Source organism: Nonomuraea sp. N2-4H (assembly GCF_045291505.1).
Lineage (GTDB): Bacteria > Actinomycetota > Actinomycetes > Streptosporangiales > Streptosporangiaceae > Nonomuraea > Nonomuraea fastidiosa.
The window spans coordinates 4,203,801-4,260,779 of the sequence record NZ_CP147987.1 but is presented as its reverse complement, the minus strand read 5'-3'; the positions used below and the strand labels follow the sequence as shown (position 1 = coordinate 4,260,779).

Here is a 56,979-nt window from a genome sequence, read left to right as displayed (position 1 = left end):
GGCCGGGCCCGCCGCCGAGCAGGCGGCCAGGCTCGCCCTGCTGGCCGCCGTCGAGGACGCCGAGGCCGCGCGCGAGCGGCTGGTCGCTTTCTGGCGGCTGCAAATGGTCCTGCCGGTCTCCGACGAGCTGTTCCGCTCGTTCGCCGCCATGGCCGCCCCGCCGCCTCCGGCCGATCCGGCTCCTGCACAGGTCGTCGCGTACGCCGAACTCGTCGCCCTCGTCGGCGATCGCTCGCTGACGCGCGTCCTGCGCGCGAGGGCACGGGAGAACGCCCGCGCCATCACCGACGAGAACGAGCTGATGCACGGCGTCGCCGAGGCCGTCGCCCTGGCACAGCCGCTGGTCGTGGCGGGCGAGCCACCCGGGGCGGGGCCGGAGCTCGACCGGTTCGTGGCCGCCCACGCCGGTGTACGCCGCCGCGCCGACACCCCGGAGTTCCGGCGCGAACTGCTCGGCGTCCTCGCGGCCGACCACGACCCCCGCGTGCGCCGCTACTGGCGGCTGGTGGGCGAGGTCAGCGGCACCTCCGTGACGGTCGGCCACACGATCACCTGGCTCAGCGACGCGCTGGCGCACTCGCTCGCCGCGCCGGGCGCAGGACACGGGAAGGCCGCGCCTAAAGGCCGCGGCCGGTCCTGACGGCCCCGCTCTCAGGTGTCGCGGCACTCCTGGGGAGCGGGCCTGGTCTCGGGCGGTGCGGGCCGCAAGCGCGTCTCAGGCGTCCTGGCCGGTTTTGACGGCTGGGGCGGCCTTTTCGACGACCCTGCGGGGCGGGCTTGCGCGGCGGGCGGTGAGTACGAGGAGGGCGGCGAGCAGGAGCCAGCCGCACGTCATGGCGATCAGCCAAGGCCAGCCCGCGTGCCCGTACACGATGGCGCCCGCAGTGCCGCCCGCGCCGCTGCCCAGGTAGTAGCAGAGGGTGTAGATGCCGGCGGCGCGGCCACGGGCGCGCGGGGGAGCGTCGGCGGTGACCCAGGCGTTGGCGATGGCGTGCGCCGCGAAGAACCCGGCCGTCAGGACCGCGAAACCGGTGACGATGACGGCTAGTGAGGAGTGGGCGGTCAGCACCGAGCCCGCCGCCGTCACGCCCAGGGCGGCCACCAGCGCGGCCGTCCTGCCCAGGCGGGCCGTCAGCCGTCCGGCGGCGGCCGAGGACATCGTGCCCATCGCGTACGACAAGAACACCAGCGATGCGGCGGCCGGGCTGAGCGAGATGGGCGGCGCGGCCAGCCGGAACCCGGCCGCGTTGTAGACGGCCACGAACGCCCCCATGGCCAGCCCTCCGACCGCGACGGGCACCCCCAGCACCGCCCACGTGCGCCCCGCAGCCTCAGGCCCAGCCGCGGTTCCGGCTTCGGCCTCGGTGCCGGCCCTGGCTCTCGCCCCGTTCCCGGTCTTGGTCGTCTCGGTCGCGCTTCCATCGGGCAGGGTGGCGGCGGCGAACCCCGCGCAAATCAGAGCCACTGCTGCGACGGCGAACTGCGAACCCTGCCAGCCCAGCGGTCCGGCGGCGAAGCCCGCGCCCAGCCGTCCCAGCATGCCGCCCACGGAGTTGCCCGCGATCATCGCGCCGACCGCGCCCGCCAGCCGGCTCGTGCCGAGCTGGTCGGCCAGGTAGGCCGCCGCCACTCCGGCGAACCCGGCGATCGCCACCCCCTGCGCCGCCCGCAGCACCAGCAGCACAGGGAACGACGGCGCGAGCGGCAGCAGCAGCCCGAGCAGCGCCGGCACCAGCACCGCCCACAGGATGACCCGCCGCCGCCCCACGCGGCCTGCCAGCCAGGCCAGCGGCAGCACCGCGACGGCGAGCGACCCGGTGGCCACGCCGACCGCGAGGGACGCGCTGCCGGGATCCAGCCCGTACGCGGCCGCAAGCTGGGGCAGCACCGGTTGCGGCGAGTACAGCAGGGCGAAGGACGACAGGCCCGCCGCGGCGACGGCCGCGCTGACCCGCCGGGTGTCATCAGGGGAGGAACCACGCAAAACCGCCACGCTCAGCACGCTAGGTCGGCGGGAACAATACGTCCAATACGGAGATAGCTGATAATTCATGCTGTGACGTATGAATCCGACGACAGGTTGGCCGCCCGGCTCGCCCCGTCGCTCGCCCTGCTGGCCGCCGTCGGCGAGACCGGCCACGTGACCCGCGCCGCCGAGCTCCTCGGCATCCCCCAGCCCACCGCGAGCCGCCGCCTGGCCGTGCTCGGCGAACTGGTCGGCGCCCCGCTCACGCTCCCGTCGGGCCGTGGCATCCGCCTCACCCGGGCGGGGCGTACGCTGGCCGCCGCATCAAGCCGCGCCCTGACCGCCGTGACCGCCGCCGTCCGTGAGGTCCGCGAGGAAATCGACCCCGCCACCGGCCGTATCGTCCTCGGGTTCCTGCACCTGCTCGGCCGTACGCTGGTGCCCTCGCTCATCGGCGCGTTCCGCGAGCGCAACCCCGGCGTACGCTTCAGCCTGGCGCAGGGCTCGCGCCAGGACATGCTGCGGGCGCTCCGCGACGGCGAGATCGACCTGGTGTTCGTCGCCCCCATGCCGCTCGACGACCCCGACCTCGTCAGCCATCCGATCGCCGACCAGGAGCTGGTGCTGTCGGTGCCGCCCACGCACCGCCTGGCCGCCAGGAAGCGGGTGCGGGCGGCCGAGCTGGCGGGGGAGGAGCTGGTGACGCTCGAACCCGGATACGGGCTGCGGCAGATCACCGACGACCTGTGCGCCGCGGCCGGGTTCGAGCCGCGCATCGCGTTCGAGGGGCAGGAGTCGGAGACCGTACGCGGGCTGGTGGCCGCCGGGCTCGGCGTCGCCGTACTGCCGCACGCCGACCAGCCGCCCGCCGGGGGCGTCATCGAGATCCCCCTGTCGCCGCCGCTGTTCCGGACCATCGGCATGAGCTGGCGCGCCGGCGACGGCCTCACCCCGGCCGCCCGCGCCTTCCGCGACCACGCCCTGTCCGCCCTTCCGCTGCATACCCCTGGCTTCCGCCCGCCCAGGACGCCCACACCGGGTGCGGGTGAGTGAGTGCTGGGGGAGGCGGGGCCTGTGCGGCTGAGGACGGCCGGAGGCCGCGCGTGTGCGGGGCAGAGCTGCGGGAGACTGGGGCGCATGGGACAGCAGGACGGGGACGCGGGAGTGCCGGGGTCGCTGGCGCGGGTGCTCGCGGAGGTGCGGGACGAGCGAGTGGCGCAGGACGAGCGGTGGGGCATGCAGGTGCTGCCCGACGGGACCGGCGGTCATGGCACGGTGGCGGCGGCCGATGCGGCACGCGATGAGACGGAGACGGCGGCGCGGGCCGGCGGGCTGACGTGGCGGCACATCCTGGCCGAGGAGGTGATGGAGGCGTTCGCCGAGGAGGATCCGCAGCGGCTGCGCAGGGAGCTGATCCAGGTCGCGGCGGTCGCGGTGAAGTGGGTGCAGGCGCTCGACAGGCGGCCTGCGGGGGATCGGCCAGGCGCGCGTGACCGGACAGCCGTCAGGCGGCCTGAAGGCGATCAGCCGGGTCCGGGCGATCAGGAGGTGGAGCGGCTCCCCGGAGACGATCAGCCGGGTCCGCGCGACCAGACGGTGACGGCGAACGGCCGGGGCGGTGCCGCGTAGACCTCCTCGCTGAGCCGGGTCAGCGTGCCGCAGACGTCCAGATACCCGTGCAGCCGGTTCGCCTCCGGCCACGGATGCACCGCCACCAGCACCCCGTCCGGCGCGAGCAGCGCGCTGAGCTGCTCGGACGCGCGGCGCAGCCGTTCGTGGCGGCCCAGGTAGTACAGGGTCTCGGAGCAGAACACCAGGTCGTAGCGGGGCTCGGGGCGGTGGGTGAGGATGTCGGCCTGGATGAAGCGGACCCGCCCGCCCTCCGGCACGCGCGCCCGGGCGCGGGCCAGCGCCCGTTCGGAGACGTCCACCCCGGTGATCTCCGCGTCGGGGTACGCTGCGGCGAGCGTCCCGGTGAACACGCCCTCGGCGCAGCCCACCTCGATGATGCGCCGGTACGGCCTGGGCGGCAGGTGCGTGAGCGTCACCCGGTACTTCTGCTGCTCGTAGCCGTCGGTCGCCAGCCTCCACGGGTCGGGCGTCCGGTGCCGCCACTCGAAGTAGCCGCGCAGGACGAGGCCCTGTCCCTTGGGGGAGAGCAGGGACAGGGCGCGGAAGAACGTGCGGTGCAGGCGGTCAGGCAGACTCGGCATGCGGCCTCTCTCGGTCGGGACCTCCACGGCCGGTCGGTCCGGGACTTGAGGTGAAGTCGTCGCCGGATGGAGATTCCCGGGAACCGAGCGGGCAACGCCTGGTCAAAGCCACATGGGTCGCGATATTTCCGCAATCGCGGGCGTCTATGCCATGGTGTCGCGCAGCTCCCGCTTGAGCACCTTGCCGGAGGCGTTCTTCGGCAGCGCGTCCACGAACACCACCCGCTTGGGCGTCTTGAACGGCGCGAGCCGCCCCCGCAGGAACCCGATCAGCTCGCCGGCGGTCAGCTCAGAGCCCTGCCGCAGCACCACCGCGGCCGTCACCGCCTCGATCCACTTCTCGTCGGGCACCCCGAACACGGCCGCCTCGGCCACCGCCGGATGCTGGTAGATGGCCTCCTCGACCTCGCGGCTGGCGACGTTCTCGCCGCCCGTCTTGATCATGTCCTTCTTCCTGTCGACCACCGACAGGTAGCCGTCGGCGTCCATGACCCCGAGGTCGCCGCTGTGGAACCAGCCGCCGCGGAACGCCTCGGCGGTCTTGTCCGGGTCGTTCCAGTAGCCGAGCATGGCGTGCGGGCTGCGGTGCACGATCTCGCCCACCGTGCCGGGCGGCACCGGCCGGTCGGCGTCGTCGACGATCCTGGTCTCGACGTTCAGCGCCGGCCGCCCGGCCGAGCCGAGGCGGGTCAGCTGCTCCTCGGGGCGCAGGATGGTCGCCACCGGAGCCATCTCCGTCTGCCCGTAGAAGTTGAACAGCCGCACGTCCGGCAGCCGCGCGGCGATCTCCTTCAGCACCTCGACCGGCATGATCGAGGCGCCGTAGTAGCCCTTGCGCAGCGAGGACAGGTCGCGGCGGTCGAAGTCGGGGTGGCGCAGCAGCGAGATCCACACCGTGGGCGGGCAGAACAGCTTGGTCGCGCGCTCGCCCTCGATCGTGGCCAGGATGACCGCGGGGCTCGCGCCGGGCAGCACGATGTTGGTGGCGCCCAGGTAGATGCCGGGCGTCAGGAAGCAGTGGAGCTGCGCGCAGTGGTAGAGGGGCAGGGCGTGCACCTCGACGTCGTCGTGGCTCATCTCGCCGTCCACCATGCAGGTGACGTACTGGGAGATGAGGCTCCTGCTGGACAGCACGGCGCCCTTGGGGCGGGACTCGGTGCCGCTGGTGTACATGATCTGGATCGGGTCGTCGTCGGCGATCTCCACGGCGGGCTCGGAGTCGTCGTCGTGGGACGACCAGGCGCTGAACGGTTCCCACCCGTCCTGCTCGGCCCCGATGACCCCGCGTACGGTCACCCGCTCGTTCACGGCCTCCCGCGCGACCGGCAGCAGCGCCTCCTCGGCCAGGATCCCGGTCGCGCCGGAGTGTTCGAGGATGTACGCCACCTCCTCGGCCCCCAGCATGAAGTTGACCGGCACGGAGATCGCGCCCAGCCGCGCCAGGGCGAAGTAGGCGACGACGAAGGCGTGGTTGTTGTGGCTGAAGACGGCGAACCTGTCGCCCTTGCGCACCCCGCGCGCGGCCAGCGCGTTGGCCGTCCTGTTCACCATGAGGTCCAGGTCGGCGTAACTCTGGCGCAGATCGCCGAAGACGATCGCGGTCTTGGCGGGATGGCGGGCGGCCGAGCGCCGCAGGAGGTCACCGATGGTGTGCTGACGGGTCATATGGGGGCACCCTTCAGTCGCAGAGCGATGTTCGGGCGATCCTAACCCGTGAACAGCGCCGCGAGCCGCCGGTAGGAGTCGAGTCTCCGGTCCAGATCGTAGGTGTTCATGGTGATCAGCACCTCGTCCGCGCCGCTCGCCTGCACCAGTGAGCCCAGCGCGACCGCGACCTCACGCTCGGTGCCGTGGATCTGCCCCTTCAGCGACTGCTCCAGGTAGGAGCGCTCCCGCTCGGTCATCTCCATCGCGGCGATCTCCTCGGCCGGGATGAGCGGCGGGAACGAGCCGCTGGTGCGCGATCGCGCGGTCGCCCACGCCTCGGGGAGCTGCAGCAGCGCCGCCTCCTCCGTGGTCGCGCCGACCGCCACGTTCACCGCGATCATCACGTACGGCCGCGCCGCCCACGCCGACGGCCGGAACCCGGCACGGTAGCGGGCCACCGCGTCCAGCATCCGCGAGCCCGCCCCGATCACCATGGGCAGCCCGTGCGCGGCCGCGATCTCCGCGCCCGCCCCCATGGCCAGCACGAACACCTGCGGCCGCAGCCCCTCGGCGGGCAGCGCGTGCACGCCGGGATAGGCGGTCTGGCCGCCGGTGAAGAAGCCGAGCAGTTCGTCGAGCTGCTCGCCGAAGCGGTCGGCGTCGTCCTTGCCATGCCCGAGCGCCCTGCGGATGCCGCCGGTGAACCCCACGGAGCGCCCCAGCCCCATGTCCACCCGGCCGGGATACAGCGACTCCAGCACGCCGAACTGCTCGGCCACCACCAGCGGCCGGTGGTTGGGCAGCATCACGCCGCCGGTGCCCACCCGGATGCGGGAGGTCGCCGCGGCCACGGCCGCCGCCAGTACGGTCGGCGCCGAGCCCGCCACGCCGGGCACGCTGTGGTGCTCCGACACCCAGAACCGGTGATAGCCCAGGTCCTCGGCCTGCCGGGCGAAGCGCACGGTCTCGCGCAGCGCCTCGGCGGGCGTGGAGCCCCGGCGGACGAGCGAGCGGTCAAGGATCGAGTACAACGAGCCGGTCACGTCCCAGTGCAACGCCCCCGGCTCCCGGATCAATCCACCGGGTCGCCCGGGACGCCCTCGTAGTAGGCCAGCACCCGCTCGGCGAGCCCGGCGTCCAGGCGCAGCTTCGTGCCGTCCACCTCGCCGACCGGCATCACGCCCCACGAGTTGCACAGGAACACCAGGTCGAAGTCCGCCAGGTCGGGCACCCGCAGCGGGCGGCGCTCCTGCGGCACCTCCATCCGCTCAAGCAGCCGCATGGTGATGCCGTGCAGCTTCGGCGCGTCCGGCCAGATCAGCCTGCTGCTGGCGAAGCCGCCCAGGTTCGTGATCGCGCCCTCGCTGATCAGGCCGTCCTCGGTGGTCAGCAGCGCCTCGTCGAAGCCGGCACGGTTCACCGTACGCAGGATGTGCGGCTGCTGGAAGCCCGACGCCTGCTTGATGTGCGCCAGGTAGCGCTGGTAGACGACCGGGGTGACGCGCAGCGGGCCGGGCAGCGGCGGATGCGGCGGGGCCGTCGTGGCGATGACCCGCGGCCTGCCCGCCACCTCGACCTCGTGGACCCGTACGCTCGCGTCCTGCGCGTCGCCCAGCGCCGCCCGGATCGTGGCCAGCACCACCTCGCGGCCGGGACCGGCGCCGAACAGCTCCTTCCCGGCCTGCTCGAGACGGTCGAAGTGCAGCTCCAGGCCGCGCACCCGGCGGCCGGCGACCTGCATGGCGGTGAAGTGGCCGTAGCGGGCCTCCAGGCCGAGCAGCGCCTCGTCGCCGAGCGGCTCGCCCTCCATCGCGGCGCGCCGGACCATCGGCCGCCCCCTTTCCGTTTCGCGATCACCGTACGGTGCACCACCGTACGGCCTCACTTCCGGTAGAGCGCGACCGCCCATGCCACCGGCCGGTTGGTGGCGGCTCCCCACAGCCCCACCCGCACCTGGACCTTCACCTTCTGCCCCTTGCGCACGGTGAACGCGTCCGCGCCCAGCGAGCGCGCACCGCACCCGGTGAGGGAGGGCGACTCGACGCCGTCGATCCAGTACTTGAACCACAGCCGATCGCCCAGGTCGCCCGAGCAGTCCCGCTCGATGGTGTAGCGGCCGGGAGCGGTGACCGTGGTCTCGTAGGACCCGTCGCCCGGCCACGTGCCGGTGAACCCCTTGATCCGCTTCGCGCCGTCGAGGCGGTCGGGCAGCGTGACGGGGCGCGGCTTGACGGGGCGCTCCGGCGGCGTCCAGTCGTAGACCGCCACCTTCCAGCGGCCCCCGCGCGGCCGCTCGGGCGTGCACGGCCCGTGCTCCGTCCTGCGCACGCAGGCGGGACCGGTCGTGTCGAAGGTGACCGTCACCTCTCCGGCGCCCGCGGGCACCTCCAGGGGGCGCAGCTGCATGCCGGGGCCCGCGCAGGCGATTCCGGGCGACTCCACCGGCCGCCCGTTCACGAGCACCTCAGGGGCGATCGCGAACGGATCCCTGCCGCACATGACGGCCGCCTCCAAAGGACGCCCGGTGCTCGTGACCGTGATCGTCGTCTTCTCGCCCCGGGCGTCCACCATGGCCTCCTCCAGCCGCCGGTACGCCGTGCCGTCGGGCGAGACGTAGTACGCGGGCAGCTCAGCCCCGCCGTCGTCGACCCGCGGCACGGACGCCGCGTCCCGCCCGCCCGGCTGGAGCGCGCCCGTGACCGCCACCGAGGCGAGCACGGTCACCGCGGTCGCGGCCCCCGCCAACGTCACCGTGGCGACCGTGCGCCGCCGCCTGACCCGCCGCACCCGCTCGCGGACCTGCTCGGACCGGTACGGGTTCGCCGGCGCCGGACCCTCCGCCCGCTCGCGCAGGACGTCACGGAGATCCTCCACGCTCATCGGTATGACTCCTTCATGATCGACTCGTCCACGCGCAGCTTGGCCAGGGCCTTGGCGGTCTGGCTCTTGACCGTGCCCTCACCGCAGCCCAGCAGCCTGGCCACCTCGCTCACCGGCAGGTCCTCGTAGAAGCGCAGCACGATCACCGCGCGCTGCCTGGCGGGCAGGCGGCCCACCGCCCGCCACACCTCCTCGCGCCCTGAGTCGCCTCGATCCTCGACGGGCTGTTCGGGCAGGGCGTCGCTGGGCAGCTCCCTGCGCCAGCGCCGCCGCCACCAGGAGGTGTACGTGGTCACCAGCACCTTGCGCACGTACGCCTCGGGCTCATCGATGCCCGGCCAGGCGAACCACGCCTTGGCCAGCGACTCCTGCAGCAGGTCCTCGGCGACGCCCCAGTCCCGGGTCAGCAGGTACGCGGTACGTAACAGCCGATCCGTGCGCGATGCCACGAAATCATCGAATATCGCCCTGTCTGCCACCTTGATATGCCTTCCGCCGCCCTTGCCGGTCGCCGGTACAGACGCATCGTCCGCCGACCCGGGTTGCCCGGGAAACGCGGACGGCTCAGGTGAGTTCTGCGCGGGCCGCCCGGAGGCGTGGAGGGCTCACGTGGAGTCGGCGCGGCCTGAGGCGCGGACGGCTCAGGTGGATTCGGCGCGCAGCACGGTGTACGGGGCCAGCTCGCCGAGCCCGCGCACCGACAGCCGGTTCACCTCGCGCAGCCGGAACGCGCGATCGCCCTCCAGCTCCTCGGCGAGCTGCGGGTCGGCGAGGATGCTGCCGGGCAGCGCCAGCGCGGTCAGCCTGCTGGCGAGGTTGACGGTGGTGCCGAACACGTCGCCCATGCGCCAGATGACCGGCCCCGACGCCAGGCCCACCCGCAGCTCGGGCATGTCGCGGCCGCGCGCGTGCGTCTCCACCAGCTTCAGCGCGATCTCGGCCGCGACGTGCGCCTTCTCGGAGACGAACAGCACCGAGTCGCCCAGCGTCTTGACCACCCGGCCGCCGGTGGAGGTCACGATGTCGGCCGAGCGCCCCTCGAACCTGTCGATGAGTTTCGCCAGCTCGGCGGCGGTGATCTGCCGGCTCAGCCGGGTGAAGGCCACCAGGTCGGCGAAGCCGACCGACAGGCGTACGGCGCTCATGTCCTGCTCGGCGATGCGCCCCGCGGCGGCGGCGAGCTGGCGCTGCCAGGCGTAGACGAGCAGGCGCGCGAGGTCGGGCACCACCCGCTCGGCCCGCCGCCGCCACGCCCTGGGCCGCTCGGCCAGCGGCACGCCCGCCCGGTCCAGCGCCTCCGCGCCCAGCTCGGCCTGGGACTCGGCGAGCCGAGCCGTGGCCTGGCCGAGCGCGCGGGCCGTCAGCAGCACATGCTCCTCGTCGTAGACGCCGGAGGTGACCATGCCCAGCAGCGTCTTGAGCGCCTCGACGTCGGAATCGGTGAACTCGATCGCGTCGTCGGGCACGTTGGGGAACCCGAGGGCACGCCAAAAGCGCCGCGCGCGATAGACCGGCACGCCCGCCATCTCGGCGACCTGGTGACTGGTGTATCGGCGCGGCTCGCGCAGAAAAGCCTCAGTCAGCCGGTCCCGGTCCACGCGCGCCACCTGGGCAAGATAACACCCTTGTGGGCCAGATCACTCCAGGAGTGCTCGCAGGGCGCTTGTCTCGCTTTCCTTTACATAAGGTGCGTAGTAGTCGTACATCGCCCTGCGTGACAGGCGGGCCGCCAGCGGGCCGTCGCCCGCCCTGATGGCCTCGATGACCTCCTCATGGTGCTGGATGCTGCGCCGCATCAGCGCCTGCCGGTCGTCGGCGGCGTCGATGCGGGCGGAGATCTGCCGCAGCACGATCTGGCGTACCACGTCGGTGCAGATCTGAATGAGCTTGTTGCCGCTCGCGGCGACCACCGCGTCGTGGAAGGCCACATCGGCCCGGCCGAACGCCTCGGTGTCGGCCGCGCCCGGCTCCGTGCCCGCCGCCGCGCGCATCGCCTCCACCGCCTTGTTCATCTCGGCGAGCTGCTCCTCGGTGCGCAGCCGCGCCGCCAGCAGGATCGCCGCGGAGTCGAGCACCATCCTGAACTGCACCAGCTCGCCCAGCGACAGTTGCTCCACGCGGGCCAGCGTGGTCATCGACTTGTGCAGCGCGGCGGGTGAGAACGGCAGCACCTCCGCGCCATGGGGGTCGCCGGGCCGCGAACGCACCAGCCCGCGGGCCTGCAGCACGCGCAGCGCCTCGCGTACGGTGGAGCGGCCGACCGCGAGCTGCACCATCAGCTCGCGCTCGCTGGGCAGCCGCTCGCCCGGGGACAGGGCGCCGCTCTCGATCGCCTCTTCGATCTGCTCGACGACCCGCTCGTAGGCGCGCACCGCGCGTACGGGCTCAAAGCGCGGACCACCCAATGTAAGCCCCCTTGACCCGAGCCGTCTTGAACTGGCAATGTGCGTAGCCTACTGGTCAGACCAGTGCACTAGCCAGGAGGCTGTAAGACATGAGGCGAATCGGGATCTGGCTCGCCGCGGGCGGCCTCCTGCTGGCCACCGCCGCGTGTGGCGGAGGCGGTGGCGGTGGCGGCGGCGGTGACACAGGGGGCTCTGCGGCCCAGTCGCTGTCGGTCGGGTTCGTGGCCGAGCCGGCCAACCTCGACTTCACCTCCACCGAGGGCGCCGCCATCCCGCAGGCGCTGCTCGTCAACGTCTACGAGGGACTGGTCAAGCTCGACCAGGACGGCAAGATCGTGCCGCTGCTCGCCGAGAAGTGGGACGTCTCCGACGACCGCAAGACCTACACCTTCACCCTCCGCAAGGGCGTGAAGTTCTCCAGCGGCGCGCCGTTCACCGCCGACGACGTCGTCTTCTCGCTCGACCGCGTCAAGACCGACTGGAAACTCAAGATCAAGTCGCAGCTCGACGTGATCGACGACGTGGAGAAGAAGGACGACAGCACCGCCGTCGTCACGCTCAAGCGGCCGAGCAACGGCTTCCTCTACGCCATGGCCACCAGGCTCGGCGCGATGTTCAGCCGCACCGGCGTGGACGACCTGGCCAACAAGCCCGTCGGCACCGGCCCGTACGTGCTGGGCGCCTGGCGGCGCGGCGACTCCATCAGGCTCGACGCCAACCCCTCCTACTGGGGCACCAAGCCGGCCCTGTCGTCCATCACCTTGAAGTACTTCAAGGACGCCACGGCGATGAACAACGCGCTGCTGACCGGCGGCATCGACGTCATCTCCAGCGTGCAGGCGCCCGAGTCGCTGCAGCAGTTCGCCGACCCCAACCGGTTCGAGACCGTCGAGGGCACCACCAACGGCGAGGTCGTGCTGTCGATGAACAACGGCCGGCCGCCGTTCGACGACAAGAAGGTCAGGCAGGCCGTCCGGCACGCCATCGACCACAAGGCGCTGCTCGACACCGCCTGGGCCGGGCGCGGCCAGCTCATCGGCTCGATGGTGCCGCCCACCGACCCCTGGTACGAGGACCGCACCGGCGACTACCCGTACGACCCGGCCAAGGCCAAGCAGCTCCTGGGCGGCAAGACGTACAACGTCAAGATGCGCATCCCCAACCTGCCGTACGCGGTCAGCAGCGCGCAGGTCGTCAAGTCGCAGCTCGCCCAGGTCGGCATCAACGCCGAGATCGAGCCGCTGGAGTTCCCCGCGCGCTGGCTCGACCAGGTGTTCACCAAGGGCGACTACGACCTGTCGATCATCAATCACGTCGAACCCCGCGACATGGGCATATTTGCCGACAAGTCGTACTACTTCCGGTACGACAATCCGGAGTTCGGCAAGCTGCTCGCCTCCGCCGACGAGGGCACCGAGCAGCAGCAGATCGACGACCTCAAGAAGGCCGCCAAGCTGCTGTCCGACGACGCCGCCGCGGACTTCCTCTTCCTCTTCCCCAACCTGATCGTGGCGAAGAAGGGCGTCACCGGGCTGCCGAAGAACGCCATCTCCGAGTCCTTCGACTTCACCGCACTCTCCCGGCAACAGTGACGCTCTACCTGCTTAAACGCCTGGCGGTGCTCATCGCGAGCACCGCCGCGGCCGCCGTGGTGGTCTTCGCGTTCATGGCGCTGCTGCCCGGCGACCCCGCCGAGATCGCGCTCGGTGTCAACGCCACCCCCGAGGCGGTCGCCGAGCTGCGCCGCCAGTTCGGCACCGACCGGCCGCCGCTCACCCAGTTCCTCGACTGGGCGGGCGGCCTGCTCCAAGGGGACTTCGGCATCTCGTACGTGACCAGCTCGCCCATCGGCCCGCAGATCTCCGACCGGCTCGGCGTCACCGCCGTGCTCGTGCTCGGCGGCATGGTCGTGGCGCTGGTGCTGGCGGTGCCCGCCGGCACGTTCGCCGCCGTGCACCACCGCAACCCGCTCGGCGCCGCCATCAGCGCGTTCAGCCAGGTCGGCATCGCCGTCCCCGCGTTCCTCGCCGGCATCCTGCTGGTGTTCGTCTTCGCGGTGCAGGCGCAGGCGCTGCCGTCCGGCGGCTACGTGCCGATCTCGGAGAGCCCGGGAGAGTGGCTGCGGAGCCTGCTGCTGCCGTGGCTGTCGCTCGGCCTCGTCCAGGGTGCCGTGCTCACCCGGTACGTGCGCAGCGCCGTGCTCGACGTCATGCGCGAGGACTACCTGCGCACCGCCAGGGCCAAGGGCCGCGGCGCCACCGGAGCGCTGTGGCGGCACGGCCTGCGCAACGCCTCCATCCCCGTCGTCACCGTGCTCGGCCTGCAGCTCGCCACGCTGCTCATCGGCGCGGTCGTCGTCGAACGCGTCTTCGTCATCCCCGGGCTCGGCGACCTGCTGCTCAACGGGGTCGCCGGGCGCGACCTGCTGCTCGTCCAAGGCGTGGTGATGGTGCTGGTGGCCGCCGTCCTGCTGATCAACTTCGTGGTGGACGTCGCCTACCACCTGCTCGATCCGAGGCTGCGATGAGAGGCAGGCTGAACGCCGGGCTCCTGGTCGGCGGCACGCTCGTCGGGCTCGTCACGCTCGCCGCGCTCGTGTCGTTCTTCTGGACCCCGCACGACCCGACCCTCGTCGACGCCGCGCAGAAGCTGCGCGAGCCCGGCGGCGGCTACCTGCTGGGCGCCGACAAGTTCGGCCGCGACACCTTCAGCCAGCTCATGGTGGGCGCCCGCACCACCCTGTACGTCGGCATCGTCGCGGTCGGCATCGCCGCCGCGCTCGGCATCCCGCTCGGCATGATCGCCGGGATGACGCCCCGCGGCTGGCTGTCGGAGCTCATCATGCGGGTCAACGACCTCGTCTTCGCCTTCCCCGCGCTGCTGCTCGCCGTCATGCTGGGCGCCGTCTACGGCCCCGGCACGCTCACCGCGATGATCGCGATCGGCGTGGCCACGGTCCCGGCGTTCGCCCGGGTGGCCCGCGCCGCCACGCTCCAGGTCATGGTGACCGACTACGTGCTGGCCGCCAGGGCGGCGGGCCGCCGCAGGCCCGCCATCGCGCTGCGCCACGTGCTGCCCAACATCGGCTCCGTGCTCATCGTGCAGGCGTCGGTGTCGTTCGCCATCGCGATCCTCGCCGAGGCGGCGCTGTCGTTCCTCGGCTTCGGCACCCGGCCGCCCACCCCGTCGTGGGGGCGCATGCTGCAGGAGTCGCAGGAGCTGCTGTTCTCCACCCCGCGCCTGGCCCTGTGGCCCGGCCTCGCCATCGCACTCGCCGTGCTCGGCTTCAACCTGCTCGGCGACGGCCTGCGCGACTTCCTCGACCCCAAGCTCAGGAGGATCCGTGCTGAGCGTTGATGGGCTCACCGTCCGCGCCGGCGACGTCGAGCTCGTCCACGACGTGTCGTTCGGCATCGCGCCCGGCGAACGGGTCGGGCTGATCGGCGAGTCCGGGTCCGGCAAGTCGCTGACCGCGCTGTCGCTCATGGGCCTGCTGCCCGAGGGCGTCACCGCCTCGGGCAGGGCGAGGCTCGGCGAGCACGACCTGGTGGGCGTGCCCGAGAGCCGGCTGAAGCGGCTGCGCGGGCGCGAGCTGTCCATGGTCTTCCAGGAGCCCATGACCGCGCTCAACCCGCTCATGCGGATCGGCGCCCAGGTCGCCGAGGTCATGACGCTGCACGGCAGGCCGCGCGACGAGGCCCGCGCGCGGGCGGTCGAGCTGCTGGACAAGGTGCGCCTGCCCGAGCCCGCCCAGATCGCCCGCTCGTACCCGCACCAGCTCTCCGGCGGCCAGCGCCAGCGCGTCATGCTCGCCATCGCCCTGGCCAACGACCCCTCGCTGCTCATCTGCGACGAGCTCACCACGGCGCTCGACGTCACCGTGCAGAAGCAGATGCTGGAGCTGATCGCCGAGGTCGCGCCCGCCCTGCTGTTCATCACCCACGACCTCGCCGTCGTCGCCTCCGTCTGCGAGCGCGTCATCGTCATGTACGGCGGCCGCGTCGTCGAGTCGGGCCCGCTGCGCGAGGTCTTCGCCCGGCCCCGCCACCGCTACACGCAGGGCCTGCTGGCCGCCTCCAAGCTCACCCCGCGCGGCACCCGCCTGCCCACCATCGCGGGCAGCGTGCCGCCAGCCGGGCGCTTCCCCGCCGGCTGCGTGTTCAGAAACCGCTGCCCGCACGCCACCCCCCAGTGCGAGACGGCGCCGGACCTCACGGGCGACGGCCACGCGTACGCGTGCTGGCACCCCGCAGAAGAGCACGCGGACGACCCCGCGGCAGACCCCGCACAAGACCGCGCGGACCACTGACGGGAGAGCGACATGCCAGGCACCCCGCTGATCGAGGTCACCGGCCTCACCCGCGTCTACCGCCGCCCCCGCACCTCGCTGACCAGGCCCGGCGCGGAAGTGCGCGCGCTGCGCGACGTCTCCCTGACCGTGCACCGCGGCGAGCGCTTCGGCATCGTCGGCGAGTCCGGCTCCGGCAAGTCCACCCTGCTGCGCCTGCTGTGCGGCCTCGACCGGCCCACCTCGGGCAGCATCCGCTTCGACGGGCGGGAGATCACCGGCCTGCCCGAGCGCAGGCTGCGCTTCCTGCGCGAGAACCTCCAGATCGTCTTCCAGGACCCGCTCAGCTCGCTCGACCCGCGCATGCGCGTCCGCGACCTCATCGCCGAGCCGCTCGTCGCGCTCGGCCTGCCCGTGGACGACCGGGTCACCGAGCTGCTGGAGGCCGTCGGGCTGCCCGCCGACGCGGCCGAGCGCTACCCGCACCAGTTCTCCGGCGGGCAGCGCCAGCGCATCGCCATCGCCCGCGCGCTCGCGCCCAGGCCCGCGGTGCTGGTCGCCGACGAGCCGGTCAGCGCGCTGGACGTCTCCGTGCGCGGGCAGATACTCAACCTGCTCACCGACCTCGCCGACGAGCTGGGGCTCACGCTCGTGTTCGTCTCGCACGACCTGTCGGTGGTGCGGCACGTGTGCGAGACCGTGGCGGTCATGCGGCAGGGAGAGATCGTCGAGACCGGGCCCGTGGACGACGTCTGGGCCGCGCCCGCCCACCCGTACACGCGGGCGCTGCTGGAGGCCGTACCGACGCTGGAGGGATGGACATGATCGAGGTCGACGCCGACGGAGTGGTGGAGTTCACGCAGGCGCTGGTACGCATCCCCAGCACCAACGACCCGGCGAAGGGCCGCTCGGAGCAGCCCGCCGCCGACCTGGTCGCGGCCAAGATGCGCGAGTGGGGCTGGGACCCCGTCGTGTACGAGGCCGCGCCCGGCCGCCCCAACGTGGTCGCCGTGGTCGAGGGCGGCGGAGGGCCGGGCCCGACGCTGATGTTCGAGGGGCACACCGACGTCGTCACCGAAGGCGACCTGTCCTCCTGGACCGTCGACCCGTTCGGCGGCGAGATCCGCGACGGGAAGCTGTGGGGCAGGGGCAGCGCCGACATGAAGTCCGGCCTGGCCGCCACCCTCTACGCCACCCGCGCGCTGCAGCTCGCTGGACCGTTCCCCGGCCGGATCAAGGTGTGCGCCCTGGCCGACGAAGAGGGCCTGATGATCGGCGCGCACCACTTCGTCTCCGAGGGCCTGGCCGCCGACGTGGACGGCGCCATCGTCGCCGAGCCGGAGGCGGGCGAGATCTGCGCCGTCGCCAAGGGCGCGCTGCGGCTGCGCGTGGACCTCACCGGCAAGATGGCGCACGGCGCGATGCCGCAGCACGGCCGCAACCCCATCCAGGCCGCGGGGCCGCTGCTCGTCGAGCTGCGCGCGCTGCAGGACGAGCTGCAGGCCCGCCACCCCGCCCACGAGCACCTCGGCGAGGTGTACGTCACCCCGACCGTGCTTCAGGCGGGCTCGCAGGAGCAGGTCAACGTCATCCCCGCCGTCGCCTCGGTCTTCGTGGACGTGCGCACCATCCCCGGCGTCGAGCACAAGGACATCGCCGACCGGGTCGCCGCGCTGGCCGCCTATGACGGGATCACCGCCGAGGTGAGCGTGCTGGTGGACCGGCCGCCGGTGGACGTGCCCGTGACCGATCCCGTGGTCGCCGCGCTCGCCGCCGCCCACCGTACGGTGACCGGCGAGGAGCCCGTCTACGGCGGCGTGCCGGGCAGCACCGACGGCACCGTGCTGACCCACTGGGGCGGCATCCCGTCCGTCGTGTACGGCCCCGGCGGCAAGTGGATCGCCCACCAGGCCGACGAGTACGTCGAGATCGACGACATCGTGCGCTGCACCCGCGTCTTCGCCGAGGCCGCCAGGCGCTTCCTCACCGGGGACCACTGATGCGGCCGGGACCGGCCAACTGCCTGTCCGACGTGGCCGGGCTGAGCGTCGGACACCACCAGCGCACCGACGGCGGCCACCGCACCGGCACCACCGTCGTGCTCTGCTCGGGGGACGGGGCGGTGGCCGGGGTGGACGTGCGCGGTGCCGCGCCGGGCACCAGGGAGACCGAGCTGCTCGACCCGCGCAACCTGGTCGAGCGGGTGCACGCCGTGGTGCTGACCGGCGGCAGCGCGTACGGGCTCGCGGCCGCGTGCGGCGTGGTGGACCGGCTGGCCGACGCCGGCATCGGCTATCCGGTGGCGGGCGGCGTGGTGCCGATCGTGCCCGCCGCCGTCATCTTCGACCTCGGCCGCGGCGGCGACTTCCGCGCCACCCCCGATCCCTCCTTCGGCGCCGCCGCCTACGACGCGGCCCTGGCCGGGGGCGTCCCGGGCCAGGGCAGCGTGGGCGCGGGCACCGGGGCCGTGGCGGGCGGGCTGGCCGGCGGAGCCGGGACGGCGAGCGCCGTGCTCGACGACGGCACGACCGTGGCCGCGCTGAGCGTGGTCAACGCGGCGGGCTCCGTACTCGACCCTCTCGACGGCACGCTCGCGGGGGTCCGCTACGGCCTGCCCGGCGAGTTCGGCCACCTCCAGGTCCCCGACCCCGCCGAGGTGGCCGCCTGGGCGCCCGTGCGGGCGCCGTCGTTCAACACGACGATCGGCGTCGTCGCCACCGACCGCACGCTCACCAAGGCCCAGTGCGGCAAGCTGGCCGCGGTCGCCCACGACGGCCTGGCCAGGGCGATCAGGCCCGCCCACACCATGACCGACGGCGACACCGTCTTCGGCCTGGCCACCTGCGCGGCCCCCGCCCCCGACCACGACGCCTTCCAGGACATGCTCGCGGCGGCGGCCGACGCGTTCAGCCGCGCCGTCGCGCACGCCGTCCTGGCCGCCACCGGCCGCGACGGAGCGCCCGCGTACCTCGACGTGTTCCCGAGCGCCAGGAGGCCGTCGTGAGCGGTGCGCGCCCCCCGCTCGAAGCGTCTCCCAGCGGTGCGGCGCGTGCATCCGCGCTCGGCACGTTCCCGAGCGCCGCCGCGCGTGCGCCCGCGCCCGGCGCGCCCCTGAGCGCCCCCATGCGCTCGCGGGGCCGCCGTCCGAGTCTCAACGTTGTTCCAACCCTGAGGAGGCGGTCATGAAGCAGGAGTGGCCCGGCGGGCTGCCCATCGGCGGCGGCTGGGTGGAGACCGCGGACACCACCGGCGTCATCTTCCCCTACGACGGCTCCACGGTGGCGGCCGCGCCGCTCGGCACGCCCGAGCTGGCGGCGCGCGCCCTGAACGCCGCGCTGGACGTCGCCCCGGAGATGGCGGCGCTGCCCTCGCACGCCCGCCGCGCCGCGCTGACCGGCGCCCGCGACGCCCTGCGCGAGCGGCGCGATGACGTCGAGCGGCTGCTGGTGCTGGAGACCGGCAAGCCGCTGGTGGACTGCCGGGTGGAGGTGGACAGGACGCTCGTGACGCTGGAGACCGCCGCCGAGGAGGTCGCCCGGCTGCACGGCGAGACCGTGCCGCTCGACCTGCTGCCGTCCGGCGAGGGCCTGGTCGGGTTCTGGACGCGCCGCCCCATCGGCGTCGTCGTCGGCATCACCGGCTTCAACTATCCGCTGCTTCTTGCCGCCCACAAGATCGCCCCGGCGGTCGCGGCGGGCTGCCCCGTGATCGTCAAGCCGGCCCCGCCACCCCGCTCGCCACGCTCTGGCTGGTGCACCTGCTCAGGGAGGCGGGCCTGCCCCGGCCGGCGTGCAGCTCGTCACCGGCGACGTGGAGGTGGGCCGGCGGCTGGTGGAGGACCGGCGGATCGGCGCGGTCTCCTTCACCGGCTCGGCCGCCGCCGGCCACGCCATCGCCCGCTCGGCCGCCCCCACCAAGGTGCTGCTCGAACTCGGCTCGAACGCGGCGCTCGTCGTGGCCGCCGACGCCGACATCGAGGCCGCGGCCGACGCGGTCGTCAGAGGCGGCTACTACGCCTCCGGCCAGGCGTGCATCTCCGTGCAGCGGGTGCTGGTCGAGGAGAGCGTGGCGGAGCCGTTCACGGCGCTGCTCGCCGCGAAGGTCAAGGGCGTCACCGTCGGCGACCCGCGCCTGCCCGGGACCCGCGTCGCGCCGCTCATCGACCCCGCCGCCACCGACCGCGTCCTCGACTGGATCGCCGCCTCCGGGGCCGAGGTGGTCACCGGCGGGCACCGCGAGGGGCGGGCCATCGCGCCGACCGTGCTGTCCGGGGTGCCGGACGGCGCCGCCGCCTGGGAGGAGGAGATCTTCGGGCCCGTCGTGTGCGTGCGCCCCGTGCCCTCGCTGGACGCCGCGTTCGACGCCGTCAACGCCTCACGGTACGGCCTGCACGCCGCCGTCTTCACCCGCTCGCTGGCCACGGCGTTCGCCGCCATCGACCGCATCGAGGCCGGGGGAGTGGTGGTCAACGAGGTGCCGGGGTTCCGTGCGGACAACATGCCGTACGGGGGCGTCAAGGACTCCGGTGCGGGGCGCGAGGGGCCCAGGTTCGCCATCGAGGAGCTGACCGTCACCCGCATGGCCATCATCCGGCCGTAGCAGCGAGCACCCGGCCTCCCGCGCGGCCGACGGCGGGGAGGCCGGGGGAGCGGTCAGTTGGGCGGGTCGAAGCGGCCGTCCACGGCGGTCCAGCCGCCGTCCACGTACAGGACGGAGCCCGTCACGAAGCTGGCCGCGTCGCTCGCGAGGTACACCACCGCGCCCGCCATCTCCTCGGGCGCGGCCCACCGGCCGAGCGCGCTCTTGGCGGCGTAGGCGTCGTACCAGGCGGGGTTGTCCTTGATCTGCCGGGTCAGCGGGGTCTCCACGACGCCGGGCGCGATGGCGTTGACCCGCACGCCGCTCGGCCCGAACTCGGCCGCCGCCGTCCGCAGCAGCTGCACCAGGCCGGCCTTGGTCGCCGAGTAGACGCCCTGGCCCGGCTCGGTGACGGAGGCGCGGATGGAGGCGAAGCCGATGATCGATCCGCGTCCCCGCTCGACCATGCCGGCTCCGAAGGCGCGTACGACGTCGAAGGAGGCCCGCAGGTTGAGGTTCACCACGCGGTCGAACTCCTCGCCGGAGTAGTCGAGCAGCCGCTTGCGCACGTTCGTGGCCGCGGTGAACACCAGCACGTCCGCCGGCTCCTCGGCGGCGAGCGCCCGCACCGCATCGCCGTCGAGCACGTCGAGCAGCCGGGCGCTGCCGCCGCACCCTTCGGCGGTCTCGGTGGCGGTGGCGAGGTCGCGGTCGGCGCAGATCACGTGAGCGCCGTGGGCGGACAGCGCCAGCGCCGCCTCCCTGCCGATGCCGCTTCCGGCGCCGATCACCACGGCCCGCCGCCCGTCCAGGCGGAACAACGTGTCATATTTCATACGACGCACCTTAGCCGCATGCCGATGTGATCAAAGGGGCAGGTGAGGCGGGCGACGCTCGGCATCCGGTCGGCTCCCGCGACGGTTCAGCATCCGGTCAGCTCCCGCGACAGGGCGCGCAGCCGGGCCCGCGCCTCCGGATCGTACGCCTGCTCCAGCGCCCGAGCGGGCCGCAGCCCGTCGTAGAAGCGCCCGGACACCTCGTCCAGCTCCGGGTCCGTGACGAGCCGCGAGGTGGCCTCCACGCCCTCGCGCAGCTCGCTCAGCGGCGCCGCCGTCACCATCTTGGTCGGCATGTACGTCGCCGGGTGCAGCGCGTTGGCCGTCACCCCGGTGCCCGCCAGCTCCTCGGCCAGATCGACGGTGAACATGATCTGGGCCAGCTTGCTCTGCGTGTAGGCCCGGCCACCGCTGTAGCCCTTGAGCAGCATCACGTCGTCGAAGTCGATGGGCGACTGCCCGAGGCTGCTGACGTTGACGATCATCGCGGGCGCCGCCGCCTTCAGCACCGGCAGCAGCAGCCGGGTCAGCAGATATCCGGACAGGTAGTTGACCGCGAACCGCAGCTCGTGGCCGTCGGCGCTCTCCTGCCGCGCCGGGCCGCCGGGCACCGTGGCGCCGATGCCGGCGTTGTTGACCAGCGTGTCGAGCCCTCCGTGCGCGGCGGCGACCGCGGCGGCCAGCTCGCGTACCTCGGCGAGCGAGGCCAGGTCGGCGCGGTACCAGTGCAGCCGGGCTTCGGGCACGCGGGCGCGGATCTCCGCCATCGTGGCCCGCCCGCGCTCGTCGTCGCGGCCGTGCAGCAGGACGGTAGCGCCGCGCTCCGCCAGGTCGGCGGCCAGCGCGCGGCCGAGCCCGTCGGTCGCGCGCGTGACGAGGATCGTGCGCTGCTCCATGGGGCGCATGGCTGCCTCCTGATCGTCCGTGCGGTTCCGACGCTATCGCGCCGTGCCGCGTACGGACGCCGCGCCCTCAAGAGCGCCGTGCGACGCGCCCTCACCGGGCTCACGCGACGCGCCCCTACGGGCTCGTGTGGCTCTCCCCTCATCAAGGGCCCGCGCGACCTCGCCGTCAGAGGGCGGCGGGCCGCGCGACCTCCTTCAGACCTCCTCAGAAGCTCCTCAGAAGCTCCTCAGGAGCCTTCTGGCGGCCTCCTGGGCCCCCGGTCAGTCCTGCCTCTCGGCCGGGACGATGACGGCGTCGGGCCCGGGGAAGACGAACTGCTCGTGGCCGTCGGGGAAGCGCACGACGTAGGGCGGCGCGCCCTCCGGCCCCCGGACCTCGATGATCTCGCCCTCCCTGTCGCCCTGGCCGACGACATTGCCGTGGATGACCAGCTTGTCACCGGTCTTCGCATGCATGGCGGGCTCCTCTCAGCCGGACATTTCGTCAACGTTGAGGTGCGCTACTTCCACCTACTTCCACCTTGCAACATGCCGTCCGTCCCGCAAAGCGGCGGCCCGGTGACACGGACGTCAGGACCGTGTGACGAGAGCGTGCGTGAGCCGCAGCGGCGCGGGCGGCGGCAGCGGTGCGGCGTTCCCGGCGCGGAACGCCTGCAGCATGTACGCCACCAGCCGCCGCGACGCGACCGCCGCCGGCTCGCCCGCCATCGCGGCGACCCCGCAGTTGGCCTGCAGCAGTACGACCAGGTCGGCGATGGCGAAGTCGGCGCGCAGCCGCCCGGCGGCCTTGGCCCTGCGCACGACCTCGGCCAGGCCCTGCTCGGCCCGCCGCCGCATGCGCTCGAAGTCGATCGCCTCGGGGAAGGCCGTCATGAACGCGGCGGTGAACCCCTTGTCGGCCACCTGCATCGCGCACACCTTCTCCACCAGCGTCTGGAACGCGTGCCACGGGTCGGGGTCGGCCAGCGCCTCGTCCACCGCTCCCGCGCACTCGGCGACCTGGTCGGAGAACACCTCCGTCACCAGCGACTTGCGCGAGGGGAAGCGCCGGTAAAGCGTGGCGACGCCCACCCCGGCCCGCCGCGCGATGGCCGCCATCGGCACGTCGAGACCGCGCGTCGCGAACGCCTCCCTGGCCGCGTCGAGTATCCGATCCCGATTGTGCCGGGCGTCCGCCCGCAGCTCCCGGCGATCGGCGATGTGAGAGCGATGACCAGGCATGTTTCTCACATTAGCGTAAGTGGATGGTGTCATCCGTTTAGCTGTCAGAGACACCCGAAGCGAAAGGGAATGAGCACAGTGAACGAGATGCGCGCGGTCCTGTTCGACCGGTACGGCCCGCCCGACGTGCTGTACGTCGGCACGCTCCCGAAGCCGGTCCCCGGCCCCGGCGAGGTGCTGGTGCGCGTGCACGCGGGCAGCGTCAACGGCGGCGACCTGCACGGCAGGGCGGGCGAGGTGCGCCTGGTGACGGACGTGAAGCCGCGCGGCTGGCCGAAGCCGCTCGGGCTGGACTTCGCCGGCGAGGTCGCCGGGCTGGGTCCCGGTGTCACCGGCCCGAAGGAGGGCGACCGGGTGTGGGGCGTGCTCGGCAGGACGTTCGGCAGCCTCGCCGAGTACATCGTCGTGCGCCCCGGCGTCATCGCCCTGATGCCGTCCGGGCTGGATCATGTGCAGGCGGCGGCCCTGCCCGTGGGGGCGGTGGCGATCACCGCGCTGCGCGACAAGGCCCGGCTGCGCCCCGGCGAGCGGCTGCTCGTCCGCGGTGGCAGCGGCGGCGTCGGGCACCTCGCCGTACAGCTCGGCAGGGCGTACGGGGCACACGTCACCGCGCTCGCCGGGGCCCGCACGCTGGACTTCGTCCGCGACCTCGGCGCGCACGAGGCGTACGACTACGCGACCACGGACCCATCCGAGCTGGGCCGCTTCGACGTGATCCTCGACACCGTCGGCGCCGATCAGCCGGCCTACCACCGCCTGCTCGCGCCGGGCGGGCGCATGGTGGCGATCGCGTTCGACCTGCGCCGCCCCGTCTCCTCGCTGGCCTTCATCGCCGCGTCGGCCCGCCACGGACGCTCCCGCGTGCGCTTCTTCAGCGGGAAGCCCTCACACGGGCTGCTCACCGACCTGGCCCGCCACGTCGAGAAGGGCGAGCTGCGGCCGGCCGTGGACCGGGTGTTCCCGCTCGACGAGGCGGCCGCCGCGCACCGGGCGCTGGAGGCGGGCGGCGTACGCGGCAAGATCGTCATAAGAGTGGCCTGAACTCGCCCGTATCCCCTGACCTGCGGCGAAACCCGACAGCACGGAAAAATTGGAGTCCCATGTCCGGAGGAGTTTGACGCCCTGTGAGGATATGTGGTCATCTCGTGACCAATGTTTCTGAAGGGATGAACCGAGACTAGGTCGGGGAAACGCTCAATGCCGCACGCCCTCCTGCGCGTGCTCGTTTCGACGACGATCGCGGGCACGGCCCTGACGGCCGTGCCACCGGCGGCCCAGGCGGGAACCGTGCCGACGCCGGCCCAGGCCGGAACCGTGCCGACGCCGGCCCAGGCCGGACCGCAGACCCCGGCGCAGGTGCGGGCCAGGCCCACGGCGGTGCGCGCCACGCCCGTACCGGCCATGGAGGAGCCGCCTCCCGCCGTCGTCACCGTCGCGCGCCGGCCCTCGCTCGCCCTGCGGCCGGTCGGAGACCAGCGGGTGGGGCCGGGCGCGCCGGAGGTGACCACGCCCGCGGGCCCCGGCCTGGCCGGCCAGATCACTTCGGGCGCCGCCGCCGTGCAGGAGCAGCAGGGGTACGGCAGGGGAGTGCCCGACGCGGGGAACGTGCTGCCCGACACCTCGCGGGCCCGCCCGCTCGGGCTGGCCAAGGCGACCGAGCGGGCCGGCAAGGCGGTCGACGACCTCGGCAAGACGCTGGGCAAGGTCACCTCCAAGGTGCTGCCGAAGACCACCACGTCGCTGTCGGACTCGGCGGCCAAGACGGTCTCGGGGGTGACGTACCGGCTGTGCGTGGAGAGCGCCGACGTGCCGGTGTCCTGCTCGGCCCGCCGGCCCGTCGCCGTGCCGATGTACGCCGACGTCACCGGCGACGACAAGCCCGACCTGGTCGCCAACCTGGTGCCCGCCACCGAGCCGGGCAAGGGCGTGGCCGGCGTGACGTTCACCGTCAAGCGGCTGGGCAAGCGGAACCTCAAGGCGCAGGTCTGGGCCGAGTACGACGGCAAGGTCTCGGTCGGCTTCGACGGCCTGCGCCGCGGCTCCTCGCTGTCGGCCTCCGACAAGGGCACGTTCACCGTGGATCTGGCGGGCAAGCGGGTCAAGGCCGTCGTCCAGCGCAAGGAGCCCGGAGCGTCCGCCGCCCTGGTCGCCGGGCTGAAGGGCCGCAACTCCGTCAGCCTCCGCCAGACCCCGGCCACCTCGCAGCTGACCGTGAACGCCGCGCTCGGCGAGCCCTCGCTCGACGTCGCCGCCTCCGCTCCCGCCCGGCTGGAAGCGCTCGCCGTGACCGGCCGCCGCTTCACCCACGCCGTGCTCGACCGCATGGGCCCCCGCGCCCAGGTCCGCGTCTCCGGCGGCAAGATCACCTTCACCAGCCCCACCTCCGTGGGCCGGGCCGAGCTGGACGACCTCTCCTACCGCGACGGCCGCCTGTCGCGCGTCATCCGCGTCGACATGGACCGGGTGCCGCCCTCCTTCACCGCCCGCTACCGCTCGGCGAACAAGAAGCAGACGCTCTCGGCCGCCACCGCCAAGGGCGGCGCAGGCCGCTCCGACATCGTCTTCTACGACCGCGCCGCCGGGCAGACCGTGATCAAGGCGCGGCTCAGCGCCGTGCCCGCCCGGGTCAACGTGGTCAACGACATGGCCGCGCACCGCGTCACGCACAGCTCCAGCGCGCCCATCAAGGACTTCGCCGTGGTGCTGCAGCGCGGCGGCGGCGCGATCTCCACCCCGCGCGGCGACCACGTCACCATGATCAAGGACGGCGCCGCGATCGGGGTGTCCGGCAGGCTGTCGGGGCTGCGCGGCTTCGACGTCACCTACGGGGCCACGCCGCACGCCCACCTCGACGCCGCGGCGGGCGGCGGGGCGTTCCTGGGCGCGGCGAGCATCGACCGCACCCATCTCGCCCGCCTGGAGCTGTCCAACACGCCCGCCACCGTGGACGTCACCCTCGACCCCGCCGCGCGCAAGGCCGTCTACCGGCAGGCGGCGTGATCGGCACGATGCGGGCCGCGTACGCGAACGTCAAGTCCGGCCCCACCGTGGACGGCACCGTGCTCGGCGTACGCGACAACGTGGAGGCGTCATGGGCGCTCGGCGAACGCTCCACGGTCAAGGTCGAGTCGTCGGGCAAGGTGCGGTCGGTGCGGATTTATGCCAATAAAGCGCACGTGACGACGCCGTCCGGCGAGGACGTCCGCGCCGTCGTCGAAGGCGTGCGCAAGCGCGCGGAACTCGTCGCCGACACCAAGGCCCAGACCCTCACCTGGGACTCCGACGGACCGGTGTCGAAGGTGACCGCGCTGGCCAGGGTGAAGCTGGGCGACCGGTACGCCAGGGCCGCGGCCCAGGTCACCGGCGTGCCCGCCAAGTTCGACGCCTCGTGGGCGGCCGGGTCGTACCGCTTCCGCGGGCTGTCCGGCCCGGTAGGGTCGGCGGAGCTCGCCTTCACCAACCACGACCGCGCCACCTCGCCCGCGGGCCCGCACCTCGCCGCGCACTACGACCGGGCCAGCGGCGACCTCGACGCCAGCGTACGGGTCGAGAAGCTGAAGCAGGTCGAGCTCACCCCGTCCCCGCAGGGTCTCACCGCCGGCCTGGACGCCGCAGGACGCCGCATCACCGTGGACGCCGACATCCGGCAGGGCGACGACCGCTTCGGCCTCGCCGGCACCGTCGGTCCCGTGCCCGGCCGCTTCTCGGTCGCCTCCGAGGGAGGCAAGCTCACCTACACCGGCTCCCCGCTCGATGTGCAGGCCCGCGCCTGGCTCGGCAAGGCCGCCGCGCTCAGCCGCATGCGCGCCGCGCCCGCCGTGTCCGGCGGCGTGTCGCTGGTGGACGGCGCCTGCACGCCCGGACGCCCGGGCTGCGCGCAGGGGGCCTTCTGCGTGGCCCAGCGCGGCTGCTTCGGCCTGCAGGGCTACCTCGACGTCAGCGGCCTGCCCGAGCAGGTGACGGTGGACCTCGGCGGCAAGACGTTCGCCTTCTCCGGCTTCCGTCCCAAGAACCGCTCCCTCGACGTCTACCTCGCCAGCAGCGTGCTGTCGCCGGTGCCCGTCAAGGCCAGGGCCAAGCTGGCCGGGCTGCCCGAGAAGATCACCGGCATGTCGCTCGGGCCGATCTCGGTGTCGCAGGGCAACGCGGTGCAGGCCGCGTACAAGATCGAGCCCGCCGCCACGCTCGGCGCGCTGTCGGTGCGGGCCGAGGCCGCAGGGCTGCGCGGCCGGCTCGCCATCGACCCGGTGCCCGCCTCCATGGCCTTCCAGGGCACGTACGGGGCCAAGACCCGCATCAGGGTCACCAACTCCGCGCCCGTCAAGCACCTCAGCGCCAAGGTCACGCTGCCCGGCAAGGGCACCGGCGAGCTGCGCTTCTCCGACGTGCCCGCGGTCTTCGGCGTGGACGCCGACGCCTCGGCGGCCGGGCTGAGCGTGCCCGCCGTCACGTACAAGGCGGTCGGGGGCGTCAACACGCTCGACGGGCGGCTCAGCGTCGAGGGCGGCCTGGTGGACCCGTCGGGGCGGCTCGGCGACGTCGCGTTCTCCGTGCGCGACCTGGCCGCCGACACGACCATCAGGCTCAACCCCGACCAGTCACTCGACCTGGTCTCCAAGCCGGTGCCCACAGGACGCATCACCGTACGCGGCGGGCTGCGCATCGACGGCATGCCCGCGCAGAAACTCGCCGTGGACAAGGAGGTCCCCCACACCGGCGGCTTCCTCACCTATCACGTCGGCGGCAGGTTCGGGCTGCGCAAGAGCTCGGTCGAGCAGGTCACGTTCACCATCTCCCGCATGTCGTGGCTGCGGCTGCGGCCCGGCAAGATCCCGTTCGGGCTCAAGGCGCCCGCCGCGATCGGGTACGTCGCACCCGGCTTCGAAGGGTCGTACGGCACCGTCAAGATCGCCGCCAAGGGCGTGGACCTGCGGCCGGACGTCAAGCTGGACATCAAACTGAGCCGCGAGATCGGCGCCGACGTCTTCCGCCAGTCGGTCCGCATCGGCCGCACCACCTCGCTCGCCCTGCGCCGCTACGACCAGCGCATGCGGCGCATCGGGGCCAAGCAGCAGATCAAGGCCGCCGGCATCAGCCTCGCCTGCGTGACCGTGGACGCCAAGCCGGGCTTCGCGGCCGGCGGCGGCGCCGCCAACAGGATCACGCTGCGCGGCGCGGACGGGCCCCAGATGGTGTCGCTGCTCGACCCGGGCGGTCAGGTGCCCGACTACGCGGTGGACCTGCTCACGCACTTCATGAGCCCGTTCCCGGGCGCGGAGTGGAAGGTGGCCGGGCTGGACGCCGGGTCCTGCGGGCCCGGCAAGAACGGCAAGCCCGCCGGGCGCGGCGACGACCGCTGAGTTCTCGTCCATAATGTCGGATCAAGTCACGCCCGCCGCCCGCGGCCGTGACGACCGCCCGACAGGAGAGGAACGCATGACCGCCCCCGCCCCGCGCAGCCCGCACCAGCGCAAGCAGGACACCCTGCACCGGCTCGAACACGACGTGGACGCCTGGGTGGCCACCGCGAGCGCCGACGGGACGCCGTACATGGTGCCGCTGTCATTCCTCTGGGACGGCGAGTCGCTGATCGTCGCCACCACCGCCGCCAGCCCCACGGGGCGCAATCTGCTGGCCAACGGCAAGGTCCGGGTCGGCATCGGGCTGGTGCGCGACGTGGTGCTCGTCGAGGGCACCGCACGCGCCACGCCGGCCGGTGAGCTGCCCGCCGAGGCCGGCGACGCGTTCGCGGCCAAGGCCGGGTTCGACCCGCGTAAGGAGCCCGAGTCGTACTACTACTTCCACATCACGCCGCTCCGCATCCAGGCGTGGCGTGAGGCGAACGAGCTGGCGGGCCGCACGCTGATGCGCGACGGCCGCTGGACCGTCGAGTGACCTTCCGCTGCCTTGCCGGAGGTCAGGACGGGAGGGTGACGGCCAGCGCCGTATGGCGCTTGCGGAGGACGAGCGGCCCTGAGACGTCCGTACCGGCCGGATAGGCGTCGATGCGCAGACCGGCCGGCTGCGGGCGTCCTGCGCCCGTCCAGGCCCGCACATGGGCGGCCAGCTCGCGGGCGAGCCGCTCACCGTCCGGCCCGTGGCCGCGCACGACGGGATCGCCGTGCAGGGGGAGGAGCGCGAGGCCGCCGGGCTCTGCGATCCCGGCGCTGAAACCGTGGCCGGCGCCCATGACCGTGCACCAGCGCGGCTCGTGCAGCGCAAGCCACATCGGCACGCCCGTACGGTGCCCCGCATCCCACGGGCCGCCGTCCTGCGGCGTATCGGGATCGCTCAGGAGGCCGTCCAGGGAGAGCTCGGCAGCGGTGTCGCCGAGCGCCGCCGCCACATCGCCGAGCTCGCGCGGCTCCGGCAGCGACATCACCACGTACGGATCCCGGCTCACGACCTCGGTCACCTCGGTGCCCGAGAGCGGCCCGCGCATCCGCATGAAACCGCACGGCAGCACCGACCGGCTCGTCCAGCGGCCGCCGTCGCGCTCCAGAGCCACCGACAGCTGCAGGCCGTTGACGTCGAGCGGCACCACCAGCCGCCCGCCGGGCGCGAGCTGCTCCGTCCAGGCGGGCGCGAGGTCCCAGACGCCCACGGTGGCGATCAGCCGGTCGTACGGGGCCCGCTCGGGGTGGCCTTCGGCGCCGTCCCCGCACACCACCTCGACCTGCGGCAGCCCGGCCTCGTTCAGATGGGCGCGCGCCTCGGCCGTGATATCGGCGTCGATGTCGAGACAGACCACCAGGCCGCCGGGCTCCGCCAGCCGGGCCAGCAGCGCCGCGTTGTAGCCGGTGCCCGCCCCGATCTCCAGCACCCGGTGCCCCGGCCGCACGTCGAGCTGGTCGAGCATGGCGGCCATGATCGTGGGCTGCGACGAGGAGCTGGTCGGCCGGCCCGCGTCGTCGCGCCGGGTGACGATCGGCTCGTCGCGGTAGGCCTCCTCCGGCGGGACGTGCGGCACGAAGAGGTGGCGCGGCACCGCGCGCATGGCCGCCGCGACCCGCTCGCCCACCTCCTGCTGCTCTGTGAGCTTCGCCACCATGGATTCCCGCAAGCCGGTCAGATCCATGCGGTCATTGTCCACCGCGACCGGAAGGGCGCGTAAAGAAAACCGTCGGAGAGGGTTGAGCGGCGATCCAGAGGGAAGGGCAGCCAATTCATGTACGTCGAACGTGAGGAGGAGCCGTAGTGCTCACCCTGACAGCCAACGCAGCCCAGGCCATCCGCGATCTCACAGCGGCGGCGCCCGAACCCTCCCAGAGCGGGATCCGCATCTCGGCCCAGGGAGAGGGCGCCGGCTCGCTCACCCTGACCCTGGCCACCGCCCCCGAACCGGCGGACGCGGTGGTCGAGTCCGAAGGGGCACGCGTCTACCTCGACCCCGTGGCCGCGACCGTGCTCGAAGACAAGTCCCTGGACGCCGGATCCGACGACCAGGGCAGCGTGTCGTTCCTGGTCACCGACAAGCCCGCCTGAGGCGGCCTCGCCGCGCCGGGGCGACACCGGCGCGGCGAGGTCCCCGGCACCGTCAGCCGTCGGAGAAGAGCTTGTGCAGGTAGCGCACCTGCTCCTCCGACTGGTAGCCGCCGCCGCCCTCGTGGTTGTTCCACGGCCAGACCGTGATCTCCTTCGGGCCCTGCCAGTGGTTGTAGGCGGCGAACACCGTGGACGGCGGGCAGATGTCGTCCATCAGCGCCACCGAGTACAGCGCCGGCACCGTGCCGCGGGCCGCGAAGTTCATTCCGTCGAAGTACGACAGCGTGCGGAACACCTGGTCGGCAGTGTCACGCCGGGTCGCCAGGAAGCGCACCAGCTCCTGGTACGGGTCGCGCGGCGTGATCTCCACCGCCCGCCGGAAGTGCGACAGGAACGGCACGTCGATCAGCGCCGCCTTCACGCCCTGGTGCAGCGCGGCCGTGGCCTGCGCGATCGCGCCGCCCTGGCTGCCGCCCGCCACCACGATCCGGCTCGCGTCCACCGAGGGATGCTGCGCCGCCGCGTCCACCGCCCGCACCGCGTCGGTGAACACCCGGCGGTAGTAGTACTCGGCGGGGTCGAGGATGCCGCGCGTCATCATGCCGGGCGCCTGCGAGTTCGAGCTGCCGTGCGGGTCGCCGGTGACGCCGGGGCTGTTGACGTTCGCGCCACCGTGGCCGCGCGTCTCCATCACGAACACCGCGTACCCGGCGGCCGGCCACAGCAGGTGATCCTTCGGGAAACCGCGGCCACCGCTGTAGCCGATGTAGTGCACCACGCACGGGATCTGGCCCTCCGTGCCGTGCGGCAGCAGGAACCAGCCGTTGATGCGGTGCCCGCCCCACCCGGCGAACGACACGTCGAACACGTCCACGGTCTTGAAGGGCAGGTCGTACGGGACGTACTCGGCGGCCAGGTCGTGCTCCCTGGCCTCGGAGAGGGTCGCCGTCCAGAACGCGTCGAAGTCGGCGGGCTCGTCGCGGTCGGGGAGGTAGGTACGGAGCTGCTCCAGGGGCAGGTCGAACAGTGGCACTGTGGTTACTCCAGCTGTGTAGAGAGGTTCCTGCTATTTCATCCCAAACCGATGGAAAGCGCTATCCCGCCTGCTTCATCCGCTCAAAGTGCGAAATATGGGTAGGCGCTGGGCCGTGAGCGAACATGTTATCGAGGTCCCCTCTTCGCACCTCCGCCCCGGTTTGGTGCTCGATGTGCCCGCCGGCACCCGCGACTTCCTCGTCCTCATCGGCGACACGGACTCCCGCGCGCAGCTCCTCAACGACGAGACGGGCCTGCCGCTGCTCAGGGTGGGCGGCTACATGACGGCCGACGGGGCGGTGATCGACGAACGCGTGTGGACCGTCCGCGAATCCGTCCGCCACGGCAACCGCCTCCACCTCCACCTCGGCCCCTCCATCCCCTGACCGGGCCTGAAGACCCCCTGACCGGGCCTGAAGACGGAACCCGGCCTGGGCGGACGAGAAGCGGGCCGGTCGGAGCCGGAGGCAGGCCGGCCGGGCCTGACCGCGGCACCGCTCGCGGCGGTCAGACGGGGCCGCGGTAGCCCGGGGGAGGGGTGCCGCCCTGGTAAGCGGGAACGGGGCGGCCGGTCAGGAACGCCCGGAGCAGTCGCAGATGGGCCGTGCTGCGGTCGCCCTCGGCGACGTCGCCAAGGTAGGCGAGGCGGGCGTCGGGCAGCGTCTTCTGGTACGCGGCGGCGGCCGACCAGCTCTCGGCGTCACAGGCGCTCTTGACGATCAGCACAGGAACCTCCACCTCGGCCAGGTCCGCGCGCAGAGACGCGGGCCCCGGCCGCCCGGTCACCGCGACGTAACCCCCAGGAGGGTCCCCGGTACCCCCGGGAGGGTCCCCGGCCAGGGCGGACTTCTCTCGGGACGCGCCGGTCTCCTCCTGGGGCGTGCCAGACCTTCCGCGCGTGACGGCCGCTCCTCCGCGAGGGGCGGTCTCCTCTCCACGCGGGGCGGTCTCTCCGCCGCGTGCGGCGGGTTCCCCTCCGCGTGCGGCGGGCTTCCCAGCAGGGGCGCTGGAGTTCCCTTCGGATGCGGTGGACATCGCTCCGGACACCCGAGTCTCCGCAGGCGCCCGAGGTTCCTTGTCCGTGCGCTTCTTCTCGGGTGCGCGAGTCCCCGCAGGTCCTCCGGCGCCCTCACCGCGGTCGGAGGTCGTCCCGGGCGGCGATGGGCACGGGGGCTCGACGGTCCGGCGCAGACGGGCAAGGTACGCCGCCAGACCGGCCTCACCGGCGTAGGCGTGCGCGGCAGGCGGATCCACCCGGAGCAGAGTCGCGATGGCGAGCGTACGAGGATCCGGCAGATCGGAGGCCAGGTTAGCGGGGTTCGGGAGGGCTGGGGCGGCGGGACGGGACGGGGTGAGCCCGTCAGGGGAGTACAGGGCCGCTCTGGCGACCCGCCCGGGATGGCGTACGAGGTAGGCGGCGGCGAGCTGGGCACCGTGGTCGCGGGCGACGAGGTTCAGCCGCTCGGCACGGAGAAGGCGGCGGATCGCCTCCAGGTCGGCCACGTCCCGGTCGAGGCCGTAGCCGCGCGGGTCGGCGAGCCGGGCGGACCGTCCCGCGCCGACCTGGTCGTAGACGTACACCTCGAAACCCTCGGACGCAAGCCGCCCGTAGAACGCAGCGTCGCCGGCCAGGTCACCGATCCCGGGCCCGCCGTGCAGGAACACCACCGGCTCCGGCCGGGTGACCCTCTTCGGAGCGGTACGTACGTACGCAAGCCGAGACCCCGTCGGCAACCGCCACTCCCGCTGCCCCGGCACCTTGGCGACCGGCTCGGCCGGCGGAGGCGGCCCGAGCGTAGCGGCACCGACCTGCCACACCACCAACGCCTCGACGGCGAGCAGCGCCACCGCCCGCACCCAACGCCCCCACACCGCCCGCGGCCGGGGCACGCACAGCAGCAGCCCCAGGAAGAACACCGACGCGAACACCGCCAGCCCCGTCACCGCGAACACCACCGGCCGCGCCCCCACCATCGCGGTCCCGGCCAGCGCGGCCAGCCCCAGCACCGGCGAGAGCGCCAGCACCCCGGCACCCGCCAGCACCCGCCCGGTGATCCTGGCGACCAAAGCCACAAAAGGGACGGTAGTGCAATCCACCCCGCCGCGACCCGCAAACCAGCCGCACAGTGCGCCTGGCCCGCGACGTCCACCCGCGAGCCCGGACGGGCGCGGCGTCCTCACCCCCGGGTTCCGGGTGCGGCTGCGAGGCGGTGAAGGCCGCGGCGGGTTCGGGCGAGGGAGCCGGGCAGGTGCGGGTTTTCCGGCGGTTCGGCCGGGCAGGCGGGACCCGGTGATCGGAAGCGCGAATGCGCCTGCGGCGTGGACACGATCGGAAGGGACGGACGCGCGGCACGCAAGCGTGATCGGAAGGAGCGGGCACCGACGCGATCCGGCCGGCATCGGGAGGGCGCCTGGGTGGGCGAGTGAGCGTCGGCTGGTGGACGAGTCGGCGTCGGGTGGGTGGACGCGGGTGGACGCGCCCGTCGAAGGCGGATGCCGGGCTGGGGCAAGGGTGACGATTACGCTCTGTGTGTGAGATGTACCACTCCGTCATAGGAAGCCTTCATGCGCGCACGTCTGACCCTGTCGCTGGCCGTCATCACCCTGGCCGTTCTGCCCGGCTGTGCCGGGCAGCAGCCGCCGCACACCGCGGCGGTGCCCGCATCGCCGACCGATGCCGGAGCCGAGGTCTCTGAGCAGGACCGCGAGTGGATGCGGCTCATCCACCAGGCGAACCTGGCCGAGGTCCAGGCGGGGCGGCTGGCTCAGGGCAAGGCCACCACGAAGCAGATCAAGAAGGTCGGCGAGACGCTCGTAAAAGATCACACCCAGCTCGACATCAAGGTCACCAAGACGGCCGAGCAGCTCGGCATCGACCTGCCCACCTCGCCGTCGCCGGAGCAGTACGAGATGCTCGACCGTATCCAGAGCGTCAGCGGGCAGGACTTCGACCAGGACTTCCTGTCAGGGATGATCAAGGCGCACCGGCAGGCGCTGAACGCCACGAAGACCGAGATCTCCAAGGGCTCCGCGCAGCCGGTGGTGTCGCTGGCCAAGGAGGCGGCGTCGTCCCTGGAGAAGCATCTCGCCGACCTGCGCAAGGCTCAGGGCGGCGGCTGACCGGCACGACACGGATCGCGCAGGAGGCGATGGACGGTGAGCGGGACGGACGAAGCCGCGCGCAAGCTCAAGGGTGCGGCGGGCGAGGTCGTGCGCAAGCTCAAGGGTGCGGCGGGCGAGGTCGTGCGCGGGCGTGAGGGTGTGGCGGGCGAAGCTGCGCGCGGGCGTGAGGGTGTGGCGGACCAAGTCGCGCGCAGGCTCGGGAGCACGGCCGGGAAGGTGGCGCGGGCGGTGGCGCGGCTGGTCGCGGTGCTGCGGCGCGGGCGCGCCCTGCACCCGCGCGGTCAGCTACTGCAGGGGACGCTCACGGTGGGGTCGGAGCTGCTGGGGGAGCACGGCGAGCACGAGGTTCCGGTACGGCTGTCCAAGGGCGTGTCGCTGCCCGGCCGCCTGCCCGACGTGCTGGGCCTGGCCGTACGCCTGCCCAACGGCGTCGATCTGCTGCTGTCCACCGGGTACGGCTTCCTGCCGGTGCCCAGGCGGGGCTTCACCTCGGGCCCGTACTCGACGCTCGCCTCCTACCGCTGCGGGTCGCGGCGCTGCAGGATCGTGGCCAGGCCGGAGGCCGGCGGGCGGGTGCCGGTCGATCCGGCGGAGCTGCCAGGAGTGCTGGAACACCGGGACCTGGTGTTCCACCTGTGGGCGGGGATGCGGTACCTGGGGCGGCTGCGGGTGCACACGGCGCTCACCGGGCAGGATCTGACGTTCGATCCGCTCGTCAACAGCGTCCCCCACCTGTGCCCGGCGAGCCGCCTGCAGGTGCTGCGCGGTGCCGCGTACGAGGGGTCGCGGCAGGGCCGGCGGGCGAAGCTGGGACGCGGCGGGGATTGGCGCGAGAGTCGTTCCGCGAAATAGGGCGAAACGTGCCCAGAACATATACGGAAAAGTCGCGATATGGGGTATTTGTCCTTTTTGGAACCAGGACAACACACCAGGGGGATCGTCGTGGCTATGAACACAGAGATCCGTAACCTGCTCGACTGCCATGTCGTGGGATCCGACGGGCAGCCGATCGGGAAGGTGGGCCAGGTCTACCTCAACGACCGCTCGGGCGAGCCCGAGTGGGTGACCGTACGTACGGGGTTCTTCGGCATGAAGCAGACCTTCGTGCCGCTGCAGGACGCTCGCCGCTCGGGTGAGGAGCTCAGAGTCCCCTTCGACAAAGAGATGATCAAGGGGGCGCCCAACATCGACGTGGACGGCAGACTCTCGCTCGACGAGGAGGCCGACCTCTACCGCTACTACGGCATGCAGCCGGCGGACGTCCCACGCCAGCGCACCGGCGAGACGACGGCCGGCGGCGGCCAGGGCCTGCTGGGCAGACCGGCCGCGATGGAGACGGACCGGCCGGGCGGGCTGGAGGAGTCCGATCGCCTCATCGGGGACACGCCAGACAGGACCGACAAGCCCGGGTTCATGTCCGACAGGACCGACGAGCCCGGCTTCATGCCCGGCGGCCCGGCCACCGGCAGGCGTGCCGACATGCCCGGCGAGGCCGGCGGCATGAGAGACGACATGTCCGGCGAACGGGCGCGGAGCTTCGCGGGCGAGACCGGCGGCGGCTTCGCCGAGGACCGCGACATCGACATGACGCGGTCGGAGGAACAGCTGCACATCGGCAAGGAAAGCCGGGAAAGCGGACGCGTCCGGCTGCACAAGTACGTGGAAACGGAGAACGTCCAGGAAACGGTCCCGCTTTCGCACGAGGAAATCGTCATAGAGCGCGAGGACATTCGCGACGCCGGATTGTCCGGGCCGTACGAGATCGGCGCGGAGGACAGGGAGATGATCCTGCACGAGGAGCGTCCGGTGATCGGCAAGGAGACCGTTCCCGTCGAGCGCATTCACGTGCACAAGAGGGACGTCCAGAGCGAGGAGGTCGTCGAAGGGCAGATCCGCAAGGAGCGCCTGGAGATCGACGAGGAAGGCACGAACAGGGACGACAGAGGATTCGGCCGAGGCGACGGGTCCCCACCGAGCCGGTAGGCGAACGCGCGCCCCGGACGGTCGCGCGCCGGACGGCCGGGGCGCAGGCGGCCACATGCCAGGCGGCCACGCCGGTGGCTGGTCGGGCGCCGGGCGCCGGGCGGCTACGCCGGTGGGTGGTCGGGTGCCGGGTGCCGGGCGGGCGCGCAGGTGCAGATCCTAGCCGTCGCGGACAAATCCGAGGGCCGCTACGTCGCACCAGAACGGTGATTCCGAAAGCGCGCCGGCCGACGTCTCGCAGCACCACGCAGTGACGTTTCCCGATAGCCGTTGAAGGCGAAACCACGGACCACCCGACCACCTCTCGGCGGCTTTTCAGGAAATAGCTCAGGAATACAGTTCCAGCTCGTTCAGCATGCTGCACGATGCCCCGATCTCCGGTTCACAACCGGACCGGACGGCAGGCAGCACGATCTTGACGTACCGGGCGGTCCGTCCGATCGTCGCGTACCGCAGCGCGTAATCGATCCGGTCCTCGACCGTGAGCACCGGCGGACCCCATGATCGCCCGTCCTCCGACACGTACACGCGCGCCGACGCCGGATGTCCGGGCCGCAGGCTGAGCCCGATGCGGCTGATCGGTCGGGGACGGTCGAAGCGGAGCACGTAACGGCCGCGCCCGGCCGCGACGGCGCTCGACCAGTAGCCGGTGCCGCCGTCGAAGGCCCCGGCGGGACGCGTGCGCGGGCGGTGCGGGCTGGACCAGCGCATCGTCGTGGAGATCCGCAGCTCGCCACGGCGGCGCAGGTCGGCCAGGTCGAGGCGGGTGCCGGGAACGGCGACGTCGAAGAGCAGCCGCTTGATCGCGTACCAGCCGCCGTGCTCGAACCGCCCGTGCGCGGGGCAGGCGGTCTCGTCGAGCAGCCCGTCCGGCCGTACGCCCGGCAGCTTGCAGTTGTCGAAGACCTGGATGAGCCGGTGCGGCCCGACGGCGGCGATGCCGGTGTAGCCGGACGAGCCGTGCGCGTCCCAGATGCCGTCCCGGTTGTGGTACGTGACGCGCGGCTCGAGCCACTGCTCGCCGATGCCGTCGGGGGAGATCGCGAGCCAGTTGTCCGGGCGTCCCGCGCTGAGCACGAGCGCGCCGCCGGGCATGAGCAGCAGCCGCGGGGCGACGCCGCGCACCACGCAGTCGAGCCCGGAGAAGCGCAGCTCGCGGGCCGGTGCCCAGGTGTGGCCGCCGTCGGCGGAGCGGCTCTGCCACAGCGTCGCGTACGGCCCGCCGTCGCGCCGCAGCACCGCCACCAGGCTCCCGTCCGCGGCCTGCGCGATCGCGGCCTCGGTGAAGGCGAAGCCGCCGGCGGGCTCGGCGATGACCCCGCGCCTGACGAAGGTGCGGCCGCCGTCGCCGCTGGCGTACACCTCGGCCTGGTAGGCGTCCGTGCCGGCGTAACGGGCGTACACGGTGATGAGGATCGTGCCGTCGGCGAGCTGGACCGGCGCGCCGTGCGCGGCGCCGCCGGGTAGCAGCTCGCCGGGCGTGACCAGCGTGGCCTCGGAGCGCACCCAGCTCTCGCCGTCGGACAGCGCGGACGAGGTGAGCACGCCGAGCCGCGCGGTGTGCGGCCCGGTGCGGGCCGGATAGTACTCGGTGGCGAAGAAGCGGCCGTCCAGCAGCTCGATCGGCGACTCGCGCAGCGGCGTGGGCCCGGCGGGGCCGAACGTGCGCCCGTCGTCATCGGAGACGGCCGCCGCGCTGGTGAGGACGACCACGCGGTCCACGTTCGTGGTGAACGTGGTGATGACCTTGCGCGCGGGCCGCCCGTCCGGCCCGATCACGTCAAGTGCCGACACGTTGGGGAACCCGGCGAAGTCGAGCCGCTCGGTGTTGGTCGGCTCGGGCGCGAGTGGCGGGGGATACGGGTGAATCCAGCCCAGTGAGGAAGCAGTGGCGATGAGGTAAGCCCCGGACTGGAGGGAGTGCTCCGGTAGCACGCAGTAACCGGGCTCGGCCTGCGCGCGACCGGGCGCCGCGGGCGGCGCGAGGACCGCCGACATGGCCAGCGACAGGCCTGCGACCATGGATCTTGGCACCCGCACGCGCTCGCTCCTCGGCTCCCCCTGCCGACCGCCGGCATCTGAGCGCACTTTAGATCATCGACAGCGCGTAACACCGCATTCACCTGCGGGAAGTCGGCGGTTCACGGCGCTACCCAGGTTCGGCCGGGTGTATGCATGCCGGTTGCGTAAAGTGGCAGTTGACAGAGAACCGGCTCCTGACGACTATCGGGACGGCACTATTAAGTGTCAATTTACGTAGGTCGGGTCAGGAGGTGGCCCTCAATGAGCATCGAGCCGAGGGCGAGCGTAGCCCCCGAGCGCGTGCTGCCCACCCCGGCGCCGATGGCGCCGGAGACGGCCGCGCAACAGCGGGTCGTCGAACGGATCTGCGCCAGGGTCGCGCCGGCCGGCGTGGACGTCGGCGTAGCAGAACTACCCCCCGGCGGACTGCAGGTGTGGATCGACACCCCGGTGCCGATCGCCGAGCAGGAGTCGTGGGTGCTGTACCACCGCATGGCCCGCGAAGTGGCGCTGGTCGGCTGGCACTGCGAGGCCGACGCCGACCGCCTGCTGGTCCTGGGCTGGAGCGCCGCGTGCCTGCACAACCGGGTACGCCTGCTGCAGAGCGGGCTGCGCAGGCTCGCCGACTTCGAGCCCACCGCCCAGCGGGCCGTGCAGCTCGACGGCCGCGACCCCGGCGACGCGCCGGCGACGCGGCTGGTGGACGAGGTGTGCGCCGCCATCAAGCGGCGGCTGCGCTGGCCGGAGCGGCTGGCGGAGCTCGACGGGTTCGAGCGCAGCTCGGGCCTGCCGCACCTGCAACTGCTCCTCGCCCAGGTCGCCGGCCTGGAGGCGAAGGTGGCAGCGGCCTGCGAAGAGCACCTCGTCATGGCGCGGGTGCTGGCGCGGGCCGTCATCGAGCACCACGCGCGGCACGGGGATCCGGCCCGCGCGCGGCGCGACGTACTGGCGGAGTCGCGCCGATGGGTGCACGCCAGTTCCATGATCCGCGTGACGGCCACCGCACGGCCGATCACCACAGGCGCGGGCCGGCCGCACATGAGCCTGGCCGAGCGCCGCATCGCCGCGAGCGTCATCAACCACGGCGTGCCGCGGGCGACCCCCGTGGCCGTCACTCCCCGGGTCGCACCTGTCGATCTCGGAGAGGGCGCGCGCTGACCTCGAACCGCTCAACGGCGAGCGGTCGCCCGGAAAACCCCAGATTGATCCGGTAGGAGAGTCCCGTCATGCGAACCCCCCCGCACCTTCCCGCCCGACCCAGGCATGACCGTACCGACCGGGCCCGCGCCGAGCAGCCCAGGCGTCACCCGTACGGGCGGGACCTGCCCGCCCAGGCCGCTCCGCACACCACGTACACGGTCCAGAACGACCACGTGCAGGGCGATCCGTTCCGTGGCCGCTTCGGCACCCCGTTCGAGGCGGCACCGCCCCCCGAGGCGGACGCGTTCGTCGAGCAGCGGCTGCTCGGCATCAGGGAGATGTCCAACCAGGCCATCGGCTCCATCGACGACCTGCTCCAGCACACCGTCTGAAGTCGTCACCAGCGGCCCCCGACGGCGGAGGCCGGAAGAGCGTCAACCGCACCACTTTGGAGAGAGTCATGCAGGACCTTTCGCGCCCCGAACTGCGGTCGCGTGACGTCGGGGGCCACCAGCCGCGCACCGTGGCGGGCATCGAGACGCCGCGCACCCTCGACGAGGTACGCACCCTCGTCCGGCAGGCCATGGTGGACAAGCTCCGCCTGTACCCGATCAGCACGGGCAGGAACTGGGGCATGGGCTCGGCCATGCCCGTCACCGACGACAACCTCGTCGTCGACCTCGGCGGCATGAACCGCATCCGCGGCCTCGACCTCGACAACGGCTACGCGATCGTCGAGCCGGGCGTCACCCAGCGGCAGCTCGCCGAGGTGCTGGAGGGCACCCCGTGGATGCTGAACGTCACCGCCTCGTGCGCCGACACGTCGGTGATCGGCAACGCGCTCGACCGCGGCGACGGCTCCATCCGCTCCCGCGTCCACGACGTGGCCGGGCTGGAGGCCGTGCTCGCCGACGGCAGCGTGGTCACCACCGGCGGCCTCGACCCCGCCGGCCACTACCACGGCCGGGTCGCCGGACCCGACCTGACGCAGGCGTTCGTCCAGCACAACCTCGGCATCGTCACCGCGATGGCGGTCTCGCTGGTGCCGCGCCCGCAGACCATCGCGCTCGTGCACGGCCGCCTGCCGGCCCACCAGGCGGGCCTGGCGGTGGAGGCGGTCTCCGGCTTCCTGCGCCGCGGCAACCCGGCCGACGGGCTGATGCGCGTACGCGAGCTGTCCCTCGTCCCCGCCTACGGCGACTGGACGCTGCCCGCCGGCGTCGACCCGAGCCTGTTCACCGTGCTCGGGCCGCTCATGGGCAGCGACGCCACCGTGGAGCTGGCCGAGGAGCTGCTGCGCAAGTCGCTCATCGAGGTCGAGGGCGCCGAGGCGCTGCGCGTCGTCGACACCGCCACGGTCGACCCCGGCGACCCCCTGTACCCCAGGGCGCTCATGTCGCGGGGCATCCCCACCTGCCTCGGCGTGCACCACGCGCTGAACGTGACCTCCTGCGACCAGATCGACGACGGCCCGATGGGCTTCCTCGCGCTGCTTCCGCTCATGCCGCAGCAGGCCCGCAAGACCGAGCACATCGTGGCCGGTCTGCAGGCCGCGGTGGACGCGCACAGCACCGCGATGATGATCGAGTGGAACATGGTCAGCCCGCACCGGGCCAACGGCGTCATGCAGATCTTCTTCGACCGCGGCGCCCCCGGCGCGGCGCACCGGGCGCACCAGCTCCGCAACGACGGCAACTGCGTGCTGCGCGCCAACGGCTGCGCCATCTACCGCTCCGACATCGACCACGCCGCCGCCGACGTCTGGTCCGAGACCAGCACCGCCGGCCTCGGCATGCTGCACCGCCTCAAGACGGCGCTCGACCCGGACGGCCTGCTCTCGCCCGGCCGGTACGGCGCCTGACCCAGGAGCCAGACACAGACAACGCGCCGCCCCGGCGCGCGGCCGGAGCGCCCGGGGCGGGGAGAACGGCTCGACGCATCCCAAGGAGGATCCACGTGCGTTCGTCACCAGCGGCCGTCAGGCCCACCACGACCAGCAGGCGTCACGGCGTGATGCTGCGCCTGGTCGGCGCGGGCGTCATGTTGGCGGTGATGGCCGACACCACGGCCACCACTCTGGCGGTGGGAGTGCTCAAGTACACGCCCGCCGGCGCCGGCATGCCGCTCGGTGACCTGGTCTGGCTGACCAGCGCGGCGTTCATCCCGATCGCCGCGCTGCTGGCCACCGCGGGCCGCTGGGCCGACCTGTTCGGCCGGCGGCGGGTGCTCGCGGTCGGGCTCGTGGTGTTCGTGCTGGGCGGCATCGCCACCGTCACCGTGGAGTCCTGGTCCGCCGTGCTGGCCGCACGGGCCGTCCAGGGCGCGGGTGCCGCGGCGATGATCCCGGCCAGCCTCGGGCTGCTGCTCGGCGAGCTGCCCGAGTCGCAGCGGCGCGGCGCGATCGCGCTGTGGAGCTCCGCCTCCGGGCTCGGCTGCCTGCTCATGCAGGCCGGCGGCGGCTGGCTCGCCGCGGCCATCGGCTGGCGGGCGCTGTTCGTCCCCAACGTGGTGATCGGCGTGCTCCTGCTGATCGCCTGCCTCGGAGTGCCCTCGGGCAAGCGCGGCAACGCCAAGGGCGTGCCGGACGTCCTCGGCGCGTGGCTGCTGGCCGCCGGCATCGCGGTGATCGTGCTCGCCATCTCCAAGGCCATGGAGTGGGGGACGGACGTGCTGTGGCTGGGGCTGGCCGCCCTGGCGCTGATCGGCGGCGCGCTCGCCCAGGCGCGGCACCACCACCTGCCCGCCATCGACCTGGCCCTGTGGCGGCGGCCCAAGTTCGTCTGGGGCTGGCTGGCCACCTGGGGATTCGGCGCGCTGTCGTACGGGCTGCTCACCGTGCAGCCCCTCTACCTGCTGCACCTCGGCTACCCGATGCTGGAGGTGGCCATGTGGCTCACCCCGACCTCGGTGGCCGTCGTCGTGACGAGCTTCCTGGCCGGGAAGCTGGTCAAGCGGGTCGGTGCGTACGGGCTCATCTACGCCGGCTCGCTGCTGTGCGGCGGCGCCTGCGTGATCGTGCTGACGCAGGCAGGACCCACCATCTGGGGACTGATCGCCAGCGTCGTGGTCGGCATGGGCGTCGGCGCGCTCGCGCCCGGCACCTCCGTCGCCACCACCCTGGCCGCCCGCCCCCACCAGTACGCCTCCGCCGTCGGCGCGGCCACCATGGCCCGCATGGTCGGCGGAGCGGTCGGCGTCGCCGTCGTGTCGGTCGTGATCGACCACCCGTTCATGACCGGCCCCTTCGCGGGCCTGGCCGGCGCGCTCGCCATGTGCGTGGCCATCTCGGTGCTGATCGGCGCGCTGGCACTCACCAAGATCACCCGGCTCAGGCCGGACCCGGGTGACGTAATGATCAAGGTGCCCCGCCGGATGCTGCTCGAACTGCGCATGACCCTCGCCACCGTGGCGGCCGAGGCCGACGCGCTGCTGCCGGTCGAGACCCGCGCTCCCTCCGCAGATCCGCACACCGCCCCGCACACCGGCCCGCACACCGACCCGCACAACGACCGGGTCCCGCGGCCGCGTACGGCCGAGCCGGGGCCGCTCGCCGGGACCCGCGGGCACACGAACTAGATCAACCATTCAGAAGGGCTCTCGTCATGGCTACCACATCGTGCGACGTAGCGATCGTCGGCGCCGGGCTCGGCGGCTGCTTCCTGGCCTTGCTGCTGGGCCGCCGCGGGCAGCGCGTCGCCGTCATCGAGCAGGGACCATCGGTCCCGAGCGCGGGCGCCGACTTCCTCAAGCCCCCGGGGCTGCGCGTGCTGGCCAGGCACGGGCTGGCGGACCTCGTCGGCCGCCAGGGCCTGCGGCGCGACACCATCCGCTACTACCACGATGGCGACCCCATCCAGGAGATCCGCTTCCCCGAAGGCGGCTTCCTGATCCGCCCGTACCGCGAGCTGGTCGAGCTCATCTACACCTCGTGCACGATGGCGGGCGTCGAGTTCTGGTTCGACGCCGGCATCGGCGACCTCGACCTCGGCGAGGGCCGCCCCGCCGAGCTGACGCTCAAGGACGGGCGCACCCTACGAGCCGGCGTCGTCATCGGCGCCGACGGCACCAAGTCCGTCGTCCGGCGCTCGCTCGGGATCGAGCAGCGCGTATCGCCGTACGAGCGGCTGATCATGCGGGTGGCGACCGTGCCGCTCAGCGCCAGCGTCGCCCAGCTCAACCGGCTGTACTTCTCCTCCGAGGGCTGGTTCACCTACCTCTACCCGGTCGGCAGGGACGAGGCCCGCGTGTTCGTCGGCCTGCCGCCGGAGGACGACCAGGAGATCTTCGAGGACGGCATCCCGTCGCTGCTCGACGAGCTGAAGAAGTTCGTCACCGACAGCTCCGACGCCTTCAACCACCTGCAGGCGGCGACCTGGCAGCGCATCAAGGTGTCGTCGCTGCGGGTCGAGTCCTACCACCGGGGCAACGCCGCGCTGCTCGGCTCGGCCGCGTTCGCCTGCCACCCGATGACCGGCATGGGCATGAGCTACACGGTCCGCGACGCCGAGATCCTCGCCGACGTCATCTGCGCCGCCGGCGGCGACCCCGAGGAGCTCGACCGGCTGCTGTACGCCCGCTACGAGCCGCGCAGGCACGCCCACCGCCAGCTCATCGACTACGGCGACGCGCTGGCCACGACCTTCCCCGACCGGGAGGCCTACCTCGCGGCCTTCCGCCCGGACCTGCACATCTTCGGTGAGGCGGGTGCCGTGCCGAATGTGCCGCAACTCGTCTGAGCCGCGCCCCCGCCGCCCGCCGTTCCCCACCTGGTGAGGTCGTTCAGTGCCGCGCTGAGTGCGGTGGCAGCCCGATACCCAGGCGGCGGGGGCGCTCCGGCGGGCGATCACGGGTAGTGCTGGCCCTACCCCCGAATCGGGTGGCAGCGGGGGTCCGCCGGCACCCCTCGCGCCGCGATGCTGAGGAGCGATCACACAATCCCCTCGGCATCCGGAGACGCATGTGACTGTGACGGAGACCTCCCGCGCCCCCTCGGGGCGGCGGGGAAGCGACTACGCGAGATTGTCGCGGCTCATCGCCCAGGCGGGGCTGCTCGACCGGCGGCCCGGCTACTACGCGGTCAGGATCGGACTGGTCGCCGCCCTGTTCGCCGGCACGTGGGCGCTGTTCGCCGCGGTCGGGGACTCGTGGTGGCAGATCCCCGTCGCCGTGCTGCTCGCGGTGGCCTTCGGTCAGGTCACGCTGCTCGCCCACGACCTGGCGCACGGACAGATCTCCCGCTCCCGGCGCACCAGCAGGATCGCCGGGCTGCTCGTCGGCAACCTCGCCGTCGGGCTCAGCTACGGCTGGTGGATGGACAAGCACACCCGCCACCACGCCAACCCCAACCACGAGGACCACGACCCCGATGTCAGCCCCGACATCCTGGTGTGGTCGCGGCGGCAGGCCGAGGCCAGCCGGGGGCTGCCCCGCTTCATCGGGCGTTACCAGGCGTGGCTGTTCTTCCCGCTGCTCACCCTCGAAGGCGTCAACCTCAAGGTGTCGAGCTTCCGCGCGCTGCGCAGGCCCACGCTCAAGAACCGGGGGCTCGAAGGAGCGCTGCTCGGCGGGCACACGCTGGCGTACCTGGGGGCGCTGCTCCTGGTGCTGCCGCTGCCCAAGGCGCTGCTCTTCCTCGCCGTGCACCAGGCCTGCTACGGCATCTACCTCGGCTGCACCTTCGCGCCCAACCACAAGGGCATGCCGGTGCTCACCGCGGAGGACGAGCTGGACTTCCTCCGCAGGCAGGTGCTGACCTCGCGCAACGTGCGCGGCGGGCACCTGGTCACCATCGCGCTCGGCGGCCTGAACTACCAGATCGAGCACCACCTGTTCCCCAGCATGCCCACCGCGAACCTGCACAAGGCGCGGCCCATCGTGCGCGACTACTGCGCCTCGCTCGGCATCGACTACGTCGAATGCGGGCTGCTGGAGTCGTGGGGGCAGGCGCTGCGCCACCTCCACGACGTCGGCCGCCCGCTGCGCGCGGCCAGGGCGTGACGACCGCGTCCCCTCGACGGCCGGGCTCCTGATGGCCGGGCTCTTGATGGCCGGGCTCTTGATGGCCGGGCTCTTGATGACCGGGTGCCGCCGCCCCGACGCGGACCTGATGGCCGGGGTGCCGTCATCCGACGCGCGCGTCACGGATCCCGGGGGCGCGGGTGGCGTGTGGAAGGATGGCGGTTGTGTCCTCCGCGACATCCCCGGCCCCACTGCCCTGCGCGCCCGCCGCTGCGCGGGCGGCTGGCGCGCCCTCGGCCGCCGCAGTTCTGCGGCTGGCGCGGGCCGTGGTGTTCGCCACGGTCTGCGGCGCGGTGTCGGCGGGCGGGCACGTGCTGGCCGGGGGAGGCCCGGTGCCGCTCCCGGTCTACCTGGCCGCGGTGCTGGCGACGCTCGCGATGGCGTACCTCGCCGACGGGCGGGAGCGCGGGCTCGGCGCCGTGCTCGCGGCCACCGCCGGCACCCAGACGCTGCTCCACCAGATCTTCGAACGGCTCGCACCCGGCGAGCTGACCGGCCACGTCCACGGCCACGCGGCCACGGGCATGATGCTGGTCCACCTGACGGTCGCGGCGCTGACCGCGTGGTGGCTGCACCGCGGCGAGCGCGCGCTGTGGCTGATCATCCGCCTGTACGGCATCCCGCTCCCGGCCACCAGGCTGCTCGTCACCGCACCGGCCGTGGCAGAGCCCTGGACGCCCGCTTGGCGACCGGCCACCCCCGAGGCCGCCCCGCGCAGGGGCCGCCTCATCTCCCGCGCGATCAGCAGGCGAGGGCCGCCCGTGCTCCGGCGTCACTGACGCCCGCCACGGTTCCTCTTCACCCCTGGCCTGTGTCCGGACGTCCGGCGCCACGGGCGCGGTCGTCCGGAAGATCATTCTGGAGACCCATCATGGCATTCCCGCCACGCCACATCCACCGAGCGACCACCCGCACGGCCGCCCCGGCGCCCACCGCCGGAGGCACCCCCGCGCCTGTCGCGCGGCTCCGCGCGGTCGCCGCCGTGCTCGCCGCGCTGTTGAGCGCCTGCCTCGTGCTGGCCTTCACCGCCTCGCCCGCGCTCGCGCACGACTCGCTCAAGCGCAGCTCGCCCGCCAAGGACGCCGAGGTCGCCGCGCTCGACGAGATCGAGCTGGAGTTCACCGCGAGCGTCAAGTTCCCGTTCGTGGTGCTGCACGACGCGGGCGGCGAGCAGCTCCCGCTGGGCGAGCCCGAGCTGAACGGGCCGGTCGTCACCGCGGGGGTGACGCAGCCGCTCGCGCCCGGCTCGTACACGATCGCCTGGCGCGTCGTCTCCTCCGACGGGCACCCCATCGAGGGCGAGATCCCCTTCAGCGTGAAGGGATCGCCGTCGGACGCTCCCGCGTCGCCGCCGGCCACCGGTGAGGCGGCCGCGGCGCCGTCCACCGCCGCCCCGGCCGGGCGGCAGGGCGACGCCGCCGCCGAGTCCGCGGCGCAGACCGGCGTCCCCGCCTGGATCTGGATCGTGTTCGCGGTGCTGGTCGTGCTCGGCGTGCTCGTCTGGCTGCGGACCGCGCGCCGCGCACCGGAGGAGGCGCCCAAACCGGAGGAAGTGGATGCGGATTGAGCGGGCACGGGAGATCGCCCGGCAGTGGGTCCTCGACGAGGGGACGGGGCTGCCGGGGTTCGGCGGGGCGTTCCTGACCGGGTCGGTCCTGTGGGCCGAGCCGGACGACGAGCTGGCCCCGCACTCCGACGTGGACGTCATGGTCGTCGCCGACCCCGAGGCCGGCGCCGGGCACCTCGGCAAGTTCCGTTACGAGGGGGTGCTGCTCGAGGTCTCCACCATGGCGGCGCCCCGCTCCGTCCACGACGTGCTCAGCGACTACCACCTGGCCGGCAGCCTCCACCTCCCGGGGCTGCTGGCCGACCCCACGGGGCGGCTGGCCGAGATCCAGCGCGGGGTGGCCCGCGACTTCGCGGAACGCCCCTGGGTGCTGGCCCGCTGCACGGCCGCCATGGACCGGGTGCGGGCCTGGCTCAACGGCATCGACGAGTCCGCGCCGCTGCCCGCCCAGGTCACCTCGTGGTTGTTCGGCACCGGCGTGACCACCCATGTGCTGCTGGTGGCCGGGCTGCGCAACCCGACCGTACGACGCCGCTACGCCGCCGTCCGCGACCTGCTCGGCGAGCACGGGCGGCTCGACCAGCACGAGAGCCTGCTCGACCTGCTCGGCTGCGCCCACCTCGGCCGCGCCCAGGTCGAGGGGCACCTGGCGGTGCTGGAGAAGGTGTTCGACGCCACCGCCCCGCTGCGGGTGCCCGGCTACCGGTTCGACACCGACATCAGCCCCGCCGCCCGCCCGTCCGCCATCGACGGCACCCGCGAGCTGATCGACTCGGGCCGGCACAGGGAGGCGGTGTTCTGGCTGGTGGCGACGTACGCGCGCTGCCTGGACAAGCGGGCGCTGGCGGGGGAGCGGGGCTACGAGGACGGCTTCCGCGAGCTGCTCGCCGACCTGGGCGCGGCCACGCGCGCCGACCGCCGCAGGCGCGCCGACCGGGTGCTGGCCGCGCTGCCGGAGCTGTGGCACACCGCCACCGCGCTCATGCCGCCCTGAGCCGGGGTCAGGCTCTGCGCAGCGTGCGGGTGAGACCGGTCGCGATCGTCGTCGCCAGCACCCACCCGGCGGCGATCAGCCCGTACGCCAGCCACTGCGCCCCGCCCGCCGGGTTGAACGCCTTCTCCTGACCGAAGTCGATGATCGGCAGCAGCAGGTCCAGCGTGTACACCAGCGGGTTGAACTCGGGCGACTCGCCGCGCTTGAGCGGCGGCGGCCGGTTCAGCCCGAACACCACCGTGCCGACGGCGAGCAGCGCGAGCAGCCAGGCCGCCGCGCGCAGCGGGCGGAAGCCGTAACCGACGGTGACGTCCTGGAGGTGGCCCCAGGCGCGCGCGTACCAGGGGAGCGTGGTGCGGCGATGCTGCTGCCCGGCCAGCATGGTCGCGCGGGCGTCGGCGTCGCCGCCCAGCCGCCGGTACATCGCGGCGAGCTGCTCGTAGGCGTTGGGCCGGTAGCCGTCGGGGTCGCGGCGCAGCCAGGCGATGCGCTCGGCGGCCGGCAGCATGGGTTCGAGCACCTCGTACGACGCGCCGTCCATGCGCAGCTCGCCGGGCCAGACCGCGGGGGCGTCGCGCAGGACGCCGATGCGGGCGTGGCCCAGCTCCACCCGGCCGCGGATCGGCTCGGCGGTGCGCATGGCCAGCTCGCGCGTCTCCAGCCGCCAGCACTTGAGCGCCACGTCGCCGGGCGCGGACAGCACGGCGTCGTCGAGGCACAGGCGGCTGCCGATCTGCGCGTTCGTCAGGCGTATGCGGCCCTCGGCGGAGAAGCCGTAACACAGGTTGAGCACCTTGCCGACGGTGATGCCGTTGGCCGACAGCGCCGCGCCGCCGGGATTGACCAGCCGCGCCCCGTCGAAGTGCGCGGGGCCGCTGACGGAGGCGTCGAGCAGGCTGATCTCGCCCTCCGCGACCAGGCCATGCCGGGCCGCCAGCGAGCCGTTCACGGACAGGCCGTCGCCGGCCAGCGCGAGCCCGCCCGGATCGGCCAGGCGCGCGCCGTCGAGGCTGAGCGTGCGGCCGACGGCGGCGGACTTCAGCCACACCGTGCCCTCGGTCTGGGCGTGCGACAGGAACAGGCCGCCCTCGGCGTTGAGCCCGCCGCCGTGCACGGCGAGCCCGCCGGGGTTGCGCAGCCGGGAACCGCGCAGCGTGAGCGGGCCGCCGACGCGCGCGGAGCGCAGGCTGACCTCGCCATCGACCTCCATGTTCCGGGCGAACAGCCCCACCTGGACGTCGAGGTTGGAGCCGCCGAAGGCCAGCCCGCCCGGCGCGCGTAACCGGGCGCCGTCGAAGTTCACCGCCGCGCCGACCCTGGCGGCGGTCAGCACGATCTCACCGTCGCAGGTGAAGCCGTCCTGGGCGCGCAGGCTGGCGCCGACGTCGAGGTGCTCGGCGTTGAACGCGGCACCGCCGGGGTGTTCGAGCCGGGCGCCGCTGAGCGTGAGCGTGCCGTTGATCCTCGCGCCGTGCATGCGCAGCTCGCCGGTGACGTGGCAGTCGTTGAGCCGCATGTTGCCTTCGACCTGGGCGTTGGAGGCGATCAGGCCGGGGAGCCTGGAGCCGGCCAGGCTGAGGAACCTGGTGCGGGCCTGGTAGATGTCGGGGACCTCGTCGAAGACGCAGTCGTGCAGCAGGATCGGCAGGTCGAGCTCCGCGAACGCCAGGTGCAGCCGCCCCTCGATGCGGGCCCCCGTCACCCGCAGCGCCGGTTTCGCCCCCGGCTCGGTGCGGTCGGCGAGCAGCAGCTCGGTCAGCACGCCGGCGCGCACCCGCCCGAGCGGGCCGGCGTCCACTTTCGTGCCGTGCGGGATGGCCTCGGCGATGGCCTGCTCGGCGGGGGTCAGCTCCTTGTCGCGCACGAGGACATCCTGGCGTTCATTTGCGTACGTCGAAACCCAGAGCGGCGGCCACCGCCACCGCCTGGGCCGGGTCGATACGCGTGTCCTTCAGCGTGACCTCGGCCGGGTGGAGGGTGCCGAGATCGCTGCCGCGCAGGTCGCACTTGGTGAGGTCGGCCTCGCGCAGCAGCGCGCCCGACAGGTCGCACGAGCGCAGGGCCGACTTCTCCAGCCGGGCCCCTGACAGGTCGGCCTCGCGCATGCGCACGCCGTGGAAGGTGCTGCCGCGCAGGTCGGCGCGGGCCAGCGAGGTGTAGGACCAGTCGCCGCCCGTCGCCTTGAGCAGCCCGAACGTGCAGTTGACGAACGTGGCGCCGGTCAGCTTGCAGCCGGTGAACGTGGCGTCGAAGAACGAGCAGTGCGAGAAGACGCAGCCGGCGAAGCTCGCGTCCTCGTGCGCCGAGACGTTGAAGCGCACGCCCTCGAACCTGCACTCCTCGAACACCGAGCCGTGGTCGGTCAGCTCGGTCATGTCCACCTCCTGGAACAGCACCCTGTGATGGTGCTCGCCGGAGATCTCCCGGCCGTTCCAGTCGGCGGACATGACCGTACGCTCCATGGCGCCCGCGGACGCTCTGCCTGGTCCTTCCGTCATCCGAACACGGTATCGGATGCGGCCGGTGTCAGGCGGTGCGTTCGGTGATGGCGGTGATCAGCGGCTGGACCAGCTTGGCCGCCAGCGGGCCGAACGCCGCCAGGATGAGCACGTACGCGGCGGCCAGGGCGCCCAGGTCGGGGTGCACGCCCGCGCCGACCGCCAGACCGGCGATGACGATGTTGAACTCACCGCGCGGGATGAGCGCGATACCGGCACGTGCCTGGCCGGCCTTGGCGATGCCCGCGCGCCTGGCCGCGTACATACCGGTCAGCAGCTTGGTGATCATGCTGACCAGGGCGAGCAGCGCCGCGAGACCGGCCACCGGCAGGATCTTCGACGGGTCGGTCTGGAAACCGAAGAAGACGAAGAACACCGCCGCGAACAGGTCGCGCAACGGCGCGAGCAGCGCGTGCGCGTCCTCGGCGAGCTGCCCGGACAGCGCGATGCCGACCAGGAACGCGCCGACCGCGGCCGACACCTGAAGATTCTGGGCGAGACCGGCCACCAGCACCGCCAGGCCGACGACCTTGAGCAGCATCACCTCGTTGTTGGGGCTGCGCACGAACGCCTCGATGTAGCGCCCGAACTTCAGCGCCACGACGAGGACGACGCTCACGGTGAGCAGCGCGATGCCGACCGAGATCGCCCCCTTGAGCAGGCTCAGCCCGGCCAGCATGGTCGTGAGGACCGGCAGGTAGATCGCCATCGTCAGGTCTTCGAAGACCAGCAGCGACAGCACCGTGGGCGTTTCGCGGTTACCGATCCACCCCAGGTCGGACAGCACCTTGGCGGTGATGCCCGAGGAGGTGGCGTACGTGACGCCCGCCATGGCGACGGCCGCGACCGGGCCCCAGCCGAGCAGCAGGGCGATGATGGCGCCCGGGGCCGCGTTGAGCACCAGGTCGACCAGGCCCGCGCGGAAGTTGCTGGTCATGCTGGTGACCAGCTCGTCCGCGTTGTATTCGAGACCGAGCGTGAGGAGCAGCAGGACCACGCCGATTTCGGCACCGGTGGAGATGAACGACTGGCTCGTGGCGAGCGGCAGCACCCCGCCGGTACCGAACGCCAGACCGGCGATCAGATACAGAGGGATGGGAGAAATGCCGCCGCGAAGTGCGAGCGCGCCGAGGATCCCCAAGCCGAGAAGGACGGCGCCGAACTCCAGGAAGATGACCGCGGTTTCGTGCACCCGCAGCCCTACCCGTTCACCAGAATGCCGGCGACTTCGGACGTGCTGTCCTCGCTGCCCACGACCACCACGACGTCACCCACGGCGAAGACGAAGTCGGGCCCGGGGCTGGCGAACACCTGTCCGCTCCGGACGACCGCGACGATGGACGCGCTGGTACGGGTGCGCACGCGAGCGTCCCCCATCGGACGGCCCGCGTAAGGGGAACCGGCCGGGATGGGCAGCTGCACGCTCACCAGACCCTCGACCTGCTGGTGCAGCTGGTTGAGCCGCTGCACGATGCGAGGCGCGCCGAGGAGCTCGGCCAGAGCGTCGGCCTCTTCGTCATTCAGCTTCACCGTGTGGCAGACGGCGTCGGGGTCGTTGGCGTCGTAGATGACGAGATCCCGGCGGCCGGTGCGATGAGACACGACACCGACCCGCTGTCCCTTGCGAGTGGTGAAATCGTGCCGCAGTCCGATGCCCGGCAGTGCTGTTTGTTCTACCTCCACCTGTCCCACCCGTATAGATCCGCGCATTTCTGGATAACCCTACCAATGGTGTGACTCTGCGTTGCCCATGGGTTGAGATGCGCTTGACCGGAAGGGCCTGTGCGTGAAGTGGGCTTGGATTACGGCTGCTCGCCGTTGATGAGGGCGTGGGCCTGGCGGGCGATCTCCCATTCCTCGTCGGTGGGGATGACGAGGACGGCGACCTCGGATCCGTCGGGTGAGACGGCGCGTTCGTCCTGTGAGGCCGCGTCGTTGCGGGCGGGGTCGAGAGTGATGCCGAGGCGGCCGAGATTGTTCAATGCCTCTGTGCGGGTTTGGGGGTCGTTCTCGCCGACACCGCCGGTGAAGATGATCGCGTCGAGGCGGCCGAGGAGTGCGTAATAGGCGCCGACGTATTTGCGGATGCGGCGGGTGTAGACGGCCAGGGCGAGGCGGGCGTCCTCGTCGCCGTTCGCAGCGCGGGCGCGGACCTCACGCATGTCGCCTGACCCCGCCAGGGCGAGCAGGCCGCCCGCGTGGCCCAGCGCGTCCTCCGCGCTCTCGGCGTCCAGCCCGTCCACTCTGGCCAGATAGCCGGGCAGCGCGGGATCCACGTCGCCTGATCGGGTTCCCATGACCAGGCCCTCCAGCGGGGTGAGGCCCATGGAGGTGTCGATGCTGCGGCCGCCTGCGATGGCGGTGGCGCTCGCGCCGTTGCCGAGGTGGAGCACGATCAGGTTCAGCTCGGCCAGGTCGCGGCCCAGGAGGGCGGCGGCGCGGCGGGAGACGTACGCGCACGACGTCCCGTGAAAACCGAACCGCCGCACGCCGAGCCGCTCCCTCCAGTCGCGCGGCACCGCGTACGTGTACGCCTCCGGCGGCAGCGACAGCTGGAACGCCGTGTCGAACACCGCCACCTGCGGCACCGAAGGGAACGCCGCCCGCGCCACCCTGATCCCGGCGAGATTGATCGGATTGTGCAGCGGCGCGAGCGGGGCCAGCTCCTCGATCGCCGCGATCACCCCATCGTCCACCAGCACCGCCCGGCCGAACCTGGCACCGCCGTGCACCACCCGGTGAGCGACCGCGACCGGATCCAGCGCGGGCCCTGCCTCGGCGAAGGCCGCCAGCATCGCCGCCAGCCCCTCCCCGTGATCGGGAAAGGGCCGCTCCGCCACGTACGGGGGAGCGTCGCCGTGATGGTGGACGAGCCGCCCGCGCTCCTCGCCGATGCGCTCCACCAGGCCCCTGGCCGGGCGGTCCCGGCCGGCCACGTCCACCAGCTCGTACTTGATGGACGACGAGCCGGTGTTCAGGACGAGGATGTGTCCGGCCATGTCCACGACCTGATGTCCGGCGGATCCTCGCCGTGCTCGCGCGTGTACGCCCTGGCCCGCAGCCGCTCGTCGCTCATCCGCTGCCGCAGGTGCGCCGCCCTGCTGCCGAGGCCGGGCACCCGGTCGATCACGTCCATGACGAGGTGGAAACGGTCGATGTCGTTGAGCATGCACATGTCGAACGGCGTCGTCGTCGTGCCCTCCTCCTTGTAGCCGCGCACGTGGATGTTGTCGTGCCCGTGGCGGCGGTAGGTGAGCTGGTGGATCAGCGACGGGTAGCCGTGGAAGTTGAAGATCACCGGCCGGTCCACGGTGAACAGCGTGTCGAACGCGGCGTCCGGCATGCCGTGCGGATGCTCCGACTCCGGCTGCAGCCGCATGAGGTCCACCACGTTGACGACGCGCACCCTCAGCTCCGGCAGGTGCTCACGCAGCAGCGCGGTGGCGGCCAGCGTCTCCAGCGTCGGCACGTCGCCCGCGCAGGCCAGCACGACGTCCGGCTCGCCGCCCTCGTCGCTGGAGGCCCACGGCAGGATGCCGAGGCCGCGCGTGTTGTGCGCGATGGCCTCGTCCATCGTGAACAGGTCCAGCACCGGCTGCTTGCCCGCCACGATCACGTTGACGTAGTCGCGCGAGCGCAGGCAGTGGTCGGTCACCGACAGCAGCGTGTTGGCGTCCGGCGGCAGATAGACCCGCACCACCGACGCCTTCTTGTTCACCACCACGTCGAGGAAGCCCGGGTCCTGGTGGCTGAAGCCGTTGTGGTCCTGCCGCCACACGTGCGACGACAGCAGGTACGTCAGCGACGCCACCGGCCGCCGCCACGGGATCTTCTGCGACGACTCCAGCCACTTGGCGTGCTGGTTGAACATGGCGTCCACGATGTGGATGAACGCCTCATAGCAGTTGAACAGCCCGTGCCTGCCGGTCAGCAGGTAGCCCTCCAGCCAGCCCTGGCACAGGTGCTCGCTCAGCACCTCCATGACCCGGCCGCCGGGGGCGAGGTTCTCGTCCGTGGGCAGCGTCTCGGCGTTCCACGCCCGGTCGGTCACCTCGAACACCGACGACAGCCGGTTCGAGGCCGTCTCGTCCGGCCCCATCAGCCGGAACGTGCGCGGGTTCGCGGCGATCACGTCGCGCAGCAGCCCGCCGAGCACCCGCGTCGGCTCGCTCATCTGCGTGGCCGGCGACTTGACCTCCACCGCGAGCCGCCGGAAGTCCGGCAGCCGCAGCGGCTCGAGCAGCTCACCGCCGTTGGTGTGCGGGTTGGCGCTCATCCTGCGCTCGCCGCGCGGCACCGTCTCCAGGATCGCCTCGACCGGCCGCCCGTCCGGGCCGAACAGCTCCTCCGGCCGGTACGACCGCATCCACTCCTCCAGCAGGGCCAGATGCGTGGCGTTCTCGCGTACCTTGGCCAGCGGCACCTGGTGCGCGCGCCACGTGCCCTCCACCGGCAGGCCGTCCACCTCCCGCGGCCCCGTCCAGCCCTTCGGCGTACGCAGGATGATCATCGGCAGCCGGTCGGCGTCGCCCGCCTTGTACGCGGCCAGCTCGTCGAACGCGGTGTCCAGCGTGCCCGCCATCTCCTCGTGGTCGGGGCCCACCAGATGGGGGCGGTAGCCGTACCCCTCCATCAGCTTGACCAGGTCGCCGATCGGGATCCGGGCCAGGACCGTGGGGTTGGCGATCTTGTAGCCGTTCAGGTGCAGGATGGGCAGTACCGTCCCGTCACGGCGGCGGTCCAGGAACTTGTCGGAGTGCCAGCTCGCGGCCAGCGGGCCCGTCTCGGCCTCGCCGTCGCCGATGATGCAGGCCACCACCAGATCGGGGTTGTCGAAGGCGGCGCCGTACGCGTGCGCCAGCGCGTACCCCAGCTCACCGCCCTCGTGGATCGAACCGGGCGTCTCAGGCGCGACGTGGCTCGGCACGCCGCCGGGGAAGGAGAACTGCCGGAACAGCCGGCGCATGCCCGCCGCGTCCTGCGACACGTCCGGATAGCGCTCGGAGTACGTGCCCTCCAGCCACGCGTGCGCCACCGCGGCGGGACCGCCGTGGCCGGGTCCCGCGATGTAGATCATGTCCTGGTCCCGCTCGCGGATCACCCGGTTGAGGTGGGCGAAGCAGAAGTTCAGGCCGGTGTCGTCCCCCAGTGGCCGAGCAGCCGCGGCTTGATGTGCTCGGGCCGCAGCGGCTCGGTGAGCAGCGGATTGTCCAGCAGGTAGATCTGCCCGACGGACAGGTAGTTGGCCGCCCGCCAGTACGCGTCTATGTGCTCCATCCCCTGCTGCTTCCTCCACAGAAGGGGTGCAATCCCCCCACGGCCCGATATGCCGCCCGGCACGCGAATTTCACGGACCTTTCACTGAGCGCCTAAAGACTCCGCTCCGCCATGCGCGGAATCAACCGCGCGGGGTACACGGTTACGGGACGATGGGACCAGGCAAGATCGGCTTGGCGCCACGTCTTTTGGCGACATGAGGAGGCATTGTGAACGGCGACATCACCCAGAGCCAGGAGTGGGCGGCACTGGGCAAGCACCACGAAGAGCTTGCGGGCAAGCACCTGCGCGAGCTGTTCGCGGACGACCCGGGCCGGGCCGGGCGGATGACGGTGGCCGCCGGCGACCTCTATCTCGACTACGCCAAGCACCGTGCCACGCAGGAGACCATCGACCTGCTGGTGGCGCTGGCCGAGCGTGCCGGGTTGCGCGAGCGCATCGACGCCATGTTCCGCGGCGACCACATCAACGTCAGCGAGGACCGCGCGGTCCTCCACGTCGCGCTGCGCCTGCCGCGCACCGCCGAGCTGGTCGTCGACGGGCAGGACGTCGTGGCCGACGTGCACGCCGTGCTCGACAAGATGAGCGACTTCGCGAACCGGGTCAGGTCGAAGGAGTGGAAGGGCGCCACGGGCAAGCCCATCGAGACCGTCGTCAACATCGGCATCGGCGGCTCCGACCTCGGGCCCGCGATGGCGTACGAGGCGCTGCGCGACTACGCCGACGCCGGCATCACCGCCAGGTTCGTCTCCAACATCGACCCCGCCGACATCACCGGCAACCTCGCCGGCCTCGACCCGGCCACCACGCTCTTCGTGGTCAGCTCCAAGACCTTCACCACGCTCGAGACCCTCACCAACGCCAGGGTCGCGCGCCGCTGGCTGGTCGACGCGCTCGG

General features: G+C 72.6%; 52 protein-coding genes and 2 pseudogenes (2 of these 54 running past the window's edge). 31 read left to right on the top strand and 23 right to left on the bottom strand.

Annotated features, from left to right (window positions below; translation table 11 throughout):
* A protein-coding gene (locus WBK31_RS19740) for a MerR family transcriptional regulator (RefSeq protein ID WP_364053565.1) crosses the window boundary here: on the top strand, positions 1-640 show its 3' portion. 326 nt of this gene lie to the left of the window's left edge; only the last 640 of its 966 coding nucleotides appear in the window; the start codon falls outside the window, past its left edge; it ends in the stop codon at positions 638-640.
* A 75-nt stretch (positions 641-715) separates the two neighbouring features.
* Here the strand turns inward: WBK31_RS19740 and WBK31_RS19735 are convergent, their stop codons facing one another.
* The gene (locus tag WBK31_RS19735) at positions 716-1,993 is read right to left on the bottom strand and encodes an MFS transporter (protein ID WP_364053562.1); all 1,278 of its coding nucleotides are present in this window, start codon (positions 1,991-1,993) and stop codon (positions 716-718) included.
* Positions 1,994-2,056: 63 nt separating this feature from the next.
* Here WBK31_RS19735 and WBK31_RS19730 point away from each other — a divergent pair, with 63 nt between their 5' ends.
* Both WBK31_RS19730 and WBK31_RS19725 read left to right on the top strand, forming a co-directional pair.
* Positions 2,057-3,019 (top strand): LysR substrate-binding domain-containing protein, encoded by a 963-nt coding sequence (locus WBK31_RS19730; RefSeq protein WP_378788150.1) that lies wholly within the window; start codon positions 2,057-2,059, stop codon positions 3,017-3,019.
* Between the two features lie 84 nt (positions 3,020-3,103).
* Positions 3,104-3,595, top strand: coding sequence for a hypothetical protein (locus tag WBK31_RS19725; RefSeq protein WP_364053556.1), 492 nt, complete (start codon positions 3,104-3,106; stop codon positions 3,593-3,595).
* Here the strand turns inward: WBK31_RS19725 and WBK31_RS19720 are convergent.
* The 8 genes from WBK31_RS19720 to WBK31_RS19685 all read right to left on the bottom strand — a co-directional run bounded on the left by WBK31_RS19720 (position 3,538) and on the right by WBK31_RS19685 (position 11,078).
* Positions 3,538-4,179: an SAM-dependent methyltransferase gene (locus WBK31_RS19720; RefSeq protein WP_364053553.1), complete on the bottom strand. Its 642-nt coding sequence runs from the start codon at positions 4,177-4,179 to the stop codon at positions 3,538-3,540. The genes WBK31_RS19725 and WBK31_RS19720 overlap by 58 nt on opposite strands.
* A 144-nt stretch (positions 4,180-4,323) precedes the next feature.
* Entirely contained in the window at positions 4,324-5,844 is a 1,521-nt protein-coding gene (locus tag WBK31_RS19715) for an acyl-CoA synthetase (RefSeq protein WP_406675378.1), read from the bottom strand.
* Between the two features lie 41 nt (positions 5,845-5,885).
* On the bottom strand, positions 5,886-6,869 hold the full coding sequence (locus tag WBK31_RS19710) for an LLM class flavin-dependent oxidoreductase (protein ID WP_364053547.1): 984 nt from the start codon (positions 6,867-6,869) through the stop codon (positions 5,886-5,888).
* 29 nt (positions 6,870-6,898) lie between these two features.
* Positions 6,899-7,654, bottom strand: coding sequence for an aminotransferase class IV (locus WBK31_RS19705; RefSeq protein WP_406675377.1), 756 nt, complete (start codon positions 7,652-7,654; stop codon positions 6,899-6,901).
* Between the two features lie 53 nt (positions 7,655-7,707).
* Positions 7,708-8,706 carry a hypothetical protein gene (locus WBK31_RS19700; protein WP_406675376.1) on the bottom strand — a complete coding sequence of 333 codons (999 nt, stop codon included), beginning with the start codon at positions 8,704-8,706 and terminating at the stop codon, positions 7,708-7,710.
* A complete protein-coding gene (locus tag WBK31_RS19695) occupies positions 8,703-9,185 on the bottom strand; it encodes a SigE family RNA polymerase sigma factor (protein ID WP_364053538.1) in 483 nt (160 codons plus the stop codon). The genes WBK31_RS19700 and WBK31_RS19695 overlap by 4 nt, the downstream gene beginning before the upstream one ends.
* A gap of 162 nt (positions 9,186-9,347) precedes the next feature.
* Positions 9,348-10,313: an adenylate/guanylate cyclase domain-containing protein gene (locus WBK31_RS19690; protein WP_378788158.1), complete on the bottom strand. Its 966-nt coding sequence runs from the start codon at positions 10,311-10,313 to the stop codon at positions 9,348-9,350.
* Positions 10,314-10,343: 30 nt separating this feature from the next.
* On the bottom strand, positions 10,344-11,078 hold the full coding sequence (locus tag WBK31_RS19685) for a FadR/GntR family transcriptional regulator (RefSeq protein WP_406675375.1): 735 nt from the start codon (positions 11,076-11,078) through the stop codon (positions 10,344-10,346).
* A 122-nt stretch (positions 11,079-11,200) separates the two neighbouring features.
* Between WBK31_RS19685 and WBK31_RS19680 the strand changes: the two genes are divergently transcribed.
* The 9 genes and pseudogenes from WBK31_RS19680 to WBK31_RS19640 all read left to right on the top strand — a co-directional run bounded on the left by WBK31_RS19680 (position 11,201) and on the right by WBK31_RS19640 (position 19,998).
* Entirely contained in the window at positions 11,201-12,703 is a 1,503-nt protein-coding gene (locus WBK31_RS19680) for an ABC transporter substrate-binding protein (RefSeq protein WP_378788160.1), read from the top strand.
* Positions 12,700-13,638: an ABC transporter permease gene (locus WBK31_RS19675; RefSeq protein ID WP_364053526.1), complete on the top strand. Its 939-nt coding sequence runs from the start codon at positions 12,700-12,702 to the stop codon at positions 13,636-13,638. Before WBK31_RS19680 ends, WBK31_RS19675 begins: the two co-directional genes overlap by 4 nt.
* Positions 13,635-14,468 carry an ABC transporter permease gene (locus tag WBK31_RS19670; protein ID WP_364053523.1) on the top strand — a complete coding sequence of 278 codons (834 nt, stop codon included), beginning with the start codon at positions 13,635-13,637 and terminating at the stop codon, positions 14,466-14,468. Before WBK31_RS19675 ends, WBK31_RS19670 begins: the two co-directional genes overlap by 4 nt.
* A complete protein-coding gene (locus WBK31_RS19665) occupies positions 14,455-15,420 on the top strand; it encodes an ABC transporter ATP-binding protein (RefSeq protein WP_406675374.1) in 966 nt (321 codons plus the stop codon). Before WBK31_RS19670 ends, WBK31_RS19665 begins: the two co-directional genes overlap by 14 nt.
* Before the next feature lie 12 nt (positions 15,421-15,432).
* Entirely contained in the window at positions 15,433-16,224 is a 792-nt protein-coding gene (locus WBK31_RS19660) for an ATP-binding cassette domain-containing protein (RefSeq protein WP_364053517.1), read from the top strand.
* Positions 16,215-17,399 (top strand): M20 family metallopeptidase, encoded by a 1,185-nt coding sequence (locus WBK31_RS19655; RefSeq protein ID WP_406675373.1) that lies wholly within the window; start codon positions 16,215-16,217, stop codon positions 17,397-17,399. The genes WBK31_RS19660 and WBK31_RS19655 overlap by 10 nt, the downstream gene beginning before the upstream one ends.
* Entirely contained in the window at positions 17,399-18,403 is a 1,005-nt protein-coding gene (locus tag WBK31_RS19650) for a P1 family peptidase (protein ID WP_406675372.1), read from the top strand. Before WBK31_RS19655 ends, WBK31_RS19650 begins: the two co-directional genes overlap by 1 nt.
* Before the next feature lie 178 nt (positions 18,404-18,581).
* Positions 18,582-19,064 (top strand): annotated as a pseudogene (locus tag WBK31_RS19645) (aldehyde dehydrogenase family protein); the annotation flags it as partial.
* A gap of 124 nt (positions 19,065-19,188) precedes the next feature.
* Positions 19,189-19,998 carry an aldehyde dehydrogenase family protein gene (locus WBK31_RS19640; RefSeq protein ID WP_378788167.1) on the top strand — a complete coding sequence of 270 codons (810 nt, stop codon included), beginning with the start codon at positions 19,189-19,191 and terminating at the stop codon, positions 19,996-19,998.
* Between the two features lie 53 nt (positions 19,999-20,051).
* Here the strand turns inward: WBK31_RS19640 and WBK31_RS19635 are convergent, their stop codons facing one another.
* The 4 genes from WBK31_RS19635 to WBK31_RS19620 all read right to left on the bottom strand — a co-directional run bounded on the left by WBK31_RS19635 (position 20,052) and on the right by WBK31_RS19620 (position 22,939).
* Complete coding sequence (locus tag WBK31_RS19635; protein ID WP_364053508.1) at positions 20,052-20,813, bottom strand: SDR family NAD(P)-dependent oxidoreductase; 762 nt, start codon at positions 20,811-20,813, stop codon at positions 20,052-20,054.
* Between the two features lie 86 nt (positions 20,814-20,899).
* Positions 20,900-21,718 carry an SDR family NAD(P)-dependent oxidoreductase gene (locus WBK31_RS19630; RefSeq protein WP_406675371.1) on the bottom strand — a complete coding sequence of 273 codons (819 nt, stop codon included), beginning with the start codon at positions 21,716-21,718 and terminating at the stop codon, positions 20,900-20,902.
* Positions 21,719-21,979: 261 nt separating this feature from the next.
* Positions 21,980-22,174, bottom strand: a complete 195-nt coding sequence (locus WBK31_RS19625) for a DUF1918 domain-containing protein (RefSeq protein ID WP_364053503.1) — start codon at positions 22,172-22,174, stop codon at positions 21,980-21,982.
* Between the two features lie 114 nt (positions 22,175-22,288).
* A complete protein-coding gene (locus WBK31_RS19620) occupies positions 22,289-22,939 on the bottom strand; it encodes a TetR/AcrR family transcriptional regulator (protein WP_406675370.1) in 651 nt (216 codons plus the stop codon).
* An 87-nt stretch (positions 22,940-23,026) separates the two neighbouring features.
* Between WBK31_RS19620 and WBK31_RS19615 the strand changes: the two genes are divergently transcribed.
* From WBK31_RS19615 to WBK31_RS19600, 4 genes are all read left to right on the top strand, one after another.
* Complete coding sequence (locus tag WBK31_RS19615; protein WP_406675369.1) at positions 23,027-23,980, top strand: NAD(P)-dependent alcohol dehydrogenase; 954 nt, start codon at positions 23,027-23,029, stop codon at positions 23,978-23,980.
* A gap of 156 nt (positions 23,981-24,136) precedes the next feature.
* Positions 24,137-25,939 (top strand): hypothetical protein, encoded by a 1,803-nt coding sequence (locus WBK31_RS19610; RefSeq protein ID WP_406675368.1) that lies wholly within the window; start codon positions 24,137-24,139, stop codon positions 25,937-25,939.
* Positions 25,936-28,299 (top strand): hypothetical protein, encoded by a 2,364-nt coding sequence (locus WBK31_RS19605; protein ID WP_406675367.1) that lies wholly within the window; start codon positions 25,936-25,938, stop codon positions 28,297-28,299. The genes WBK31_RS19610 and WBK31_RS19605 overlap by 4 nt, the downstream gene beginning before the upstream one ends.
* A 76-nt stretch (positions 28,300-28,375) precedes the next feature.
* Positions 28,376-28,834 carry a pyridoxamine 5'-phosphate oxidase family protein gene (locus WBK31_RS19600; RefSeq protein WP_406675366.1) on the top strand — a complete coding sequence of 153 codons (459 nt, stop codon included), beginning with the start codon at positions 28,376-28,378 and terminating at the stop codon, positions 28,832-28,834.
* Positions 28,835-28,856: 22 nt separating this feature from the next.
* On the opposite strand, the gene WBK31_RS19595 is transcribed toward WBK31_RS19600, so the two are convergent.
* On the bottom strand, positions 28,857-30,017 hold the full coding sequence (locus tag WBK31_RS19595) for a methyltransferase domain-containing protein (RefSeq protein WP_406675365.1): 1,161 nt from the start codon (positions 30,015-30,017) through the stop codon (positions 28,857-28,859).
* Positions 30,018-30,136: 119 nt separating this feature from the next.
* On the opposite strand from WBK31_RS19595, the gene WBK31_RS19590 reads away from it, so the two are divergent.
* Positions 30,137-30,424, top strand: coding sequence for an iron-sulfur cluster biosynthesis family protein (locus WBK31_RS19590; protein ID WP_364053485.1), 288 nt, complete (start codon positions 30,137-30,139; stop codon positions 30,422-30,424).
* 52 nt (positions 30,425-30,476) lie between these two features.
* Here WBK31_RS19590 and WBK31_RS19585 read toward each other — a convergent pair whose 3' ends face one another.
* Positions 30,477-31,457 (bottom strand): acetylxylan esterase, encoded by a 981-nt coding sequence (locus tag WBK31_RS19585; protein WP_364053482.1) that lies wholly within the window; start codon positions 31,455-31,457, stop codon positions 30,477-30,479.
* Positions 31,458-31,572: 115 nt separating this feature from the next.
* Here WBK31_RS19585 and WBK31_RS19580 point away from each other — a divergent pair, with 115 nt between their 5' ends.
* Positions 31,573-31,845, top strand: a complete 273-nt coding sequence (locus WBK31_RS19580) for a hypothetical protein (protein ID WP_378788178.1) — start codon at positions 31,573-31,575, stop codon at positions 31,843-31,845.
* Between the two features lie 121 nt (positions 31,846-31,966).
* Here the strand turns inward: WBK31_RS19580 and WBK31_RS19575 are convergent, their stop codons facing one another.
* Entirely contained in the window at positions 31,967-33,532 is a 1,566-nt protein-coding gene (locus WBK31_RS19575; RefSeq protein WP_406675364.1) for an alpha/beta fold hydrolase, read from the bottom strand.
* A gap of 492 nt (positions 33,533-34,024) precedes the next feature.
* Here WBK31_RS19575 and WBK31_RS19570 point away from each other — a divergent pair, with 492 nt between their 5' ends.
* The 3 genes from WBK31_RS19570 (at position 34,025) to WBK31_RS19560 (ending at position 36,565) form a co-directional block, all read left to right on the top strand.
* Positions 34,025-34,579 (top strand): DUF4142 domain-containing protein, encoded by a 555-nt coding sequence (locus tag WBK31_RS19570; protein WP_364053473.1) that lies wholly within the window; start codon positions 34,025-34,027, stop codon positions 34,577-34,579.
* A 36-nt stretch (positions 34,580-34,615) separates the two neighbouring features.
* Positions 34,616-35,434: a hypothetical protein gene (locus WBK31_RS19565; protein ID WP_364053470.1), complete on the top strand. Its 819-nt coding sequence runs from the start codon at positions 34,616-34,618 to the stop codon at positions 35,432-35,434.
* Positions 35,435-35,530: 96 nt separating this feature from the next.
* Positions 35,531-36,565, top strand: a complete 1,035-nt coding sequence (locus WBK31_RS19560) for a PRC and DUF2382 domain-containing protein (protein WP_364053467.1) — start codon at positions 35,531-35,533, stop codon at positions 36,563-36,565.
* A 327-nt stretch (positions 36,566-36,892) separates the two neighbouring features.
* On the opposite strand, the gene WBK31_RS19555 is transcribed toward WBK31_RS19560, so the two are convergent.
* Positions 36,893-38,605, bottom strand: coding sequence for an exo-alpha-sialidase (locus WBK31_RS19555; RefSeq protein WP_364053464.1), 1,713 nt, complete (start codon positions 38,603-38,605; stop codon positions 36,893-36,895).
* Positions 38,606-38,848: 243 nt separating this feature from the next.
* Here WBK31_RS19555 and WBK31_RS19550 point away from each other — a divergent pair, with 243 nt between their 5' ends.
* The 9 genes from WBK31_RS19550 (at position 38,849) to WBK31_RS19510 (ending at position 48,306) form a co-directional block, all read left to right on the top strand.
* Positions 38,849-39,745: a hypothetical protein gene (locus WBK31_RS19550; protein WP_378788186.1), complete on the top strand. Its 897-nt coding sequence runs from the start codon at positions 38,849-38,851 to the stop codon at positions 39,743-39,745.
* A 68-nt stretch (positions 39,746-39,813) separates the two neighbouring features.
* Positions 39,814-40,119 carry a hypothetical protein gene (locus WBK31_RS19545; RefSeq protein WP_364053458.1) on the top strand — a complete coding sequence of 102 codons (306 nt, stop codon included), beginning with the start codon at positions 39,814-39,816 and terminating at the stop codon, positions 40,117-40,119.
* 68 nt (positions 40,120-40,187) lie between these two features.
* Positions 40,188-41,588 (top strand): FAD-binding oxidoreductase, encoded by a 1,401-nt coding sequence (locus WBK31_RS19540; protein WP_378788188.1) that lies wholly within the window; start codon positions 40,188-40,190, stop codon positions 41,586-41,588.
* A gap of 95 nt (positions 41,589-41,683) precedes the next feature.
* Positions 41,684-43,303 (top strand): MFS transporter, encoded by a 1,620-nt coding sequence (locus WBK31_RS19535; RefSeq protein ID WP_364053452.1) that lies wholly within the window; start codon positions 41,684-41,686, stop codon positions 43,301-43,303.
* Positions 43,304-43,329: 26 nt separating this feature from the next.
* Positions 43,330-44,463: an FAD-dependent monooxygenase gene (locus WBK31_RS19530; RefSeq protein WP_406675363.1), complete on the top strand. Its 1,134-nt coding sequence runs from the start codon at positions 43,330-43,332 to the stop codon at positions 44,461-44,463.
* A gap of 223 nt (positions 44,464-44,686) precedes the next feature.
* Positions 44,687-45,724, top strand: coding sequence for an acyl-CoA desaturase (locus WBK31_RS19525; protein ID WP_364053446.1), 1,038 nt, complete (start codon positions 44,687-44,689; stop codon positions 45,722-45,724).
* Between the two features lie 185 nt (positions 45,725-45,909).
* Positions 45,910-46,524, top strand: coding sequence for a hypothetical protein (locus tag WBK31_RS19520; RefSeq protein ID WP_406675362.1), 615 nt, complete (start codon positions 45,910-45,912; stop codon positions 46,522-46,524).
* Positions 46,525-46,616: 92 nt separating this feature from the next.
* On the top strand, positions 46,617-47,312 hold the full coding sequence (locus WBK31_RS19515) for a copper resistance protein CopC (protein WP_364053440.1): 696 nt from the start codon (positions 46,617-46,619) through the stop codon (positions 47,310-47,312).
* Positions 47,302-48,306 (top strand): hypothetical protein, encoded by a 1,005-nt coding sequence (locus WBK31_RS19510; protein ID WP_406675361.1) that lies wholly within the window; start codon positions 47,302-47,304, stop codon positions 48,304-48,306. Before WBK31_RS19515 ends, WBK31_RS19510 begins: the two co-directional genes overlap by 11 nt.
* Positions 48,307-48,313: 7 nt before the next feature.
* Here the strand turns inward: WBK31_RS19510 and WBK31_RS19505 are convergent, their stop codons facing one another.
* From WBK31_RS19505 to WBK31_RS19480, 6 genes and pseudogenes are all read right to left on the bottom strand, one after another.
* Positions 48,314-50,170, bottom strand: a complete 1,857-nt coding sequence (locus tag WBK31_RS19505; protein ID WP_406675360.1) for a hypothetical protein — start codon at positions 50,168-50,170, stop codon at positions 48,314-48,316.
* A 16-nt stretch (positions 50,171-50,186) separates the two neighbouring features.
* Positions 50,187-50,804 (bottom strand): pentapeptide repeat-containing protein, encoded by a 618-nt coding sequence (locus WBK31_RS19500; protein WP_364053431.1) that lies wholly within the window; start codon positions 50,802-50,804, stop codon positions 50,187-50,189.
* 28 nt (positions 50,805-50,832) lie between these two features.
* Positions 50,833-51,996, bottom strand: coding sequence for a cation:proton antiporter (locus tag WBK31_RS19495; RefSeq protein WP_364053428.1), 1,164 nt, complete (start codon positions 51,994-51,996; stop codon positions 50,833-50,835).
* Between the two features lie 8 nt (positions 51,997-52,004).
* Positions 52,005-52,496 carry a cation:proton antiporter regulatory subunit gene (locus WBK31_RS19490; RefSeq protein ID WP_406675359.1) on the bottom strand — a complete coding sequence of 164 codons (492 nt, stop codon included), beginning with the start codon at positions 52,494-52,496 and terminating at the stop codon, positions 52,005-52,007.
* Between the two features lie 110 nt (positions 52,497-52,606).
* On the bottom strand, positions 52,607-53,803 hold the full coding sequence (locus tag WBK31_RS19485; protein ID WP_364053425.1) for an acetate kinase: 1,197 nt from the start codon (positions 53,801-53,803) through the stop codon (positions 52,607-52,609).
* A pseudogene (locus tag WBK31_RS19480) lies at positions 53,779-56,081 on the bottom strand (phosphoketolase). Before WBK31_RS19480 ends, WBK31_RS19485 begins: the two are co-directional and overlap by 25 nt.
* A gap of 209 nt (positions 56,082-56,290) precedes the next feature.
* Between WBK31_RS19480 and pgi the strand changes: the two are divergent.
* Positions 56,291-56,979, top strand: partial view of a glucose-6-phosphate isomerase gene (gene pgi, locus WBK31_RS19475; RefSeq protein ID WP_364053419.1) — the 5' end (the start) only. Its footprint extends 943 nt past the window's final position; the window shows 689 of its 1,632 coding nt (coding positions 1-689); its start codon is at positions 56,291-56,293; the stop codon falls past the right edge of the window.

What these genes read in the sequence shown, in the direction of transcription:
- WBK31_RS19725 (WP_364053556.1), top strand. Translation starts at nt 3,104, where the DNA reads ATGGGACAGCAGGACGGGGACGCGGGAGTGCCGGGGTCGCTGGCGCGG.
- WBK31_RS19720 (WP_364053553.1), bottom strand. Translation starts at nt 4,179, where the DNA reads ATGCCGAGTCTGCCTGACCGCCTGCACCGCACGTTCTTCCGCGCCCTG.
- WBK31_RS19715 (WP_406675378.1), bottom strand. Translation starts at nt 5,844, where the DNA reads ATGACCCGTCAGCACACCATCGGTGACCTCCTGCGGCGCTCGGCCGCC.
- WBK31_RS19705 (WP_406675377.1), bottom strand. Translation starts at nt 7,654, where the DNA reads ATGGTCCGGCGCGCCGCGATGGAGGGCGAGCCGCTCGGCGACGAGGCG.
- WBK31_RS19700 (WP_406675376.1), bottom strand. Translation starts at nt 8,706, where the DNA reads ATGAGCGTGGAGGATCTCCGTGACGTCCTGCGCGAGCGGGCGGAGGGT.
- WBK31_RS19680 (WP_378788160.1), top strand. Translation starts at nt 11,201, where the DNA reads ATGAGGCGAATCGGGATCTGGCTCGCCGCGGGCGGCCTCCTGCTGGCC.
- WBK31_RS19670 (WP_364053523.1), top strand. Translation starts at nt 13,635, where the DNA reads ATGAGAGGCAGGCTGAACGCCGGGCTCCTGGTCGGCGGCACGCTCGTC.
- WBK31_RS19660 (WP_364053517.1), top strand. Translation starts at nt 15,433, where the DNA reads ATGCCAGGCACCCCGCTGATCGAGGTCACCGGCCTCACCCGCGTCTAC.
- WBK31_RS19655 (WP_406675373.1), top strand. Translation starts at nt 16,215, where the DNA reads ATGGACATGATCGAGGTCGACGCCGACGGAGTGGTGGAGTTCACGCAG.
- WBK31_RS19650 (WP_406675372.1), top strand. Translation starts at nt 17,399, where the DNA reads ATGCGGCCGGGACCGGCCAACTGCCTGTCCGACGTGGCCGGGCTGAGC.
- WBK31_RS19635 (WP_364053508.1), bottom strand. Translation starts at nt 20,813, where the DNA reads ATGAAATATGACACGTTGTTCCGCCTGGACGGGCGGCGGGCCGTGGTG.
- WBK31_RS19630 (WP_406675371.1), bottom strand. Translation starts at nt 21,718, where the DNA reads ATGCGCCCCATGGAGCAGCGCACGATCCTCGTCACGCGCGCGACCGAC.
- WBK31_RS19625 (WP_364053503.1), bottom strand. Translation starts at nt 22,174, where the DNA reads ATGCATGCGAAGACCGGTGACAAGCTGGTCATCCACGGCAATGTCGTC.
- WBK31_RS19620 (WP_406675370.1), bottom strand. Translation starts at nt 22,939, where the DNA reads ATGCCTGGTCATCGCTCTCACATCGCCGATCGCCGGGAGCTGCGGGCG.
- WBK31_RS19615 (WP_406675369.1), top strand. Translation starts at nt 23,027, where the DNA reads ATGCGCGCGGTCCTGTTCGACCGGTACGGCCCGCCCGACGTGCTGTAC.
- WBK31_RS19610 (WP_406675368.1), top strand. Translation starts at nt 24,137, where the DNA reads ATGCCGCACGCCCTCCTGCGCGTGCTCGTTTCGACGACGATCGCGGGC.
- WBK31_RS19600 (WP_406675366.1), top strand. Translation starts at nt 28,376, where the DNA reads ATGACCGCCCCCGCCCCGCGCAGCCCGCACCAGCGCAAGCAGGACACC.
- WBK31_RS19595 (WP_406675365.1), bottom strand. Translation starts at nt 30,017, where the DNA reads ATGGATCTGACCGGCTTGCGGGAATCCATGGTGGCGAAGCTCACAGAG.
- WBK31_RS19570 (WP_364053473.1), top strand. Translation starts at nt 34,025, where the DNA reads ATGCGCGCACGTCTGACCCTGTCGCTGGCCGTCATCACCCTGGCCGTT.
- WBK31_RS19560 (WP_364053467.1), top strand. Translation starts at nt 35,531, where the DNA reads ATGAACACAGAGATCCGTAACCTGCTCGACTGCCATGTCGTGGGATCC.
- WBK31_RS19550 (WP_378788186.1), top strand. Translation starts at nt 38,849, where the DNA reads ATGAGCATCGAGCCGAGGGCGAGCGTAGCCCCCGAGCGCGTGCTGCCC.
- WBK31_RS19545 (WP_364053458.1), top strand. Translation starts at nt 39,814, where the DNA reads ATGCGAACCCCCCCGCACCTTCCCGCCCGACCCAGGCATGACCGTACC.
- WBK31_RS19540 (WP_378788188.1), top strand. Translation starts at nt 40,188, where the DNA reads ATGCAGGACCTTTCGCGCCCCGAACTGCGGTCGCGTGACGTCGGGGGC.
- WBK31_RS19530 (WP_406675363.1), top strand. Translation starts at nt 43,330, where the DNA reads ATGGCTACCACATCGTGCGACGTAGCGATCGTCGGCGCCGGGCTCGGC.
- WBK31_RS19515 (WP_364053440.1), top strand. Translation starts at nt 46,617, where the DNA reads ATGGCATTCCCGCCACGCCACATCCACCGAGCGACCACCCGCACGGCC.
- WBK31_RS19510 (WP_406675361.1), top strand. Translation starts at nt 47,302, where the DNA reads ATGCGGATTGAGCGGGCACGGGAGATCGCCCGGCAGTGGGTCCTCGAC.
- WBK31_RS19500 (WP_364053431.1), bottom strand. Translation starts at nt 50,804, where the DNA reads ATGACGGAAGGACCAGGCAGAGCGTCCGCGGGCGCCATGGAGCGTACG.
- WBK31_RS19485 (WP_364053425.1), bottom strand. Translation starts at nt 53,803, where the DNA reads ATGGCCGGACACATCCTCGTCCTGAACACCGGCTCGTCGTCCATCAAG.